A 57,671-nucleotide genomic window follows, 5' to 3' on the forward strand; every position below is an offset into this window, starting at 1 on the left:
GGTTGTGGCGGCGGCAGCGGGTGATCGCCGATCGTGTTTTCGGGGACTTGTTCGACTTCGGTACCGACGATTCCGCGCGAGGAGTTTGCCCTCCGAACCGCCCTCAGAATCTTGGATCCGCTGAGTTACGTTTTGCAACCCAGCACTCGGATCCATGGAAATCGGACGTTTGGCAGCCTTCGCGGGGGCAGTTCGGCGAGCACCAACCAGGATTGGCCGACGGCGCTCGCTCGTCGACGACCGGGCCAAGACTCTTCTGGCCTGACTTTGATGTACCCGATCCGCCGGGTCCGGCGACAAGATCACCGTCAGGATCCTGGAAGTACGACAGAGCGGTCTGATCTGCCGTCCCGCTACCGAAGCCGGGGCTGACACCGACCTGGCACGGAGTCCATAATGCATTCGTGGCGGTCTTCGGCGGTTTAAGGCGGTGGGCTGGTTTCGCGGCCGTTGTCTCCGGGGGATTGTTCCTGGGGTCGGTAGGCTGGGTGGTGTGGACAGTGTGGAGGCTGCCGCCCGACTTGCAGGACGTCAGTGACAAAGCCAGTTCGGTGGGCGGGCTATTGCTGTCGGCCGGCAGCCTGCTGTTGACACTTGCGATGTTCGTCGCGTCTCTTCGTACTGCCTCGTCCGAGCCGGAGCAGCAACTGACCCGCGCCGCCAACGAATTGGCCCGTCAGGAACATCGACAATGGCTGGCGGATGCGGAAGCTCGCGGTCTGGATCTGACCCTTCCTATTGATGTTTCCTGGGAGGAGGTTCGTCTAAAAGGTACAACCGGACGCTCCCAGCCACTTCTGCGCGGCACCGTCAACAGCTTGTCGGCGACTTGGCACCGGCTCGACGTGCGTCAGCTTGTTATTCTCGGTGCGGAAGGATCTGGGAAGACGTCCCTGGCGGTTTCGCTGGTCAACGACATGTATCGGCGTCAGATAGAGCCGGAACTCTCATGTCCCGCCAAGACACCGGTACTGGTCAGCTGTTCTGATTGGATTGTTGGGCAGGATTTCGAGAGATGGCTGGCGACCAGGCTCGAAGAGCGCTACCCAAGAATTGCTACGGACAAGCGCCTTTTCGGGAAGCATCCGATTTGCGAGTTGGTGCGTCAGTACCGCATCCTCCCCGTGCTCGACGGACTGGACGAACTTGCCGATGACAATCGGATCGACCTGCTGAAGGTTGTCAGTAAGAGAATGGGTCGTGAACCCTTCATCGTGACCTGCCGGCGCAAAGAGTTCCTGCGAGCCACCAAGAGAGGCGAGGTCCTGCCCTTGGCGACCACGATCGCCCTCAAGGCTGTCGAGCACCACCAAGCTATCAATTTCCTCTCGGCCGGAGATCGGGTGGGTCGATGGGATCCGGTGGCCGAGGCCATTTTGGCACGTCCAAATGGCCCGCTGGGGCGTACGTTGTCCACTCCGCTTATGGCCTTCCTCGCTCGCGAGGCTTATGACGCTCCGCAACAGGAGCCCATTGAACTTGTGGGTTTCGACAACGCAGTCGCGCTTGAGAAACACCTGTTGGATGCCTATCTTCCGGCGATCTATCGCAAACGTCCTCCGTCACTTGGTGCGAGACGGCACCCGACCTACCGGCTGGCGCAGGCAAAGACCTCACTAGGTGTGTTGGCCCAGCAGGTCGCACCCGATGGTCGATACTCCATAGCTTGGTGGCGACTGATTCATATACTGCCACCAAGCGTTGCCTACTATGGTCCGAGTTTGCTAGCCGCCGTGCTGTTCTTCTTGGCAGCGTGGCCCACGCCGCTTCCCCTCCTGTACGCGGTGGCCATCGCTATCGCGATTGCGGCCAGTGGACGGGCACGCCCTTTGAATCGCATTCCGCTGAAGCTGCGCATCAACTCGTCATTGATCATCAAGCTGTTATTTCTCACGTGCATGCCGTATGCCGTGTTCGCTTTTGGTGATACAGAGATCCCGGTCGGCCTTCCAGTGCTGTTCTTCCTCGTGGCTGGGGCTCTCGGCAACGGCATAGCCTATTTCCGGAACGTCAGCGATTTGCGCGACTCGCGATCATCTTTGCGTGACGATGCCTACGCGCTGACAGCCCGCGTGGCCATAGGCGGTGTTCTGGGTGCTACATACGCTTTCGCAGTGCTGGATCGCACAGTGGTGAACATCGTCTGCTTGGTCGTCTGCGGCGGAGTGTCGACAGGCCTGACCGATATTTTCGGCGGTGCATGGGAACGCTCGATAGTAGCACGAGTAATACTCGCCGCGAGGCGGCTCATACCCATACGAGCCGTCACTTTTCTGGATGATGCCCATCGCCGCGGAGTACTGCGCCGAATCGGTGCCGAATACGAGTTCCGGCATGCCAGGATCCGCGAACACTGTGCGGCCTCCGGCCCCGCCGTTCCCACCAAGGCACCCGTCGAAGAAAGTGTGAACCCGGGGCTGATAGGCGGGCTCGGAGCAGCCGTCGTGGCCTTCATCGCCGTCGGCGGTACGCTGGCCAGTCGCCTGGCGTGCGCAGCGGCGGGTTTCCTCCTTATTTGGCTTTGTTTCCGCAAACGAGCACGTTGACCTAGACCCAAACGCCGTTCAGTTGGAGCGGCGGTCGGCCTGTCAAGGCGAAACCGACTGTCCCGGCAGGTAGGGAGACGCACGCGGCAGATGCCTGGGCAGGAACCGCAGCCACCGGGCCTCCGACCGTACGCCGAGCAGGACCTGCGCCACCGCCATGGTCAACAGCTCCGCGTCGGACAACCTCGGCGGACGCCCGAACCTACGCGGCCGTCCCAGCCAGTCATCGATCTTGACCTGGAGTGCGGCCAGAAAGGTGTTGATGTCTGTCGTCACAAACAGATCCTCAACACCCTTCCCCATGCCCGCAGCCCCGAACGACTTCGGACTTACTCGTCCAGTGCATCACCTCGGCCGGGCCTCCGGGCCACCTGCCACCTGCCACCTGCCATCGCGAGGGCCGCCCATGATCGGGGTCAGTTCGCTTCCCCTACGATCTGGCAATGTTTTCGCGCATCTTCCGTCGCGAGCCCGGTGAGCCTCGGCTGACCCCGCCTGTGCTCGACACCGACATAGCTTTGGACGACCACGCGGTGCGCCACGCCCGGGACCGGGCACGGGCCGGTGACTGGACCGCCGCGCGTGACGTGGTGGCGGTCGCCGGAACGGACTGGGAGCTGCGCTCCCGGCGGATCTCCGTGCTGAGCGATGCGGCGGTGGAGAACGACGCCTGGCTCTACGCCTGGCTCCGATCCTCGCCGGACGACCCGACCGCCGTGACGATCTATGCGGAGGTGCTGGGCGTCCGGGCCGGCGACGCGCGCGGCGACGCCCCGGCGTCCAGGACCAGTCCCGAGCAGTTCCGGGCGTTCGCGGAGCTTTCCGACGCGGCGGCGACGGCCAGCCGTAGGGCGATCGCCCTGGCCGGACCGGACGACCCGACGCCGTACGTCGAACTGCTGGGCGCGGCGTTCGCGGACGGGCAGGTGGATTCGCCGGAGTTCCAGGAAGCGCTCGCGGAGGCGAAGCGGCGGGATCCGTACAACTTCGATCTGCACGTGACGATGGTGAGCCTGCTCTGCCAGAAGTGGTTCGGCTCGCACGAGCAGATGTTCGGAGCAGCGCGCGAGGTTGCCGGCGCGGCGCCACCCGGAGCGAACGTCGTGGTGGTGCCGTTCCTCGCGCACTTCGAGTACGCGATGCGCGAGTACGGCTGGGACCAGCGCACTCCGGAGTCGTTGGCCGCCTGTTCCCGGCACTTCCAACGCCCCGAGGTGCAGCGGGAACTCGACACCTGGGCCGCCAAGTGGCGGGCCGGCCCGCACGGGCCCGCCCGCGCGATGACCTGCCGGCACTGGCTGGCGCTGGCCTATTTCCTCGCCCGGCGGCGCGCCGAGACGAAGGCGGCCCTCGACGAGATCGGGCCCTATCTCGGGCCGACGCTGGCGTGGGCGTACTTCTTTCCCTCCACGGAGGCGGGTTTCCTGACGGCCTGGCGGTGGGCCAACACGTAGGCCGTGCCCGCTGACGCTTCAGTCCGAGTCGGTGGCACCGAGGATCGCGACCGTGCGGTGGTCGGGCCGGAGGACGGCTATGCCGGTGTCCATCGAGGGGTCGACCGCGAGGTGCCAGTCCGAGGTGTAGAGGAGCCAGGCGCATCGGCCGGCGGCGGCCTCGATCGTCGGGATGTCGTCCCCGGGTACGCCGACCAGGGCGGCGAGCGACTGCCATGAGGCACGTCGCCCGTAGGCCCCGTGCATGCGCGGGCCGTACGCGCTGCCGCCGGCGGCCGCGTGGAAGAGTGTCCGCAGCACGCCGGCGGTTGTTCCGCCGCACGTTCTCGTCATGCTGTCGCCGACGCTCTTCGGGCCGAGTACGCGCAGCAGTGCGGCGCCGAAGTCGGCGGGGTCGAGCGGGCGGTCCAGCAGGTACAGCCTGGCCTCCGTGGTGTCGCCGGTGTCCGAGATCCAGCTGTGGTGGGCGGTCAGTGCCCGGCCGGCGTCGGGCCAGTCGAGTTCGGTCGCCGTCACGTCGATCCCGTCCGGACCGGGCGCGGGGGGTGCGCCGTCGCCGGGCGGACGCCAGTTCGGGGACGGCGGGTCAGGGTGGTGGCTCAGGACGTGTCGGTGTTCGGTGGGCGTACGGCGCAGCGGCAGCATGCCGAGGGGATGCCCGGTGGCCCGCAGTCGTTCGGCGTATCCGGCTGCGGCGCTGGCGTCGTAGCGCAGCGCGGTCTCCTGGAGCAGGCAGGCCGCAAACTCGTCCGTGGCGGCCGCGGTGTCGAAGACCGCGAGGAGGTGCTCGACGGGTTGTCCGGTGGCCAGCCATGCGGCGACCTCGGCGAGTTCGTAGCGGACCGGGGCCCAGGCCCGGCCTTCGGCGGCGAAGGTACGCACGTGCCGGATCCGGTCCGCGTTCCCGGGGGCGTACGCCAGCCGTCGCAGGGCGACCTCGAATCCGTGGCGCATCGGATAGGTCGGCGCCGGTACCCGTAGCAGTGCGGCCAGCAGCTCGGTGAGCCACTCCGGATCCGCCCGCTGGACGGCGTTGTCGGTCACCTTGACCGCCCGGTTCCAGTGCCGGTCCCGGTGGTTGTCCGCCAGTCCCATCCGCCGGACCGCTTCCTCGATCTCCATCAGGCGGAAGTGTCACATCGTCGTCCTGCCGTATCAACACGTGCACGGCGCCGGGTTGCCGCACGCTCGACGCGCTCCCCGGCCCGCTCCCCGGAGCACACACCGGCAGCCGGCCCGGCAGGAGTGGTCCTGCCGGGCGTCCTGCCTGTTACCCCGCGTCCGGCTTCGCTTGACTCTGCGTCATGACCCAAATCTGGAAAGCGCCCGCCCGTTCGGTGGTCGTCGGGGTACTGGTCGGCACGGCAGCGCTGGTCGGCCCCGTTCCCACCGCCGCGTACGCGGAACCCGGTGAGCCGTTTCAGTCGACCCCGTCCGGGGCCGAGTCAATCGTCGACGTGATCCCGGCGGAGACCCTGCGTCGGATGGCCGCCCAGACCCCGCTGATCGACGCCGCAAACGTGATCCGGACGGCTGTCGAGGGCGCGTCCCCGCGCGGCTACGCCGGGATCGGCCTGGTCGACGACCATGTCACCCTCTGGTGGAAGGGCGTGCCGCCCGCCGACATCGCCGCCGCGGTGGCGACCGTCCGCCGGACCGCATCGGTCGAGGTGGCGAGGGCCACCTACTCCCGCACGGAACTGGAGAAGGCGGCCGCGAAACTCGTCCCGGTGGTCGAGGCCGACCGGGCCGACGCCGCCCATGCCGTACGGCTGCGTACCGATGGTGCCGGCGTCGAGGTCGCCGTCGACGACACGGCCGGCGCCGCACTGCCGAAGTTGCCGGCCACCGGTGTCCGGACCACGATCGTCGAGCGGGACCGGCTCGCGCCGATCTCCCGTAACGCCGACTCGGCCCCGTACGACGGCGGGGCGTACATCTCGCCGGCTCCTGGCTCCTGGTGCACGGCCGGCTTCGGCGTGACCAACGCATCCACTGCCGCCACCTACCTGCTCAGCGCCGGCCACTGCGGGTCCCTCGGCCAGGTGTGGAGCACCGGTGCGGGGACGCAGATCGGTGCCGTCACGCACCGGAACGCGGACCACGACACGATGCTGATCTCGACGCCCACTCCCGGTGACCACATCTACGTCGGTGGGGTGAACGACGAGGTCCGGGCCCGGGTCGTCGGCTGGACCAAGGTCTTCCCGGGGCAGCTGCTCTGCCAGTCCGGTGTCACCTCGGCCGGCGTGCTCGGCGGTCCGATCTGCGATCTCCGGGTCGAGTTCCACTACGACGACCGGGAGGAACTGGTCGAGGCCACCCAGGTCGACGGTGAGCAGGCGGCGCGGCAGGGCGACAGCGGCGGCCCGGTCTACGCGGTCAACGCCGACGGCACGGTGCTCGCCGCCGGGACGACCACCCGGTTCGCCGGGCCGGGCTTCGGTTTCCAGGACTTCGCCACCGCCCGGGCCGACTTCGGCGACCTCGTGCCGGCGACCGCCATCCCCAGCAGTTGCCGGGTCTCCTACGCCGTCACCGACTCGTGGGGCACCGGCTTCACGGCCAGCGTCACCGTCTACAACGACGGCCCGGCCGTCAGCGGCTGGTCGCTCGGCTGGAACTTCCCCGGTGGCCAGCTCATCCAGGGCCACTGGAACGGCGTCTTCCAGCAGTCGGGTTCGGCGGTGACGGTGGCCAACGAGAACTACAACGCCGCCATCCCGACCGGCGGAGCGGTGAGCTTCGGTTTCACCGCGAACGGTTCGCCGACCGCGCCGGCACCCTTCACTCTCAACGGCACCACCTGCAACTGACCGAAGTCTTCCCCGTACCCGCAGGGCCTCGCCGGTAGATCCGGCGGGGCCCTGCCCGGCGGGTGTGCAGGCTGCCCGGCTAGGAAGTCGGGGTCGGGGTCTTGGTTGAGGTCGGGCTCGCGCTCGGGGTCGGCGGTGGCGGGTCGACCGCGATTCCGATCCGCGCGGGGGCCGAGAGGTTCCCCGAACTGTCGAAGGCCCGGACCTCGAAGATGTAGACGCCGTACCCACGGGAGCGGCCGTAGGCGAACGTGTCGCCGACCATGGTGGTCGCGGAAACGTCACCGGTCTGCTGCACCCGGTATCCGGCGACGAAGACGTTGTCCCAGGACGGGTTCCAGGTGACGCGGTAGTGGCCGTCATGCGGGCCGGTGAGCCGCAGGTTGGTCGGGGCGGTCGGGGGATCGCTGTCGGGAACCGAGCCCAGCTTGATGATGGCGAACGGGGAGGAGTTGCCGGCCGCGTCGATCGCCCGGATTCCGAAGGTGAAGACCATCGGCGGCGGGATCGGCATCGTGTGGCTGGTGTCGGTGGTGGTGGCGAACCTGGTCCCGTTGGAGAAGATCTCGTACCTGATCACGCCCCGGTCGTCGGTCGAGGCGTCCCAGCGCAGCGTGAGGGTCTGGCTTCCGTGCTCGGTCCGGGGGTTCGCCGGAATGCTCGGCGGGCTGACGTCCGGCCCGCCACTGTCGCCACCGGCACACGACACGTTGTTGATCAGGCAGCCCTGCGGCGTGCCGGAGCCGGACGCCATCCACCCGAAACTGGTCGAAACGCCTGCGGGCAGGCCGCCGTTCCACGGCAGGCTGGTGAAGATGTAGCGGGTCCCCGCCCGGGTCAGGTTCGCGTTCCAGTGCTGCACGATGCTGGTGCCGGTGGGCAGTTCGAATTCCACCCGCCACCCGGTCATCGGGTCCGGAGCGTCGTTGCGGACGGTCATCGTCGCGATGTAGCCGGTCGGCCACTCGCTCACCTTCTCGAAGGACGAGGTGGCCGCCTCGGCGCGACCGGGTAACAGCAGGACCGCTGCGATGCCGAGGGTCAGCGCCGATGCCAGGGCCAACACGGATGTTCGGCGACGCGTCAGAATCGTCATGCGTTACACATTAATTTTCTTCGATGTGAAGAGCAATCGCGTCTTGCCATTCCAATTAGACCCGATCAGTCGCTCGAAATGGTGACATGCCCGGCCTCGTTGGCTAATCGCGACGGCCGGCCCTCTGCGACCTCCCGCTCAGCCGTCACACGGCGAGGAGTTGCCATTGTTGGTTGGTTCCGCCGTTGGCGGCCCACTGGACCACTTGGGCGCCGTCGTTCAGCGAGCCGCCCGACACGTCGGCGGCGAGTCCGTTTCGGACATTGATCAAGTGGTAATAACCGTCGCCGGTACCGACCAGCCGCCACCACTGGTGGGTGCCGGCGGTGTCGGACCACTGGCCGAGCTGGGTGCCCTGTGCGGTCGAGCCGCCAGGGCTTTCGAGCACCTTGCCGCTGCTGCGGCTGATCAGCCGAAACGACTGGTCGGGGTTGGGCTCCAGCCGCCATTGCTGGTTGGTGCCGCCGGTCCACGACCACTGGACGGCCTTGGCGCCGTTGGCGGTCGAGGCGCCGGAGACGTCGAGAACCTTCCCGCTGCGCCGGTTCACCAGGCGGTGATAGCCGGTGGGCAGCTCCCGGCCAGGAAGCTCCACGGTGACCTGTACCTGTTGACCGGCGGTCAACGAGACCACGCGGGCATGCGAGCCCAGCGGGGAGGGGGCGACCGTCGCCGAGGTGGAGATGGAGGTCATCCCGCGGCGGCTTATCAGAGTGATGTTCTGGGTGACTGCCGAAGTGAGCGTCGCCTGTGCGGTGCGGGCGGCCAGATCCCAGGTGAGGCTGTCGACGCGGACCCGGTTGCGGCCCCGTACGCCGGTGATGCTGCCCTTGGCGAGTTGGTCGGGCAGGGCGGGCAGCAGCTCGACGATGCCGGGCCTGGTGTGTACGAGTGCTTCGCCGAGCACGCCGGGCAGGGCGTTGGCCGTGTCGGCGTTGTAGATGTCGAGGTTCGGGTTGTGCGACGTCATCAGCGACCTGAAGACCATGTTGTTGCCGAGCACCTTCCGGAGATTGCTGTAGAGGAGGTTGCCGTCCTTCAGCCGGGCGGCCGCAAGTGCCCGGTGCAGGCTGCCGTGGGCGGAGACGTTCTCGTCGCCGCGCAGCGCGAGCGCCCTGAGCGAGGCGGCGGCGAGGATGGGCTCGTCCTCCGGATTGATCTCGTGCAGCGGCCAGACACCGTACAGGTGATGGACGTGCCGGTGGTTGTATCGGTCGGTCAGCCCGGGCCAGGACCATTCGGCGAGAGCGCCGTCACCGTTGACGGTGTAGGGCGGCAGTTTGCCCAGCAGCACGGTCCAGCGTTGGACGCCCTGACCGCTGCCCTGTTCGACGCCGAGGATGTTGGCCGCGTCGATGGCGGCGCGCAGGGCGTGCTTGCCCGCCTGGATGTCGCCGGTGGCGTTGATCGCCAGGTGGACGCCGGTGTTGGCCGGTGAGTTCTCCATCGAGAACGACGGCACGAACACCACGTCGCCGTTCGCGTCGGTACGGGTCAGGAAGTCTTCGTAGAACAGGGCCAGCTCCATCAGGGCGGGGCCGAGCTTGTCCCTGAGGAAGACCTGGTCGCCGCTGACCTGGTAGTACTCCAGCAGCGGGTAGAGCAGCCAGTCGGCGCCGCCGGTCCAGCAGTGGCCCGGGAAGCCCGCGTCGAAATGCAGCATGTGGCCGTACTCGCCGTCGGTGCGGGACGGGGCGAGGAAGCCGCGGGCACCGTAGAGGTTTCGCGCATTGGTCCGCCAGTGGGCGAGCTGGCCGAGGACCAGGTCGAAGTAGCCCTGCATGGCGTCGGTGAGGTCGAGGGTGTTGCCTCCGGCGACCTGCAGGTTGACGTTGGCGTCGGTGGTGAAGTCGTCGGCCCAGGCGGCGTTCCACGACCCGGCCCAGATGCCGGTCAGCCGGGGCGGCAGTATTCCGCTGGAGCTGATGAACAGGTAACGGCCGGAGTCGTAGAGCCGCTCCAGCAGGGCGATGTCGATGCCATTGCGGTCCGCGTTCTGCCGTGCGATCAACTCGCTGGTCGACAGTTGCCGGTCGGCGGCGGAGACGTTCAGGTCGAGGCGTGAGCGGTCGTACATCGCCGAGTGCAGGGCGACGTGCCGGCCGCGCAGCGAGGAGTAGTCGGTGCTCAGGGTGGCCAGCGCGGCATGGAGTGGTTTGGCGTCCCAGGAGGTGGACGACTCGTACCGGTCGAGCTTGGTCAGCAGCACGAGCCTGGTGGCGCCGGCGACGACGATTGTCGTTCCGCTCGCCGTCACCGTGCCGCCGGTGGGCACTACTCGGGTGACCCCCTCGTAGCCGAACGCTCCCTGACCGGACGGGTACGTACTCCGTAGATTCAGGTAGCCGGAACCGTTGCTGACCGTCGCCAGGGTGGTGAAGCCGACCGTACCGGGGACGCCGGCAAGCGCCGTGTTGATCCGCAGCGTCGAGTCGATCGTCCGACCCGGCGCGGGGGTGAGTTCGTGGACGATCACCCGGTCCGCCCGGGAGACGAAGGCACGCCGGATCCAGGTGCCGGTGCCGTCGGTCCAGGTTGAGGCGACCTCGCCAGTGCGGTAGTCGGTGATCCGGGCGTAGTTGTTGACGATGGTCACGCCCGGCGTGCTGATCTGCAGTTCGTAGCCGGGGTGGAACGTCTGGGTCCAGCGCAGGCTCCAGCCGGACGTGAAGTCGCTCCTCGCACCGTTGTAGTCACCGGCCAGTGCCTTGTTCCGGACGCTGGCGAGTCGTCCTGAGAAGGCCGGCGGGGCGAGATTCCGGGTGCCGTTGGGCAGGACGAAGCGGTGGTGATTGAAGATCACCTTCTCCAGTGCCGGCGAACCGTAGAGGACGGCGCCGTATTCGCCGTTACCGGTCAGGAAACCATGGGTCCAGTCGGTCGCGGTGGCGGTGTCGTAGATGCCCCGTTCGGGGAGCGTGACCTGGGGAGGGGCGGCAGCCGCAGCCGGCCGGGCAGCCGTCGCCGGGGGCAGGGCGGTGGCGCCGACGGTCAATGCGGCGGCCGCGACGAAGCGCCTACGGTCCATGGGCAGATCCATCGTTCTCCTCGGCCGGGGTGATGAAGTTGGAGAGGGCTTGGTGCCGTAATCGCGTCGTCTCGTAGGCTCCGTCCCCTCCTGGCCAGTGACCGCGCGGCTGGCCAGTGATCCGACCTTCAGGACGTGACGCGATCCCCATAGATGGACTTTCATCGATATTGATGCTCACCATATCGACGTTGAGCGCCTGAGCGCGAGAAAATCATCAGATCAATTTTGAGGCTGCAGCGGGTGCGCCGGATCAGCCGTGGCGGCGGCGCCGAAGGCGGTCCAGGCGGCGCCGTACGAGCGTGCGGTCGGCGAGAGCCTGTGCGAGCCCGGTCATCATGCCGGCGCCACCAGCCACCTACCTCGGTTACTGTTCGACGCCGAGCGGGCCGTCGCCCTCGCCGTCCTCCTGCGGATCGTCATCATCACCGGGCCAGCCGTTCGTCACCAGCGCCGCCAATCGGCCAAGTCTCGTGCCGTCGTCCGAGCCGACGGCGCCCAGCCCGATGCGGACCACTTCGGCGTCCGGATCTCCCCGTTGGACGAAGAATCCACGGCCGCCGCCGTCGGTACCGATCAGGAGCAGGTCCGGCCGGTAGATGGGAATCTCGTAGGTGGTGTTCCGCTCGGAGATCTGGCCTGGGTCGTACAGGTCCACGTCGACGGAGACGTCCAGCGGCGTCACGTCGGTCCAGATGTCAAGTAGGGCGGCCGGCGGCAGTACGCCTACCTGGGCCGCGACTCGTCGGGCCAGGTCTCCCCGATCGTCCACGCTCTCCTCCTCGTTGATCTGTCACCATCAGGTCCGGAGACGTCCCCCGGTCGATCAGCAGAACTGGGCCGACGAATCGGACCGTACCGTCGACGCTGTCGGTCCGTGCTCCGCTCCAGAGGGACATGGCGGGCAGGGATATGATCTCCGGCCTGGCACGGGAAGGAGACCCACATGTGGCCGTTCAGAAAGCGCCGGGAGCGGCCGACGCCCACCCCTGGCCTCGTCATCGATCCGGCCTACGGCGACCCGCAGGCGCGAGCTCTCATCAACGCGCTGAGCATCCAGGACTGGCGTACGGCCCGGGACATCCTCACCGCCGAGACCGATCCGGACACCCGGGCATTTCTGATGGAGGCCGTGGGAAAGGTCGACGACGTCCAGGACTGGATCGGCGAGTGGGTCGGCGCCGAACCGGATTCGACGCTGCCGATGCTGGTCCAGGGATGCCACGCGGTGCACTGGGCCTGGGAGGCGCGAGGCGGTAAGCGTGCCGAGTACACCGGCCAGGACCAGTTCCGGGAGTTCTTCCGTCGACTTCGGATCGCCGAGAACCTGCTGGATGACGTCGTCGCCCGGGATCCGGACGACGTGACCGCCTGGACATGGCTGGTCACCTCCTCGCGGGGTCGCCAGGTCGACGCCGACGAGGCCCGTCGCCGGTTCGACGAGGTCGTGAAGCGCCACCCGGGTCACGTCGTCGCCCACGAGCAGCGGTTGCAGTACCTGTGCGCCAAGTGGTTCGGCAGCGAGGAGCAGATGTTCTCCTTCGCCCGGGAGGCCACCGCCGCCGCACCGGACGGCAGCGTGCTGCCGGAACTGCTGGCCGTCGCGCACATCGAGAAGTGGCTTGAGATGCCGGGCGAGGAGAGCGACGCGTACATGCAGTCCGGGGAGGTGCGCGCGGACCTGTTGACTGCGGCGGAGAAGTCCATCTTCCACCCGGCCTTCCGGCGCCCCTCGGGCTGGGTCCCCCGGGTGAGCACGTTCGCGCTGGCCCTGGAGTTGGCCCACGAGTTCGAGGCTGCGGCCCGGGTCTTCGAGCTGCTCGGTGACAACGTCAGCGAATGGCCCTGGCTCTACGTCAGGGAACCTGTCGCGGCGTTCGTCACATCCCGGGAGTGGGTGTACGAGAACCTCTCCTGACGGCCTGTCGCCTTACCGCCCAACCCTTCGACACGTTACGAGCTTTCCTGCGCTTTCGCGCACGCAATTGATCGGCAGACGGTCTTCCCCAGGAAAGATGTGGTCGACGTCACAACATCGGAAAGTACCGATATAACTACGTGACGTTCCGTAGTACACCCATCTCATTGCTGTTCGGGTGGTCGGCGGCGCTGTCCGATGTTGATTGAATTCTGGGCATGTTGCCCGTAGTTGGCGCAAGACTGCGGAGGGTGCGTATGGTCCTCGCCGTTGCTCCGTGACCGCAATGGGGGTGTGGCGTGAGCCGTCGGTGGTGCCGTAGGCAGTCTGTCTGGGTGGTGGCGGCGGTGGCCGGAGGTGCGTTGGTCGTTCCCGGGCCGGGACGCGCTGCTGTGGCGGCCCCGGCTCCGGCGTGTACGGGGGTTGCTGGTTCGGAGGCTGAGGCGTCCGTGTTGGCGGCGGCCTGTGACGAACCGGTTGTGGTGGAGGGCTCGCGCACGGAGTTCGCGCAGGTGGTCGCGCAGCCGGATGGGCGCCTGCGGTTTGAGTCCGGGGTTGTGCCGCAGCGTGCCCGTAAGGCGGGAGGCTGGGCGGACATCGATCTCGGGCTTGTCCGTGGTGGAGACGGTCGGTGGCGGCCGGCCGCGTCTGTGGCCGACGTGGCGTTCTCCGGTGGTGGACCTGGTCCGTTGGTGGCGCTTACCCGTGACGGTCAGACGATGGAGATGTCGTGGCCGGCTGGTGGACTGCCCGCACCTGTCGTTTCGGGTGACTCGGCGACGTATCCCGATGTGCTGGCCGATGTGGACCTGGTGGTGCGGGCGACGTGGACCGGATTCAGTCATGTTCTCGTGGTCAAGTCCGCGAGTGCGGCGGCGAACCCGGCCGTGCGTCAGATCCGGTTCGGGCTGGGCGGGGACGTACGGGTGGACTCCGGTCCGGACGGGCGGCTTCGGGCGGCGGTGGGATCGAGGGTGATCGCCTCGGCGGATCCGCCGGTCATGTGGGACTCGCGTACCGGCGCGGTGGCGGAGCGTTCCACTGGGCAGAAGGCGTTGCCGACGGAGGCAGGGTCGACATCCGCAGCTGCCGGTGACGCTGCCCGGACTGCTTCGGTAGGCATGGAGGTGTCGGGCGGTGACCTGCTGCTGCGCCCCGATGCGGACCTGCTCACCGCGCCGGATGCGGTGTTCCCGTTGTATGTCGATCCGGCCTGGTCCGTCTACAAGACGAAGTGGGCGTACGCGACGGACAACGGTTCGTCGAACACCGACTACAGCTCGGCACGGGTGGGGCTGAACCCCGAGACCGGCGCCGTCTACCGGTCGTTTTTCCAGTTCTCCACGACGGCGAACGGTGTGTCCCTGCGGGGCAAGCACATCGAGTCGGCACGCGTGCAGATGAAACTCGATCACTCCCATTCGTGCGACAGCACGGTGAGCTCGATGTACTGGACTGCGGCGATCAACGCGACGCCGAAGGCGTCGTGGTCGACGGGCCTGAAGGCGGTGATGGCCAGCGCGTCCGGCCATGCGAACGAAGCAGGCGGGTGCACGTCCATCCAACCTGATGTGACCATGAACTTTACGGGTTCGACGGTGACCAGCCGGTTGCAGACCCTGGCGACGGAGGGGGCGTCCAGCCTTACGGTCGGGTTCACGGCCCGTGCCGCAAACGGTTCGGGCGAGTCGATCCAGGAGCGGTGGAAGAAGTTCTTTCCCAACGATGCGAAGCTCTACGTGGATTACGACACCAAGCCCGGCCCGCCCAACGGACTGCAGGTCGCCGGGGTCGCCTGTCCGGCTACGGGTGTACTGACGGTCGGCACGTTGAGCCCGACCCTGTCGGCGGTGTTCCCGGACGCCGACAAGGGCGACTCGCTGACCGGGTCGTTCGAGTGGATCGAGGTGCCGGCCGGCGGCATGGCGTCGGTGACCGACACGTCCCCGACGCGTAAGACTGCGCCGCCGGCCAAGGCAGGTGTCACCCCGAACGCCCGGGCGACGAGTAACGCGGTGTCGATCGTCACCGGCAAGACATACGCGTTCCGGGCCAAGGGCACGGACAAGGCGCCGTACTCGCTGACCGGGCCGTGGTCGGTGTGGTGTCAGTTCCGAGCGGACACGACGGTGCCGCCGGTCACGGCGAGAGTGGTGAGGTTGCCGGAAGGGCCCGGAAAGGCGGGCAAGGTCCGGATCGAGTCGACGGCCACTGACGTGACCAGGTTCCAGTACGGCTGGGACGCCGCCACCAAGGTGATCGCGGCCCAGGGTACAAACCCGAAGTACGCGGATGTCGATGTGACCGCGCTGAGCTTCGGCCGCAACGTGCTGCTGGTGAAGGCCATCGACGCCACGTTGAATGAGGGCAACGGGTCGGTCGAGTTCAACGTGGGACGACCGTCGCCACCGATCGCCGGGTGGGGATTGCAGTCCTATCCGGGTGTCGACCGGGCGGTGGCTCTGGCTGACGGGCAGCCGGCTCCGACCGACTCGCCGCTGACAGCCTCGAACGTGACCTGGGCCGACGGCGCGCGAATGGTCAGTGGACAGACCGCTACCTTCAACGGCTCCTCGTCTGTCGCGACGTCCGCCACCAGCGTGGTGGACACCACCGGCTCGTTCAGCGTTGCCGGCTGGGTGCGGCTCAACGCCATTCCCAACGGTGATCTGAAGGTCGCTGTCCAGGAGGGCCCGGACGCGGCCGGATTCGAGCTGGGCGTGCGCCGCGCGGGCACCACGCCGACGCCGTACTGGTCTTTCGTCATGAAGGACAACTCCGCGCAGTCGAGCGCGACTCGGCTGGCGATATCCACGGCGGCGATCACCGCAGCCGATCTGGGGCGATGGACGCACCTCGCCGGTGTGTACGACGCGACGGAGAAGAAGATCCGCCTGTATGTCAACAGTCGACAGGTGGCGGAGGTGGACCGAACTGTCGCGCCCTGGTCGGCGTCGGGCAAATTCGTGGTGGGCCGCGGCTTCGGAGCCGGTGCGGCGACGAACTGGTGGAACGGGTCTGTCGCCGATGTGCAGGTCTTCGATCGGGTGCTGGTGCCACATGACTTCACCGGCCAGGTGGCGACCGACCCGCTCTCCGGCGGATTCAACGAACCGGGGATCCTAGCTCCGCTCAAGGTCGGGGACTGGGATTTCGAGGCCGCGAGGCCTTGCTACCTGGCCAACCTCAAGGACACCTGTGAGGCACCGGACACGGTGACGGCGTGGGGACGGTCGTTGGCGTTGACCCGGGGGGCTGCCATCGGGGCAGGGCACTCGGTCAGCGACTCCGGTCTGTGGCTGGACTACGAGTACTTCCCGGAGGAGGGCTACACCGAATCGTCCCAGGAGTATGGCCGTAGCGCGGTCAAGACGGGCTCGACGCCTCCCGACGGCGACGGGAACGAGTTCACGCTCTGGCAGGACACACCGGTGCTGCGTACCGATGACTCGTTCAGCATGTCTGTCTGGGTGGTGCTGGACCGTCTGGACGGCATGCACACCGCCGTGTCGCAGCGAGGGGTGCACGAGAGCACCGCGTGGCTGAAGTATTCCTCAACAGATGGCAGATGGCAGTTCAACGTGAGCGTTGAGGATGTCAACCCCACGGTCTCAACGGGTGTCAGTTCGACGTCGATCCCGCAGGAGGGCGAGTGGACGCATCTGATGGGTGTGTACGACGCCTCCCTCAGCGAGATCCGCCTTTACGTGAACGGCGAACTGGAGGGCAAGCGGACGCTGTCGTTCAGGCCGATGGCCGCGTCGGGGCCTCTGCTCGTCGGCCGCACGCTGTGGCACGGCCAGATTGTCGACCAGTGGACCGGCGGTATCGACGATGTCGCCGTTTTCCAGGGGGCGATGAGCGACGCGTCGGTGTTCGAGTGGTTCAATTCGCAGATTCCCGCAACCCCGGGAACCAACGTGTTGACCCGTGGGCAGAAGATGACTGCGGGCCAGTACCTCCGTTCGGACATCGGCAACTATCAGCTCCTCATGCAGATCGATGGCAATCTGGTCCTCTACCAAGCGGGCTACCCACTCTGGGATACCGCGACCTGGGGCAATCCTGGCTCGGACGTGTTGTTCCAGACCGACGGAAACGTGGTGCTCTACAGCGAGGCCAATGCCGCCCTTTGGAATACCAGAACCTGGGGCACGACTGCTGATCGCCTCGTTCTCCGCGACGACGGTGACCTGGTGCTGCTGGATACAAACGGGCAGGTCCTGTGGCGACGGTGACGGGACGGGGGTCACACCGTCGCCGTACTGAAGGCACGGGTCGCGCCGCATCGGGCGACCCCGGCAGGCCGGCCCGCATCGCCGGCCGGCATCTGTCGACTCTCTTTCATGATGTGGTGCGGAAGTCGTCTTCTGGTTCCGGGGAGGAACAGCTGATGTTCGCAGGGTCGGCACGCGGTTCGCGGCGTGGGCGTCGGAGCCTCTCCACCGTCGCCGGCCGGCGGCGCTCTGCCGTCGCCGCGGTGGTTGTCGCGGCGCTGCTGGTGGCGCTGGTGCCGGGTAGTCCGGGGCGGGCCGCACCGGACACGGGTCCGAAGATGCCCGCGCCACCCGCGGCGGAGAAGCTCGATGCCGATGGTGGGCCGGTGAACGCCAAGGCCTGGTCCCAGAAGCGGGTCACCTCGGCGCCGGCTCCGACGCCGGTGTGGCCCGAGCCGGCGACCGCCCGGGTCGACCTGGCGGCGACGAGCGCACGCACGACCACGGGTCGGGGAACCCGGGCCGGGGAGATGCCGGTGTGGGTGGGCCGTGCCGCTGGCGACGCCGGCGAGCGGCTGTCGACCCTGGATCTACAGGTCCTTGATCGCGACAGCGTTCCGCAGGCGTGGCGTGACGGCCTGGCGTTGAGGGTCGGCGCCCCGGCCGGGGCCACGGGCGGGGCGGCGAAGCTGTCGGTGGACTACAGCGGATTCCGGTACGCGGCCGGCGGTTCGTGGGCCTCCCGGTTGCGGTTGTGGCAGGTGCCGACCTGCGCGCTCACGACTCCGGAAGCGCCGGCGTGCCGGTCGGTGCCGCTGCGTACGATCAACGATCTCGCTGCGGGAGTGGCGTCGGCCGAGGTGACCGTACCGGCGCCGGCCGCCGCCCAGTCAGGGGACCGGTCCGCGGCCGAGGCGGCCGGTTCGTTCGTGGTGCTCGCGGCCGGCGCGTCCGGCAGCGACGGTGACTTCAGTGCCACCAGCCTGGCGCCGTCGTCGACGTGGTCGGCCGGCGGGTCGTCGGGTGACTTCTCATGGAACTACCCGTTGCGAATGCCACCGGCGACAGGCCCGGTACCGGACCTCGCGTTGTCCTATTCCTCGTCGGCGGTGGATGGCCGGTCGGAGGTGACGAACAACCAGCCGTCGTGGATCGGTGAGGGGTTCGACTACTCACCCGGCTACATCGAACGCCGCTACGTGCCGTGTGCGGAGGACTCGAAGAACGGGGCGAACAGCACCGCCGCGAGCGGCGAGCAGTGTTGGCGGTCGGAGAACGCGACGTTGAGCCTCAACGGCCGCGGCGGCGAACTGGTCTTCCAGACCGGCAAGGGTTGGCACTCCCGCAGCGAGGACGGGTCGAAGATCGAGAAGCTGACCGGCGCGTCGAACGGTGACGCGGGTGACCCGGACTACGGGGATGTCGGCGAGTACTGGAAGGTGACGACCACCGACGGTACCCAGTACTTCTTCGGACTGCACAACCTGCCGGGGGAGAGCGCCAAGACGAACTCGGCGCTGACCGTCCCGGTCTACGGCAACCACTCCGGGGAGCCGTGCCACGAGAGCACCTACGCCGGCTCGGACTGCGCCCAGGCATGGCGGTGGAACCTCGACTACGTCGTCGACGCGCGCGGCAACACGATGTCGTTCTGGTACGACAAGGAGACCAACAAGTACGCCCAGAACAACACCGATGCCAACGACGTGACCTACGACCGGGCCGGGAACCTGACCCGGATCGATTACGGCACCTACGACCGCACCGCCGCCACGCACGAGGTGACCGAGCGCAACGTCACGCCGTACGCCCAGGTGGTCTTCGACACCGACATGCGCTGCACCTCCAACTGCGGCACAGAGTCCGCCCCGGTGAAGGCGAGTTGGAAGGACACGCCGTGGGACCAGGACTGTAAGGCGTCGGCGACGTCGTGCCCGCAGCAGTACACCCCGACGTTCTGGACCGCCAGGCGGCTGAAGAGCATCACCACCCGGGTGTGGGACACGACCCGGCAGACGCCGGACTGGCAGAACGTGGAGTCGTGGACGCTGTCGCACACCTTCGCCGCGACGGCGGACGCCACCCATGAAGGTCTGTGGCTGGACAGGATCGACCACGCGGGCCTGGTGGGCGGCACGGCGGTGAATCTGCCGCCGGTGACGTTCGAGGCCGAGTCGCTGCCGAACCGGGTGTTGACCGAACACGGCACCGCCGACAACTGGCTTCGGATCTCCAGCATCGTCACCGAGACCGGCGGCCGGATCAAGGTGGACTACTCACGGCCCGAGTGCACCGAGTCGATGGTCGAGAACCTGGACCCGCACAACAACACGAAACGCTGCTATCCGGTGAAGGTCCCCGACCCCAACGACCTGACCGGCAAGGCGCTGGTCACCGAATGGTGGCACAAGTACCGCGTCGAACATGTCGCCGAAGACGACCTACAGTTGTCGAACGAGCACCCGGTGCCGTCGAGGCACACCTGGTACGAGTACGTCGGTAATCCCGCCTGGCATTACGCCGACGACGACGGCCTGTCCAAGCCGGACCGCAAGACATGGAGCCAGTGGCGTGGCTACGCCCAGGTGAAAACTCGCGTCGGTGACGACCCGGCCACTCGGACGTTGTCCGTGACCACCTTCATGCGCGGCATGCACGGCGACAGGACCAGCCCTTCCGGCGGTACCCGCACGGTGACAGTGCCAGCCTCGCTCGGTTCGGAGACCGTGCACGACGAGGACCAGTTCGCCGGGCAGATCCGTGAACAGGTCGTCTACAACGGTGTCGACACGAAGCCGGTGTCCAAGACCGTGCACGTTCCGTGGCGCTCCAACCCGACCGCCAGTCGCACCATCAACGGTGACCTGGTCGAGGCGCGGTTCACCGACACGCAGACCACCTACACCGCCACCGCCCTCGGTGTCGACGGCGACCGCGGCTGGCGCGTCTCCCGGGGGAACCAGAGCTTCGACCACACGTACGGCACGGTCAACTGGTCGCAGGACGACGGCGACTTCGCTGACCCCGGCGACGAGAAGTGCACCACGTACAGCTACAACCGCAACCTCGGCAAGAACCTCACCCAGACGGTCAAGCAGACCACGACCACCGCGCTGCCGTGCGGCACGGCACCGACCAGCGTCGACGACGTGATCACCGACGCACGCAGCTACTACGACGGTGCGGCCAGCGTCGACACGGCGCCGAAGTTCGGAGCCGTGACCAGGACCGAACAGCTTGCGAACTGGGTGGCTGGTACCGGAACGGTGTGGCAGACCGTCTCCCAGGCCACCTTCGACCCCACCGGCCGACCGCTGACGAACACCGACGTCAAAGGCAACGTCAGCACCACCGCCTACACCCCCACCGTCGGCGGACCGGTGACCAAGGCCACCACCACCGGACCAGCCCCATTCAAATGGGTCACCACCGAGGAGTACAACCCGTACTGGGGCTCCACCACCAAGGGCACGGACCAGAATCAGAAGACCACCTCGGAGGTGGAGTACGACGCGCTCGGGCGGGTCGCCAAGGTGTGGGACCTCGGCTGGTCGAAGAGTGCCAACCTGACCAGACCGTCGGCCCAGTACAGCTACACCATCGCACCGGGCCGCGACGCGTACCCGTACGTCCGGTCGTTGACACTGAATCCGGACGGCAACTACATCACCTCGATCGAGATTCTCGACGCCCTGATGCGTCCTCGGCAGACGCAGTCGATCTCGCTGGGCGGCAGCGGTGACCGGGTGGTCACCGACACCATCTACGACGAGTTCGGGCGAGCGGCGACCTCCTACGGCGCGCACGCCGAGCCGGGCGCGCCCTCAGGCGCGTTGTGGTGGGAACCGGAATGGTCCGTACCGGCGGTATCGAAGACCCTCTTCGACCGTGCATCTCGCGCCACCAACGAGATCTTCCTGTCCGGTGACGGGATCGCCAACCTGGTCGAGAAGTGGCGCACCGTCACGAGCCACGAAGGCGACCTGACGAAGGTGACCCCGCCGGACGGCGGGACTCCGACCACCACCGTGACCGACAGTGGGGACCGGACCGTGGCGGTGCGCCAGCACACCACCCCGGCGGGTGTCGCGGGGGCCTACCAGGAGACCAGTTACGTCTTCAACCGCAAGGACCAGCTTGTCAAGAGCATCGACCCGGCCGGGAACGAGTGGGTCAACGAGTACGACGCCCAGGGCCGGCAGTGGCGGGTCACCGACCCGGACAAGGGCACCACCACCAGCACCTACAACGAGTTCAACGAACTGATCAAGACCACCGGCGCCAACCACAAGGCTCTGTGGTACGTCTACGACCAGATCGGCCGCAAGACCCAGCTACGTGACGACTCCGCGACCGGCGCGCTGCGCGCCGAGTGGAAGTACGACAGCCTCTTCAGCGGCCAACCCGGTTTCAAGGGCCATCTGGCCCAGACCATCCGGTACGAGCCGGCCGGCTCGACCAACGCCTACAAGTGGCAGGTGGCCCAGTTCAACGGCCGCTACCAGCCGAGCGGGGTCGACTACGTCATCCCGGCGGTGGAGACGGGTCTGGACGCGACGTACACCTACGCGTACGGCTACTCGGAATTCACCGGCACCCAGACGTCGATTTCGTATCCCGGTGCCGGTGGGCTGGTCACGGAGAAGTTGACGACCGACTACGACTCGACGACCGGTATGCCGACCCGGCTGGACACCAGCCTCACCGGCTCAGCGGGCACCATGGCCACCGCCTCCTACACCGCCTTCGGGGAACGGTCCGGAGCGATCTACAAGATGCCCGGCGGCAAATACACGAAGGACGTCGTCTACCGGGAGGAAGGCACCCGACGAGTCAAGCGCACCACCGTGGAGCGCGAAACCGTCGCCGGGACGGTCTCCGACCGGAACTACGACCACGACGACGCCGGCAACATCACCTCCATCGCCGAAACACCCCAGGTGGGCGAAGCCGACACCCAGTGCTTCCGGCAGGACGCCCTCGGCCGGCTGACCACCGCCTGGACCCCGAAGAGTGGCGTGGACTGCAAGGCCGACCCGACCGTCGCCAACCTGGGCGGGCCGGCGCCGTACTGGCACGACTGGACCTTCGACTCGACCGGCTCACGGTTGACCGAGACCAGCCACACCGCGGGCGGCGACACCACCCGCGATTACACCCTCCCGGACGGCGGCCAGGGCGTCGTCCGGCCACACGCGGTCACCCAGCTGACCACCACCGCCCCCGGACAATCGGACGTGGTCTCGAAGTACGGCTACGACGAGACAGGCAACACCACCTGCCGGCCCGCCGGGACCACCGCCAACGACTGCACCACCGCAGCGGGCAGCCAAACCCTGGCCTGGAACGCCGAAGGCAAACTCGCCACCGTCACCACCGGCGGGCAGAACATCGAAACCAACATCTACGACCCCGACGGCGTACGGCTGATCCGCCGCGACGCCACCGGTACCACCCTCTACCTACCGGGGCAGGAAATCCGCCGCGAAGGCGGCACAAACACCGGCACCCGCTACTACACCTTTGCTGGCACCGTCTGCGCCAGCCGTACCGGCAACTCCGCGATCACCAGCCTGACCTGGCTCTACTCTGACCACCAGGGCACCCAACAGACCGCCATCAACGCCGGCACCCAGGCTGTCACCGTCCGCCGACAGACCCCCTATGGCGACGGCCGCGGCGAGAATCCCGTATGGGTTAACAGCAAGAGCTTCGTCGGCGGCGACAACGACCCCACCGGTCTGGTCAACATCGGCGCACGGCACTACGACAAGACGCTGGGCCGGTTCATCTCCGTCGACCCGGTCATGGACCTGACCGACCCGCAACAGTGGAACGCCTACACCTACAGCTACAACAGCCCGATCACCAGTTCCGACCCCACCGGGATGCGGCCGGAATGCGGCGGTGGCACCGGAGACTACGAGTGCAGCAGCAACGTCCCCAAAGCCAACCCCAAAATCAACACGGGCAACTGGCCCGACACCAAGAGCAAGAACAGGGTGGGCTCGCAGAAGCCGGTTGAAGAAGCACGCGAACGGGCTCGTAAGCAGCGCGAGTGCAAGGCCAGTTTCTGGTGCCGCAACGCCGACAAGGTCGGCCTGGCCGCCGGCATCGCAGCCGGCGTCATCGTCGGTAGCCTCTGCACGGCCGCCAGCGTCGGCGTAGGCGCGGTCGGTTGTGCGGCCATCGGCGGCGCCGTCGGCGGTATCGTCGACTCCCTCGTCGGCAACGCGCTCGACGCCGAGGACGAAAGCGGTTGGCAGATCGCCGGCGAAGCGCTCCTGGGCGGAGTCGTCGGAGGCGCGCTCGGCGCAGGCACAGCTGTCGTCGGAGCCGCCGCCTTCGGCGCCGGAGTCGCATTGACCTCGGGGATGGGGCTTAAAGCCGCCGGCCAGATGGCCAGGGGCAGCGTACGTTCGGCCCTGGCCAGGGGCTGTCTCGGCAACAGCTTCACCCCGGGCACCCGAGTGGTCATGGCCAATGGCACTACGAAACCTATCGAGGATGTCGAGGAAGGAGACAGCGTCCTCGCCTCGGATCCGGAAACCGGCGAAGCTGCATCCAAGGCCGTGACTGCGACGATCGTCGGCGAAGGCAGCAAGAACCTCGTTCGGATCACCGTCGACAGCGACGGAGATAACGGCGATGCCACTGGCGAGGTGATCGCTACTGACAAACACCCCTTCTGGGTTCCGGAACTCAGAGAGTGGCGCGATGCCACCGACCTGGCGCCCGGTCAGCTGCTGCAAACCTCCGCCGGAACCTTCGTACAGATCACCGCCGTCGAGCGATGGACGCAAACCGCCCAAGTTCACAACCTCGATATTACCGACATCCATACGTACTATGTGCTCGCCGGCGAAACATCGGTTCTAGTTCACAACTGCAACAAGAACCAAGGAGTTTATATCTTCGATGATCTGACTGCGCCGGGTTCCCTCCGGGTCGGAAAGACGAAGAACTTCGATGTGCGTCTACGTAGACACATAAGTGATGGAAAGCTTAAGAGCAGGCAAGACGCTATTTGTATCCATGTCTGCGGAAGCGACGATAACCTGAGAATTCAAGAACATATAATGAAGACCGAGCTCTCGAAGTGGGGATTCAAGCTCAGTAGTGGCGTTGAAGGGCGTGGCAGAAATCTTTACGACGCCCGAAGTCCTCGCGCTATTCAGTTGGAACTTCCGATGGACTTGGGGTAAAGGGCTACTCGGACTAGCTGGCGGAACTGGACGGGTTGCAGCCCTCACTCCCGTCCCGAGATAATTGAACATTTGACTGACGATTGAATTACGACCTCCCTTAGTGGAGCCTGATGCTAGTCTGTTGTTGGTGATGCAAGGAAGCGAGGTTTCATGGATGGGCAAGTGGGGTTGCGGGCCGTTTGACAACGACTCAGGTGCCGATTTTTCAGACGAGTTGGCTGCGGCTTCTGAACCGGATCGCATCGAAATGCTGCGGACCGCATTAGCTGAGGTGGCATACCGTAGCAATCACATCGACGCTGGTCGGGCCGAGGTGGCATTCGCTGCTGCGGCTGTTACGGCTCGCGGATTGGATGGCGGAGAAGAGTTTCAGCCTGAGAATCTTGTCTCATCGGAAGGTGTTCCTCTCGTGCCGGATGATCTCATGAAGCTCGCGCGGGAAGCTGTCGATCGACTACTCGAGGGCGACAACGACGTCAGCGACGACTGGACCGCAGAGGGGGGAGTGCGTAAGTACAACTCCATGTTACGGCGCTTGCGGTCGGTACTAGCCAATGAGGGAGCCACGGGTCAGCAAGGTCTCTGGTAGTAAGGTGCGGGTGCCGAAAATTCCGTCCGCGCTGGTCGAGCGGCGTTCTGGTATTCGTGGAGGAGGCCGTCGAGTCGACCGTGTCGTTGGACGTTCAGGTGTGTCAGTGCGGCGGGATCGGTGATTGGCTCGGGCAGCGGACGCAGCGGTCGGGCGTTCGCGATGCGTCGATGCGACCGATGCGGGTTGTGGTGGCGGCCGTACTCGCGGAGTGCGTGTAACAGGTGTGTTTGGTTCCAGATCGGAATTGGGAATATATGCTCGTGATTTGTAAGAGTCGGTCACCATCGTCTTCGTCGAACTCGTGCTACGCCGGAGATGCGGGTTGTCCATTGCGAGGAGCGAGTGGTCCGCGTTTCAAGAAGGAGTTGTGGAGCGGAGCGGAAGGCTGTCGGGGATCGATCGGCCGGGATGCTCGCGGGCGCCTCGCCGCTGCCGACGGCCGGCTTTTGCGTGTCGGTCAAGGCTAACCAGCCGGCGCGGTTCGGCCAGCTCAAGCGACTGCCGTGGGCGCAGTGCCTCGGCGGCGTGGGTCGGGATCGTCGATTGACAACACCAAGCTGGCGAGGTACGTACGCGCCTCACAAGCTACAGAGCCCGAATCGAACGCTCTGTCAGGTGGTGGGCAGGTTCCGGACGAAGGCCCGCCAGGCGTACGGGGTGAAGGCGAGGTTGCCGGCGTCGCGGTCCTTGCTGTCCCGGACGAGTACGACCCCGGTCAGGTTGTCCGCCACCTCCACACAGTTGTTGCCACTGGAACCGCTCCGGCTGGACTTGCGCCACCGGGCGCGGGTCAGGTTGTCCATGGCCTCATCACATCCTCGATCAGTTCTATCGACTGCCAGGTGGGCAGCGCGACGTTACGAACACTTTCCCACCTTGCCAGCAGAGCTTCCACCTCCTCGGTGCGGTCCACCACGGTCCCGCCGAGCTGGTTGTCCATGAAGCCGACCCAGCCGCCGTCGTCCGACCGGGCCAGCACGAACGAGCCTTCCAGCCCGACGTGCAGGCCGACCTTGGCCGGAATGACGTGCACGCTCACGTTCGGCCGCTTGGCGGCCTGGATCAGGTGGGCGAGTTGCCCGGTCATCACCGTGGCCTGGTCCTCGGTGAACCGGTGCAGCGCCGATTCGTCGAGTACGGCGGTGAGCTGGGGCGGATGCTCCTGGTCCAGGATGGCCTGCCGGGCAAGTCGGGCGGCGACGAGGGCTTCCACCTCGTCCGCGTTGAGCGTGACGTCGCCCCGGATGACCGCTCGGGCGTAGTCCTCGGTCTGTAGCAGTCCGGGGATCAACATCGGTTCGAGACAGCGGAGCTGGGTCGCCGCTCGCTCGGCCTCCAGCCACGGACGGAACCAGGTCGGCTCGCCGTCCCGGGCGGCCAGCTTCAGGAGCGAGACGAAGAGATCACCGGTGCCGAACACCTTGTCGGCGCGGGCCAGGTACACCTCGTCCAGCGGGCGCTGGCCCAACTCCATCGCCGAGACCATCGACGCGGAGTAGTTCGCCCGTTTGCCGTACTCCTCCTGGCTCAGGCGGTGGATGCCGCGCATCCGGCGTAGCTGGGCGCGGATCAGGTCCGCCGTGGGTGTCGGGTCGTCCGCCACAGTTCCTCCACAGTCTTACGACGCTTCCAGTGGGCACGGTCGGTGACGACGGGCCCCGCCGACAGGACGCCGAGGCCGTGGTCGATGGCTTCCGACAGTAGGGCAACCACAGCAGAGTGTCACCAGCGGAACTGCTCGGGAGTTGCCGGAAGGACGGGCGGAACCGCGCGGGAGGCCGTCCGGGGCGGCAACGTCGGACGGCCTCCCCTTCCAGCCGACCGAGTTCCAGTCGAGCGAATTCCAGCCGAGCGAGTTCCAGTCAAGCGAGGAGGGTCCGGGATGAGTTGGCTACGTCGTACACCGAAGGATCGACACCGCCGGGACTGGCGGCGGCTCTGGCGCTACTGTCGGTGCGGCCTCCGGTGGCGGTGCCCGGACAGCGTGCCGCAACAGCCGATGCCCATCCCGTCATCGCTGGCGGGACCGGCCGCGCCGGTCCACCGGCCCGCGAGACGGTCCACCAACCAGGGGCCCGGATGGCGCCCTTCCGCCGGAACGCCGGACGCCGGCCGGACCGGACGGCGCGGGTCGGCGCGGGCCGAGCCGGTCCGTGGGCGGACCCGATGACCGACGTTCCGGGTACGACGGGAAGTCCTGCCGCCGGTTCGGCCCGGCCGCACCTGCCACGGCGCCCGATCTGGCTCTGCCGGGTCTGCGCGACCGACTGGCCCTGTCTGACCGCCCGCACCCTGCTGCCGCTCGACTACGTCGCCGACCCGGTCGGACTCTCCGTCTTCCTCGCCACCGCGATGCAGGAGGCGATCGCCGACCTGCACCGACTCAACCCGGCCGGCAGTCCCGACCCGAAGGCGATGTACGCCCGGTTTCTCGGCTGGGCGGAGCCGCGACTGCGGATCGCGCGGAACCGCCGCCGGATAGGGTCGGCGGACGAGCGAAGGGAGCCGCCGGTGCCGGAGAACACGATCGCCGACTTCTGGTTCGACCCCGCCTGCCCGTACACCTGGACGACCTCGCGGTGGCTGCTGGAGGTGGCCAAGGTCCGGCCGATCGACGTGCGCTGGCACGTGATGAGCCTGTCGGTGCTCAACGAGGGCCGGGACGACGACCCGGAGGGCGACCCCGACGGCTACCTCTGGGTGCCGGTGCGGATCTGCGCCGCCGTCCGCCAGCAGTACGGACCGGAGGCGCTCGGCCGGCTCTACACCGCGATGTGGACCGTCGCACGTGGCGACGGGAACTGGCTCGGCGAGTTGCACGCCTCGCTGGCCGCCGCCGGACTGCCGCCCGAACTCGCCGAGGTCGGGATGTCGACGGAGTACGACGACGCGGTACGGGCCTCGCACGCCGAGGGAATCGGCCTGGTCGGCGACCACGTCGGCACCCCGATCATCGCTGCGACCCTGCCGGACGGCCGGCGGGTCGCCTTCTTCGGCCCGGTCATCTCCCGGATCCCGGTCGAAGAGGACGCTGGCCGGCTCTGGGACGGCACGCTGCTGGTGGCCGGCGTACCCGGTTTCCACGAGCTGAAGGGTGCGCCCCACGCGGAACCGCAGCTCGACCATCCGGGCTGAGGCAGGTCAACCTTCCGTCCGCTCGCGCCGCCAGGCGAGCAGCCGGTGGTACGCCTCCAGGCCGTCCGGCACCCAGGCCCACTCGGCGAGCCGCCCGTGCAGATCCGCCTCGTCGAGGAAGGTGTGCCAGGCGACCTCCTCCGGCTGCGGCTTCACCGGCACCGTGCAGGACACCTCGTAGACGGCGGACCACCAGGTGTGCTCGGGCGTCTCGTAGAGGAACGTGAACAGCGGAACCGGGGCGGGCAGCCTGGAGACCCCGAGTTCCTCCTCGGCCTCGCGCAGCGCCGCCTCGTCGTACGACTCGCCGGCCCCGACCACCCCGCCCACGAACATGTCGTACCGGGACGGGAAGACGAGCTTCTCTGCGGTACGGCGGTGCACGAAGATCCGCCCCACCGGATCCCGGGCCAGTACGAAGACGCAGCGGTGCCGCAGTCTGCGCGCGTACGCCTCGCCGCGCGGTGCCTGCCCCACCACCCGGTCCTGCTCGTCGACGATGTCCAGCACCTCGTCCGCAGAGCGCGGCACCCGTTCGGTCACCGGTCCATCCAAGCAGCCGCCAGGTGGCCGACGAACGCCCAGGTGCGGCACTATGCGTAGATGCTTGATCAGGAACTGGCCGTGAACCGGGGAGAGCCGATCATCCGGCCGGCGGAGCCGGGTGACGTCGACGTACTGCACCGCTTCGTCCAGGAACTCGCCGAGGCGGAGCAGTTTCCCGGACAGGTCATCGCCGAGCCGGCGGACCTGACGGCGGCGCTGTTCGGTCCGCATGCCGTCGCCGAGGCGGTGGTCGCCACCGTCGACGGGATGCCGGCCGGGTTCGCCCTGTTCTATCCCACCTACAGCACCGTGCTCGGCCGCCCCGGCATCCACCTCGAAGACCTGTACGTCAGTCCCGAGCACCGGGGGAGCGGACTCGGCCGCGCGCTGCTCGCCCATCTCGCCGAGCTGACCGTGCGCCGAGGTGGCGGTCGGCTGGAGTGGTGGGTGCTGCACACAAACGATCCGGCACTGCGCTTCTACGCCCGGCTGCGGGCACGGGCGCTCGACGAGATCGCGGTGATGCGCCTCGACGGCGACCTGCTGCACGCCCTGGCGGGGGTGGTGGGGGCGGATGCCGCAGGAGCTTGACCGGTACGTCCTCGACCGGCTCGACCGGGACCGGAACGTCTGGCTCTGTACGCTCCGACCCGACGGCAGCCCGCACGTCACGCCGGTCTGGTTCGTCTACCGCGACCACGTCTGGTGGGTCGCCAGTTCCGTCCGGAACCGGAAGATCCACAACCTCGCCGTCGACCCCCGGCTCTCGCTCGCGCTGGAGGACGGCGACGCGCCCGTGGTCGCCGAGGGACGGGCGACGATCCACCACGACGACTTTCCGGCCGAGATCGTCGCCGCCTTCCAGGCCAAATACGAGGGCTGGGACATCCGGGTGCCGGTGCCCCGGGAAGGTCCCCGGGTGCTGCTGCGGATTCCGGTCGGCCGGTGGCTGCTGGCCGGCCGGGCGCGCTGAACCGGCCGGTGCCCCCTCCTCGATCCGGCGACAGGCCGAAAACCGGTTGCCGCGCGTGGTGGCTTCCGCGACAGTTGGGCGCATGACGTTCTGACGGCAGCACCTCGCCCAGCCGACGCCTCCGGCGGCGCCACCCGCGCCCGGTGAGCCGCGGCTCCGCCCGTCCGTACCCTCCGAGGGGAAGAACGTCCTTGTCACAGCAGGAGTCCCTGCCGCCGCCGACCCGTACCACGGAACCGGCCACCGTCACCGTGTTCGCCTCCGCCAGCAGTTGGATCGAGTCCGATGCCGTCGCGCAGTGCCACCAGGTGGCCGCCCTCGACGGCATGACGCACGTCGCCGGCATGCCGGACCTGCACCCCGGCAAGGGTGCCCCGATCGGCGCGGCGATGACGTCGACCGTGTTGTATCCGCTACTGGTGGGCTCCGACATCGGTTGCGGGATCGCCGTGTTCCCCGTCGACCTGAAGCGGGTCGTACCCGAGCGGCTCGCCGGCCGGTTTCCCGACCTCGACCGTCCGCTCGATCCGGAGCGGGACGCCGACGATCCGGCCTGGTCCGTCGTGGACGGGGGGATTCCCGGCGGTTACGTCGAGGGTCTGGGAACGGTCGGCCGGGGCAACCACTTCGTCGAGCTGGCGCGGATCCGGGACGTCCTCGAGCCGGACCACGCGACCCGGCTCGGGCTTCCGGCCGGCGACGTCGTCCTGATCGTCCACAGTGGTTCGCGAGGGCTCGGCGAGCGGATCCTGCGGGCGCACACCGAGCGGCACGGCGCGGGCCCTGCCCCCGATCCCGCCGCCTACCTCGCGCTGCACGACGAGGCCGTGCGCTGGGGATCGGTCAACCGCCGGCTGCTCGCCGCCCGGGTCCTGCACGCCCTGGGCGCCGAGCCCACCGAGCCGATCGTCGACCAGAGCCACAACCTGGTCGAGATCCGCGACGGGATGTACCTGCACCGCAAGGGTGCCGCACCGGGTGACGGCCGCGACGTCCTCATCGCCGGCACCCGGGGCACCTGCTCCTACCTGGTGGCCGCCCACGCGGGACCGGACGCCAACTTCTCCGTGGCGCACGGGGCGGGCCGCAAGATGTCCCGCGCCGACGCCCTGGTCCGGGGCCGGGCCAAGCACACGGTCGAGGAACTGCGGCGTACTCCGGTGGGATCGATCGTGGTGTGCGGCGACCGCCAACTGCTGTTCGAGGAGGCGCCGACGGCGTACAAGCGGATCGAGCAGGTGATCGGCGACCTCGTCGACCACGGCCTGGCCACGCCCGTCGCCACGACGGTTCCGCTGGTCACGTACAAGACGCTCGACCGGAGCAGGGGCGACGCCGGGCCGCAGGCCCGGCGGGGCCGGCAGGATCAGCGCCGTACCCGGGGCCGGCCGTGACCGCGGCGGGCGACGGCGTCCACCTGCTGCTGTCGGCGGGGCGGGGCCCCCAGGAGTGCGCCTGGGCGGTCGCCCAGCTGATCCGGCGACTGGAGGCCGACGCCACCCGGCACGGGTTGACGACGCATCGGGTCGAGGCCGTTCCCGGGGACCGGAACGGCACCTACCAGTCGGTCCTGGTGCGGATCTCCGGAACCGGTGCCGGGACGTTCGTCGGCTCGTGGACCGGCACCCTGTGCTGGCAGGCACCCAGCCCCTACCGGGCGAGCGCCGGCCGCAAGAACTGGTACGTCACCGCCCGACCCTGTCAGGTCGACGTCCCGCAGACACCCTTCGCGGAGTCGGACGTCGACATCGTCGGCTGCCGTACCGGCGGGCCCGGCGGGCAGCACCGGAACAAGGCCAGCACGGCGGTGCGGGCGACCCACCGTCCCTCCGGGATCGTCGTCGTGGTCGACACCGAGCGACAGTTCAGCCAGAACCGCCGCCTCGCCCTGGAGCTGATCCGGCAGCGCATCGCGCGTATCGACACCGCTGCCGACCGGGCCGTCACCACCGCCCGCTGGCGCATCCACGACGAACTCGTGCGCGGCAACCCCACCCGCGTCGAACGACCGGTGTGAGGCGAGTTTCGTGCCTGGATACGCTCCAGACATGGGCGACGAGAAAAACAGGCCAGCCGTGTTCTCGAACCGCTTCGCGGACGCGGTCGGTCCACAGGGGCCGGAGCCGAGCCGGGACCACTGCCGATGCGTCGGCCACTCGGCCGCGACCCGTCCGGCGAGCGTCGAGTTCCACGGCGAGCGGCAGGACACCTCGGGCGAGGCGTGGCAACGGCTGCTGGCGCTGATCGACGAGGCGGCAGCCGACGGGCGGGCGCTCTTCAAGCCGTTCGTGCAGATGAGTGCCGCGCACCGGCGGCAGATCGTCACCCTGCCGCCGACCATCGCGAAGCTGACCGAGGTCAGGCACCTGGTCCTCTACGGCACCAACCTGGTCCGGATTCCGCCGGAGATCGGGGCGATGACGAACCTCGAGGAGTTCGATCCGTACACGTCGCATCGCCTGCACTGGTACCCGTACGAGCTGACCAGGTGTACGAGGCTCCGCTCCAGCACGGTCAGCACCCGCGTCCTGTACGGCAACTTCAAGTTCCGGCCGCCGTTCCCGAGCCTGCGGCCGGTGACCACGATCGCCGAGGCAGACTTCGACGCGCTCGACCCCGGCGTGTGGGGAGCCGACCGCATCCGGACGTGCAGTGTCTGCGACCAACCGGTCGACGGCGAGGTGCACCAGGTCTGGATCTCCCAGGTGGTCGGGACGGATGTGCTGCCGTTCCTGGTCAACGCGTGCTCGAGGGCGTGCGTGGCGAATCTGCCGGAGCCGTACAAGGGTTACGTTCCGACCCCGCACACCGGCGGCCCCGACCTCGTCCAGCCGCCCGCCAGCCGCTGACACCGCTCGACTCAGCGGAGGATCAGTACCGCGAGCGTGCCGATGGTCGCGTTGGCGGTCACGTGGACCAGGTACGGAATCAGGATGCCGCCGCTGCGCAGCCGCATAACGCCGAGGGCGAATCCCCAGATCCCTGCCATGAGCATGCCGATGACCCCGGACGGAAAGCCGGCGTAGTGCGCGACCCCGAACAGCCCGGCTTGCAGCACCACCGCGACCCTGGGTCCCCAGACCGACGCGAGTTCGGTCAGCAGCACCCCCCGGAAGAGCATCTCCTCCCAGACCGGGTTGATCGCGGAGAACGCCACGATGCCCAGGATCGCGAGCCAGAGCGGAAGGCTCCGTAGCTCCCGGAGGTATTCGGCCGGCTCGGGCCGGACGGTGAGCGCCCATACCGTGAGTGCCGTCGCGCTGAGGACCACGGTGCCCAGGGCCAGCCACGGCGCCTCGGGCGTCAGCGACCCGCGCGCCAGCCAGGGCGCCGCCGGACCCAGCGCGGCATGACGGCCGGCGAGCAGCAGACCCGCCAACGGAAGCAGGCAGACCATGATCGTGGTGACCGCCGGAGGCCAGCCACCGAGAATCCCCGCCGCGAAACAGCCGGCGAGCAGACCGATGAACACGGCCGCGCGGATCGCCGCCGGCGAGCGCAGGAGGACCGCGCCGACGACGAGTACGGCGACCGCGACGCCGACGATGGCGGTCCGGGCGGGTGCCTCCGGACGGATCGGCACGACGGCACATCCGCCCAGGGCGACGATGCAGACCCCGGTGAGCGTCGTCCGGAAGGTGGTGGAGCGGGTGTCGTGGAACGGCACCGGCACCAGACGAGAGCCGACATCCTGCACAAGCGGCAAGACTGCCACACCTCGGCAACATCTCCACGTGCACCGGCCGCGACGACTACTACTCCACCTCCGCCGATTCGTACGTCAGGATCAGTTTCTCGGTGAGCACGCCGGGGTCGCCGCCGGTGGCGGCACCGACCTCCAGCTGCTTCGGGTTGACCCGGTGGAGGACGTACCGGCGGACCGGCATGCCGTCGGCGTCGTACTCGACGATCGCGGCGGCGAACCCGGCCTGCGAGCTCGACCGGGCGACCCACTCCTCGAAGCTGGTCCCGCCGGACTGGGCGCGGGTCAGGGTCAGTTCACCGGTCCCCGGCCGGCCGGGAAGTTTGCGGATCACGTACTTGCCGTCCGGGGTGTTCGCCTTGTACTCGATGACGTCCTGCCCGAGTCGCAGGCCGGAGATCTCGGTGATCGGCGAGATCACGACGCCGTCCACCTCCAGCGCGAACGAGTGGCCGACGGCGGAGTCGTTGTCGGACAGTGGCATGAGCTGCCTCCTTCGCCGGTGCCGTACCGGCGCGCGGAAAACAATCGATGCCACCAGGTAACCAGGTCTGGCCGCTCCGGTCACGTTCCGGTCAGCCCGGCCACCGCCACTGCGCGATCTGGGGGTGGTCCTCGCCGCACCGGCGGGTGTGGTCGCGGCATTCCTGCCTGGCGTCCGCCATCGTCTGGCGCAGGTGGGCGGCCCGGGTGGCGAGGCCGGGTACCCGGTCGATCACGTCCATGACCAGGTGGAACCGGTCGAGTTCGTTGAGCATGACCATGTCGAACGGTGTGGTGGTGGTCCCCTCCTCCCGGTAGCCACGGACGTGCAGGTTCTCGTGGTTGGTACGCCGGTAGGTGAGCCGGTGGATCAGCCACGGGTAGCCGTGGTACGCGAAGATGATCGGCTTGTCGCGGGTGAAGATGGCGTCGAACTGGGCGTCCGGCAGCCCGTGCGGGTGCTCGGTCGTGGGTTGCAGCCGCATCAGGTCGACGACGTTGACGACCCGGACCCGCAGTTGGGGCAGGTACCGGCGGAGCAGGTCGGCGGCGGCGAGAGTCTCCAGCGTGGGCACGTCACCCGCGCAGCCGAGCACGACATCGGGTTCGTAGCCGGTGTCGGTGCTGGCCCACTCCCAGATTCCCAGCCCGCGCTGGGTGTGCCGCATCGCCTGTTCCATCGAGAGCCAGGTCGGCGCGGACTGCTTGCCGGCGACCACGACGTTGATGTAGTGCCGGCTGCGCAGGCAGTGGTCCATCGTGCAGAGCAGGGTGTTGGCGTCGGCCGGCAGGTACACCCGGACGATCTCGGCCTTCTTGTTGGTGACGTGGTCGATGAAACCGGGATCCTGGTGCGAGAAGCCGTTGTGGTCCTGCCGCCAGACGTGGCTGGACAGCAGGTAGTTGAGCGACGCGAGGGGTCGACGCCACGGGATGTCACGGGTGACCTTGAGCCATTTGGCGTGCTGGTTCAGCATCGAGTCGACGATGTGGGTGAACGCCTCGTAGCTGGTGAAGACGCCGTGCCGACCGGTCAGCAGATAGCCTTCGAGCCAGCCCTGGCAGAGGTGTTCGGAGAGCACCTCCAGAACCCGCCCGCCGGGGGAGAGATGGTCGTCGCCGGGTTCGATCCGGCCCAGGAACGCCCGATCGGTGACGTCGAAGACGTCCGCCAACCCGTTCGACTCGACCTCGTCCGGTCCGAACAGGCGGAACCGGTCCGGGTTCGCGGTGATCACGTCCCGGAGCCAGCCACCGAGCGCTCCGGTCGCGCCGACCATCGGCTCGCCGGGCCGGTCCACCGCGACGGCGTGGTCGCGGACGTCGGGCAGCACCAGGTCGTGCAGCACGGTACCGCCGTTGGTGTGCGGGTTCGCGCTCATCCGCCGGTGCCCGCGCGGCACCAGACCGGCCAGGTCCGCGACCGGCGCGCCGGCCGCGTCGAACAACTCCTCCGGCCGGTACGAGCGCAGCCACCGCTCCAACTGGGCCAGGTGTTCCGGGTTGTCCCGTACGCCCTCCAGCGGAACCTGGTGGGACCGGAACGTGTTCTCGATCCGTTCCCCGTCGACCTCGGCCGGCCCGGTCCAGCCCTTCGGGGTACGCAGCACCAGCATCGGCCAGCGCGGCCGTTCGACCCGTTCGCCGCTCCGGGCCCGGCGCTGGATCTCGGCGATCTCGTCGAGCATCCGGTCGAGGGTGGCGGCGAGTTCCCGGTGTACCCGGGCCGGCTCGTCGCCGGCCACCAGGTACGGCTGGTAGCCGAACCCGCGCAGCATCGACAGCAGGTCGTCCGGCGGGATCCGGGCGAGCACGGTCGGATTGGCGATCTTGTATCCGTTGAGGTGCAGGATCGGCAGCACCGCACCGTCCCGCGCGGGATCGAGGAAGATGTCGGAGAACCAACTGGCGGCCAGCGGCCCGGTCTCGGCCTCGCCGTCGCCCACCACGCACGCCACCAGCAGGTCGGGATTGTCGAACGCGGCCCCGTACGCGTGCGACAGCGAGTACCCCAGCTCGCCGCCCTCGTGGATCGACCCCGGTACGTCCGCCGCGACGTGGCTCGGGAACCCGCCGGGAAACGAGAACTGCCGGAACAGCCGGCCCATCCCGGCCTCGTCCCGGCTCACCGACGGGTACACCTCGGTGAAGGTCCCCTCCAGCCAGGTGTTCGCGATGATCGCCGGGGCGCCGTGTCCGGGTCCGGTCACCAGCATCGCGTCCAGGTCGCGGGCCACGATGACCCGGTTGAGGTGTACGTAGATCAGATTGAGTCCCGGATCCGTGCCCCAGTGGCCCAGCAGCCGGGGCTTGATGTGCTCCCGGGTCAGCGGCTCGCGCAGCAGGGGATTGGCCAGCAGGTAGATCTGCCCGACGCTGAGGTAGTTGGCGGCCCGCCAGTAGGCGTCGATCCGGCCCAGTTCCTCGTCGGTCAGCCGGAGGTGCGGGTCCAGCGAGGTCTTCATCTTCCGACCCTCTCGCGGCTCGGCCCGATTCGCGACCCGAACGGCGATCTCACCGGCTCACTCCTGGATGTACAAGCCGTGCGAACTGCGTACGACGATCACCGGGGCGGGGGAGTGGTAGAGCATCGCCTGGCTGACCGCACCGAGCATCCCCCGCCACGGCTCGTCGCCCCGGGCACTGACCACCACGACCTCGGCCCGGCTGGCCTCCTGGGTCAGCGCCGCCTCCGGGTCACCGATCCGGGCCTGCTGGCTGACCGTGACCGACGGGTACTTCCGCTGCCAGGGTGCGACCGCCTCGGCCAGTTGTCCGACCGCCTCCGCCGGAAGGTCGCCGGTGGTCTCGTCCGGGTCCCAGACCTGCACCACGACGAGGTCGGTCGCGTGCCGGGAGGCGGTGTCGAAGGCGAAGTCCAGGGCCCCCAGTGAGCTGGCGGAGCCGTCCACCCCGACCACCACCGGCCCGGTCACCGGAAGCCTCTCCCGGGCGACCAGCACGCTGCATCCGGCCCGGGCGGCGATCTGTACGGCGGTGGCGTCCGAGTCGGCGGGTACGTCGGGATTCACCGTCAGCCCACCGTCCCCGATGACCAGGAGCGCGGCCGAGCCCGACTCGCGCAGCAGCGTGGTGATGACCGGTCCTTCGATCAGGGCGGAGGTCGTGGTGACCTGCGGCTGGGCCTTGGCGGCGGTCTGGACCGACCGGGCCAGCAACTCCTCGGCGGGCCTGCGGGGCTGCTCCGGCATCGGCTCCGAGGGGTCCGCGACCCAGTTGAACGCGTGCACGATGCGTAGCGGGCGGGAGTGCAGCGCCGCCTCCCGGGCGGCCAGCCGTACCGCCGTCATGCTGAGCCGCGAGTCGTCGACTCCGACCACGACCGATGCCTCGCGTGGGGAGTTCACCGCGGGCACGCGGTCAGCCGGCTCACCGGCCGGCATCCGATGACGTGGCGTATCGGGTCACCTGCCGAGAGTATCCGGGCGTTCCGCCGGATGTGCCGGATTCACCCGGTACGCACGTCTGGTCGATCGTCCGTCAGTTCTCCACCCGTCGTCAGTTCTCCACCCGCAGCACAGCGATCGTGGCGTTGTCCCGGCCGCCCGCGACCAGGGTGTCGGCGAGGATCGCGCGGCTCACCTCGACCGGGCTGCCGCTCGCGCCGAGCCGGTTGGCCAGCCGTTGGTAGTCGACCTGCTCGGCGACCCCGTCCGTGCAGAGGCAGTAGACGTCGCCGGGACGGAGCGTGACGCTCAGCAGATCCGGCTCCGGGTTGCCGGGGTGACCGACGTACCGGGTGAGTTGGTAGCGCGCGGCGGCGGCGGCCGGCGAGTCGGCCGGGTACCAGCCGTAGACGGCGCCGAGCCAGGCGGCGGTGTGGTCGACGGTCAGCAGTTCGAGCAGGCCGTCCCGCAGCCGGTAGGCGCGGGAGTCGCCGATCTGCACGATCCAGGCTGCCGGTTCCGGCGCCGCCGGGTCGCCCCGGTCCGACGCGTCGGGTGCGGTTCGGGCCGACGGCGGGGTCCGGCGCAGCCAACTCCGCTGGCCGGCGGTGGGTGGCTCGGCCCCGGGTGCCGGTTGCGGTGTCGCCTCGGCCGGTGTTCCGTGTCCCGCCGACCCGGCCGCCGTCGGGGCGAGGACCATGCCGGTGAAGGTGCAGCCGGTCAGTTCGCCCAGTTCGGCGCCGGCCGTCCGGACCCGGAACTGCGCCTCTGCCATGGCCGCGCGGAGCTGACCCGGGCCGATGTCGTGACCTGCCGCCTGCACCGCGGCCACCATGGTCTGCATGGTGGTGCTGCCGGCCACGGTGCTGCCCCGACCGTCGCCCATGCCGTCCGCCACCGCCAGGAACGGCAGCGTCGGATCGACGTGCAGGACGTCGAAGTTCGCCGCGTAGCGGTTACCGACCCGGGAGCCACCGGCGACGTGCAGCCGGCGGCCGGCGTGGGTGTAGGAGCGGGTGACGTCGCCCTCGGCGGGCATCCGATCGGGACCCGTGACGGGGGTTCGGTGCATGGCGGGGAGGTTAGCAGGATCCATCAACAGCCTGGGCGGTATATGCGAATCCTCCCATTCGCCCCGCACCGATTGCCGGGCTCGGCCGGACCTGCGGAGGTCCACCGTGTACGGATGACCGCGATGCCGCCGCGACGACCCGACCGGGCTGCGAGGATGAGGCGGTGAACCTGCCCGAGATGCTGCGACGGCATCGGTTGCTGGCCGTCGTACGGGGCGACGACCCGGAGGCCGCCCTGGACAGCGTACTGGTGCTCGCCGAGGCGGGGATCGCGTTGATCGAGGTGGCGGTGACCTCCAAGGACGAGGCCGGGGTGCTGGTACGGGCCCGCGCCGAGTTGGGGCCGGACGCACCACTCGGTGCCGGGATGGTGTTCACCGAGGCGGACGTGGTGCAGGCGGAGCAGGCGGGCGCGTCGTTCGTCGTGACGCCCGGACTGGTGCCGGCGGTCGCCGAGTCGGTCCGGCTCGGCATTCCCGCTCTGGTGGGCGCCCTGACGCCGACCGAGGTCGTCGCGGCCAGCCTGGCCGGCGCCGCCGCCGTGAAGGTGTTTCCCGCCTCGCTGGGCGGGCCGGCGTACCTGCGTGCGCTCCGGGAGCCGTTCCCGGACGTGCCGTTCGTGCCGGTCGGCGGGGTGGACATCGAGTCGATCCCGGACTATTTCTCGGCCGGCGCGATCGCGGTCGGCGTGGCGGAACCGCTGCTCGGAAGCGCCCCCCGGGGCGGCGATCTGGACTCCCTGCGGTTGCGGGCGGTGGCCTTCCGGGCCGCGATCGTGGGTTCTCCGGAAGGCTGATCCGGGGCGGCGGCCGGGTCAGACCGCGCGGAGTGTGCTGCGCTGCGGGCGGTGACGTAGCCGCTCGACCGCCACGGCGGTCGCCTCGTCGGCGGGTAGCCAGACGACCAGCTGTTGGGCATCAGGGGTGGGCAGTTCGAGTGTTTCCCGTTCCCACTGCAGCCGGTTCGCGCGCGGGTGGTTGATCGTGAGCGGCACCCGGGGCGGGGGGAGGTGGCGGTGCAGTCGCCGGGTGAACTCGGCGCCGGCGGCGGGCGCGAAGTCGGCCGTGAACCATTCGAAGGTCTCGGTCGAGGGTCCGAGCCACAGGTTGAAGACCTGCTCGTCCGCCACCTGGTCCCAGTGGGCGAATATGCTCCTGGACCCCGGGTGCGTGAAGACGTACCTGGTGAGGTTGGGCTCCTCGGCGTCCAGCAGTCCGGTGTCGCGCATGACCGCCGCGAAACCGTCGGTGTGGGCGAGCACGTCGCCCAGCCGGTTGGTGACGAAGCCGATGCCGGGCTCGAGGAGTTCGAGGATCCGTCGGACAGCCGGCCGTACGGTCCGATCGGGCGGTGCCGGCCGCTCGCGGCCGGCACACGTACCGCCGCTGATCTTGGCGAGGTAGCGCAGATGGGTGCGTTCGGCCGGATCGAGGCTGAGCGCGTCGGCGAGAGCCCTGAGGATGGAGTCGGACGGGTTGCGGTCGCGGCCCTGCTCGATCCTGGTGAGGTATTCGACACTGATCCCGGCTCGGGTGGCCAGCTCGGAACGCCGTAGCCCCGGTGCGCGCCGTCGCTCGAGTGCCGGAAGCCCCAGGTCCTCCGGCCGGAGGCTGTCGCGCTTGGCCCGGACGAAGGTCCCCAACGGCGTACCCATGCTCTGAGCCTACGACCCGATCAGGCGACCGGACCGGGTGCAGGGTGGCCCTGTGGGGGCCAGCCTGCGCCCGGTCTGGTTGAGCAGCCGTCGACGACGGACCGTTTACGGCATGAATGACAAGAGCAAGCTCGTGGTGGTCGTCGGCAGCGTCCGCGAGGGCAGGTTCGGGCCGGTTGTCGCCGGATGGGTGGCGGACCACGCCCGGGCGCACGGCGGTTTCGACGTTGACGTCCTCGATCTGGCGGATGTCGACATTCCGTTGTCGCTGCCTGCCGCGTCGCCGAAGTTCGCGGGTGACGAATACCCCCGGCCCGAGGGCATGCGGGGCGTCACCACGAAACTGGCCGAGGCGGACGCCTTCATCATCGTCACCCCCGAGTACAACCACAGTTATCCCGCCTCGTTGAAGGCGCTCATCGACTGGCACTTCACCCAGTGGACCGCCAAGCCGGTCGCATTCGTCAGCTACGGGGGTGCGGCCGGCGGTCGACACGCGGTACTTCACCTCGAGAACGTGTTCACCGAACTGCACGCGGTGACCATTCGGGACGGGCTCGCCTTTCCGAACTACTTCACCGCCTGGCAGGACGGTGCGCCGCTGAACGCCGAGGCGGCCGGCTACGCCAAGACCCTCCTGGAGCAGCTCGCCTGGTGGGCGACCGCCCTGCGGGCCGCCCGGACCGCCGCGCCGTACCCGGGCGGAGCCTGAGTCAGTGGTGGATCAGGTTCAGTGAGAAGGGCCAGGAGGTCGCCTTCTCACTGAACCTGATCTTGTGCGCCGGAAGGATACTCCAAGCCGGCCCACCAGGACGGCCGCGAACTGGCCCCACCGTACTGCGACCACCGTCCACCGGTACCCCCGCGTAACCATGCCGTGGGAATGCCGGCGTACCGGGGACGGTTGCCCGCGCCTGTCGCGGCAGTTCCGATCTTCTTGACGCGGAACCCTCGCCATCCGGGGCGGGCGAGGTTTCCGCGCGTGTCGCTCAGTTCCAGGCGCAGCCCCAGGTCTCCTGTACCTGGATCGTGACCGGGACGCTCTGCGTCCGTGTGCCGTCCGACGCCGTCAGTTCCGGCCGGTACACCCCGAACGGCAGCGGCGGCAGGGTCATCGCGATCAGATTGAGCGCGATGTGACCGTCGCTGGATCCGGGTGGGATCGGCACGTGCGGCAGGCTCGTGGTCGTACCGGCGGGCAGGTCCCGCGCGCCGACCTCGATGGGCGTCGACCACGTCCCGTCGATCGTGATCCAGAAATACGTGAACCAGGACTCGCCGGCCGGAATGCAGACGCGCTGTCCGATGTTCGTCAGCTGCCAGGTCGCCGCCGATGTGGTGGTACCGGCCGCAGCAGCCGGCTGGCTGCCGATCAGCGCCAGCGTCAGCGCGGTGACCAGCCCGAGCGCCAGCCGAGCGACGCCGAAGGTCGATCGCAACATCGAAGCCTCCCAAAGCTCGTTCGACGGGCGGCCGATACCCGACGTGGCCGTCGATCGATGCCGCCCTGTGTACGACAGCCTAGGAATCTGGTTTCAGAGAGAAATCAGAAGCGATTGTGGGTTCTCAGCGAAGGTGAAGTGGCGTTGGTATTGCGATGTGCCGAGCGGAGGGTGTCCGCGCGGATCGCGGGGTGAGCAGGTGTGGGTCCACTCCTGCAGGTGATCATGCGGAAGCCGGCGTTGGCGGAGATGACGTCGCCGTGCCGGTCGACGATCACGGCCGGGTACGGCAGGTGGCCGTGCAGGACGCGTTCGAGGGCGGTTCGGACCGGTGCCAGCCCGGGGTCGTCCGGTGAAGCTGAGGTGCCGTTGCGTGGTGCCGGCCCGGACCGCCGGTTCGAGTTGGCTGACGCGTCGTCAGGTGCGCCACGTGCGCAACGCAGCCGCGAGTCCGCCGCTCGCGGATTCGGTGACCATTCTTCCTGTGTACCGGGTGCCGCGCCGGTTGGCGATTCCCTCCGGGGAATTGTCGCAGCACGTCCGGCGCAGAACAGTCGTGGTCGCAACGATCATCCACGACCGAAGGATCAGCATTGCCTGGCATCGACCCGAAAACCCTCACCGACCGCTACGTCGCGGTGTGGAGCGAACCCGACCCGGAACGTCGCCGCGATGGCCTGGGGTTCGATCGTCTCGTCTTGGAGATGGTGCCGCGCGACGGTGGCGACGTGACCCGTGTCGGGCTGGAGATCCTTGTGCTCGGCGCGGACGGGCGCATCGCCAGCGACTACCAGTTCATCGAGGGCTGACCGCGATGACTGCGATCCTCCCCTCGTCCGTGCGCAGCTACCATGTCAACAGCGGCGACGGCATCGATGGCCTGAAGCTGCGTACCCACGAACCGCGAACGCCAGGTATCGGCGAGGTCGCAGTCGCGGTCCACGCCGTCTCGCTCAGCTTCCGCGATCTGCTGGTGCTGCGGGGGCAGTACGTGCTGCCGGTCAAACCGGACGTCATCCCCGTCTCCGACGGTGCCGGGCAGGTCATCGCCGTGGGGCCAGGTGTCCAGCGGGTGCGACCGGGTGACCGGGTCACCGCCGCGCTGTTCCCGCAATGGCTGGATGGCCCCCTGAAACCGCAACACCTGTCACAACTGGGTGGCTCCCTCGACGGCATGCTCACCGAACTCGCCGTCCTGCCGGAGCAAGCCCTCGTCCCGGTCCCCGAACACCTCTCCTACGCCGAAGCCGCGACGCTGCCGTGCGCTGCGGTCACCGCGTGGAACGCGCTGACCGGGGACGGTCCTGGGACCCAGCCCGGGCACACGGTGCTGACCACCGGCTCGGGCGGCGTATCACTGTTCGCGGTACAACTGGCCAAGCTTCTCGGCGCGAAAGTGATCGCCACGACCGGCCAGACGGAAAAGGAGCAGCGCCTTCGTGACCTGGGCGCTGACGAGGTCGTCAACCATCGCGCCGTTCCCGACTGGCACAACGCGGTCCGCGACATCACCTACGGGCGAGGGGTCGACCGGGTCGTCGACACTGCCGGAACACTGGAGCAGTCACTGAAGTCGCTTGCCATCAACGGGCACGTCGCGTTCGTAGGGTCCCTCTCCGGTGAATGGCCACCACTCGACCCTCGCCTGCTGTTCGGTGTCGCCGCGACGGTCCGGGCGCCGGCAGTCGGAAGTCACGCCCAGTTCACCAAGCTGAACGAGATCATCACCGCGCACCAGCTTCGGCCCGTCACCGACCGAGCGTTCCCGTTCGAGGAAGCCGGCACGGCGTTCCGGCACTACGAATCGGCCAGCCCGTTCGGAAAGGTCATCATCGAAATGCGATAACCGGGTGTGTGGCGGCCGAATCCGCCACACACGCCCATCGGCATGAGCATGCAGCTGCGAGTGGAAGCGTCAACGAGCTCGTCACACGATTTTCCCGGCGCGCAGTCGGGCGGATCAACTTTGTTGAGAACCCACAGCGATCGCACTGACGCCCGGCACCTCCTGTCAACCAGAGTTGACAAGTGCGGGGTTGTCAACCATAGTTGACAGCATGAGTCAGGCAACGGATCTGGCGGCGGCGGCCGGCAGCACCGACCCGAGGGTCGGGCTGCGTGCGGTGGTGGCCCTGCGTCGGTTGTTGGAACGCCTGGAGGACGTCCAGGTCGACAACGCCCGGCGCCAGGGCTGGTCCTGGCAGGAGATCGCCGACGTGCTGGAAGTCAGCAAGCAGGGCGTACACAAGAAGCACGCCGGACGCCCGGTGGGGCGTACCCAGGGAGGTTCATGATGTTCGAACGGTTCACGGTGCAGGCACGCGACGTGGTCCGGGGAGCCGTGCAGGAGCGCGACCGGTGGGGGCACCGCAGCGTCGGCACCGAGCACCTGCTGCTCGCGCTGCTCGACGAGGAGAAGAGCTCCGTCGCGGGCCTGCTGCGGCAGGCCGGCGTCGACCCGGAGCGGGTGATCGCGGAGATCGACCGAAAGGTCGGCCGGGACACGGAGGAACTCGGCGACCGGGACGCGGAGGCGCTGCGGTCGATCGGCATCGACCTGGACGCGGTGCGTTCCAAGGTCGAGGAGTCGTTCGGGGTCGGAGCGCTGGAGCCGCCACCGCCCCGACGTAACCGGCGCGGCCTCTTCAGTGGATGGGAACTCTCCAGCCCGTTCTCGCCCCGGGCCAAGAAGGTGCTGGAACTGGCCCTACGGGAGGCGGTCCACCTCAGGCACCGGCAGATCGGGGCCGAGCACATCCTGCTCGGGCTGATCCGGGAGGGCAAGGGACTGGCCGCGCTCGTCCTCACCGACGCCGGACTGGACCTCACCGAGCTGCGCCGCCGGACGATCAGCTCCCTCGACCAGGCCGCCTGAACCGGTACGCCGGCCCGGGGCGCCCCGGGCCAGCGGGCGGTACCCCGACGGGCCCGGCCCGACCAGGCGGTACGCCCACGTTCAGTCGGTCGACCGGCCCTGCTCCAACTGTTCGCGGAGGATGTCGGCGTGCCCCGCGTGCCGGGCGGTCTCCTCGATCATGTGGGCGTAGATCCATCGCAGCGAGACCAGGCCCAGCCGAGCGTGCGGCACCGCGTGGTCGAGGGCGAAGCCGGCGGCCACCCGCCGCGACTCCGCGCACGCCTGCGCGTACTCGGTGAGCAGGCCCTTGACCGTGTCGTCCGGGCCGAGCGTCCAGCTCGGGTCGCCACCCTCCACCGAACCGGCGATGTCGGCCGGATCGCGCTGCGCAATCCGACGCTGGAACCAGGTCCGCTCGACCACGGACAGGTGCTTGAGCAACCCGCCGAGCGTGGTCAGCGACGGCACGAGCCGGCGCCGGGCATCCTCGTCCGACACTCCAGTGATCTTCTCCACGAGTTCCCGGCGCTGGCAGTCGAGGAACGCCTCCCACACCGCCCGCTCACCGTCGGTGGTTACCAGTTCCTCGTGGGCGAGCGGGGGATCGATCATGTGCCGAACTGTAGCGGCCGCGGCGGGTCCGGCCGCCGCCGATACCGCACCGTGCGCGGTACGTCACGCTGCTCCGGGTCGCTGACGGCGCCAAGCTGCTGCACACTGGCGGCCGTGAAGCGGCAACAGGAGAGCACCCGCGATGCGGCGACCGGGCCCGACGGACCACGGTCCGCCGTGGTGGTCAACCCGGTCAAGCAGACCGACATCGACGGACTACGCCGGACCGTGACCGACACGCTGACCGCGGCGGGTTGGCCGGAACCGGCGTGGTACACCACGACCGCCGAGGACCCGGGGCAGGGCCAGGCACGGCAGGCCATCGAGGCCGGGGCCGAGGTCGTCTTCGTCTGCGGCGGCGACGGCACCGTGATGTCCTGCGTCGGCGCCCTGGCCGGCACCGAGGTCGCGATGGCCATCCTGCCGTCGGGCACCGGCAACCTGCTCGCCGCCAACCTGGGACTGTCGAACGATCTCGCCGCCGGCCTCGAGGTGGCGCTCGAACGGGGCCGGCGACAGATCGACGTCGGCGTCTGCGAGGACCAGATCTTCGCGGTGATGGCCGGGATGGGCTTCGACGCGCAGATGCTCGCCGCCACCTCGGAGACCACCAAGGCCCGGGTCGGCTGGCCCGCGTACATCGTCGGGGCGATGCGACACCTGCGGGACCGGCCGATGAGGGTGTCGATCCGGATCGACAACCAGCCGCCGCTCCGGCGCCGGGCCCGGACCGTTCTGGTCGCCAACGTCGGGCGGCTACAGGGCGGGGTACGACTACTGGCCGACGCCGAACCGGACGACGGCCTCCTGGACGTCGCGGTGCTCACCCCACGGACGCTCAACCACTGGCTGTCGCTCGGCTGGGCGGTGGTCCGGCGCCGCGACCGGGTGCCCCGGATGGAGGTGCTGCGCGGCCGGCGCGTCACGATCACCAGCAACCGGGCGCAACCGCGTGAGCTGGACGGCGACGTCATCTCCCCCGGCCGTGCCCTGCGGGTGACGGTACGCCCCGCCGCGCTCTGGCTCTGCGTACCGCAGCCGGCGACCGAACCGGACCTGGCGGTGGACGCCGAGGCGGCGGCCGAACGAGGCGAACGCCGCGTGGAGGAGGGGCGAGGCGAGGTAGGGCACGGTGAGTAGCACCAAACTGGTTCCGGAGACCCGGCTGATGGCGGACGAGGAGCTCTCCGCCGACGATGCCTGGCACGCCCTGCGCCGCCACGGCGGCTGGCACCTCATCCGCGACGCCTTCATCCGGTTCCGGTACGGCGACGCGTTCAGCCACTCCCGGGCCCTCGCCCTCCAACTCTGCCTCGCCGTGGTGCCGTTCCTGATCGCCCTCTCCGGCCTGATCAGTGACCTCGGCGTGGACGAGGGCGGCCTGGTGGTCGCCGACACCGTCATCGCGCTGACCCCGGGTGCGAGCGACGCCGTCGTCAAGGACCTGCTCGTCGACTCGGAGCAGACCGAGGATGCCGGCGAACTGGCACTGGCGCTCGGTCTGCTCACCGGGTTCGTCGCGCTGACCACGACGATGGCCCAGGTCGAGCGGGGGGCGAACCGGATCTACGGGGTGGAGCGGGACCGTCCGGCGCTGTGGAAGTACTTCCGCGCCGCCGTGCTGGCCCTCTTCGCCGGGGCGCCGGCGCTGGCCGGATTCTTCATCCTGGTCGGTGGCGGCGCGCTCGGCGACTCGGTCCGGACGCACTACGACTGGTGGGGCCCGCAGATCGAACTCGCCTGGGACATTCTGCGCTGGCCGCTCAGTCTCGGGCTGACCATCGTCGCGGTAGCGGTGCTGTTCCGGCACGCGCCGCGTCGCCGCCAGCCGGGGCTCTCCTGGCTGTTGTTCGGGGCCGGCTTCACCACCGCGTCGTGGTGGCTCGCCAGCGTCCTGCTCGCCGGCTATGTCAGCTACAGCGACGCGTTCGGCGCCACCTACGGCGCGCTGACCGGGATGATGGCGCTGCTGCTCTGGGCCAACCTGACCGGGATCGCGCTCTTCGGGGGCCTGGCCTTCGCCGCCCAGTTGGAGGCGCTGCGGCTCGGCGAACACGAGCCCGCCGAGCCGGACCGCTGGGAGCCGGACCAGGCGGACCAGGACATGGCCGACATCGATCCCGACGGCGTCCTCGGCGCGGCGGTGCCCGCACCCCGCAGCAGGGGGAACCGGCTGCCGGACGCGGTCGGGACCGGCGGGAGCGGGGAGCCCCACGGCGGCTGACGGGTGTACCGAGTCCGCGCGGCGGGTACCGGGCAGGCCAGACCCGAGAAGGGAGTTCTGGCGTGACCAAGGTCGGTGGAGTGTTGCGACGGCCCCTCGGGCACTTTGCCGAGCGGAGCCTGGCCGGATTCGCCGTCATCGCCGGAACCGGCGTCGGGTTCGGCATCCTGCTGATGCTGGTGCGGTTCCACTGGGACCCGCTGTACCAGGCCGACCACGAGACGGCCGCGTGGTTCAACGATCTGGTCTCGCCGTACGACGCGATGGTGACCGTACTCCGGGCGGTCAGCTCGCTGGGCGGCCGGCCGATCACGATCTGGCTGGTCACCATCGCGGTGGTGGGCCTGCTGATCCGGCGGCAGGGCCGGCTCGCCTTCTACCTGATCGTCACCGGGGCCGGGGCGCTGATGCTCGACCCCTCGCTGAAGGCGCTGGTCGGCCGGCTGCGTCCGGTGGTCGACATCCCGGTGGCCTCCGCTCCGGGCAACAGCTTCCCGAGCGGGCACGCCCTCGGATCGATCGTCGCCTACGGTGCGCTGCTGCTGGTCTTCCTGCCGGCGATGCAGCCGAGATGGCGCCGAGCGGCGATCGGCATCGTGGCCGTGGTGGTGCTGGCGGTCGGCCTGACCCGGGTCGCGCTCGGCGTGCACTACCTCTCGGACGTCCTCGCCGGCTGGCTGCTCGGCCTGGCCTGGCTCGGTGTGACCGCGTACGCCTTCCGGCTGTGGCGCCGCGAGCGCGGCCGGCCGGTCCGACCGCTGGGGGAGGGGCTGGAGCCGGAGGCGGGACGGGAGATCGCACCCGCGCCGGCCGAGGAACACGTCCTGCCGCACCCCCGGGCCGCCGTCGCCGAGGTGCTCACCGGCTGGGTACTGGTCTTCGGCGTCCTGTACGCCTTCGGCATGCTGGTCAGCTACTACGCCGCCGACACCTTTGTCGACTCGCTCGACCACGTGGTGCCGCAGTGGTTCGCCGCGCACCGGACCGAGGCGCTCAATGACGCCAGCTACTGGGCGAGCAAGGCCGGTGACACCCACGCCATTCTGCTCATCTCCCTGGTCTTCTGCCCGCTCGCGCTGGCGTTCTGGCGGCGCTGGCGGCCGGTGCTGTTCCTCGCGTTGACGATGTTCGGCGAACTCACCCTCTTTCTCGCCTCCGCCCGCGCGGTGGACCGGCCGCGTCCCGCGGTGCCGCACCTGGACGGCCCGCTGCCGACCGCGTCCTTCCCGTCCGGGCACATCGCGGCCACCATGTGCCTCTGGGTGGCGATCGCGCTGCTGGTGATGCCGCGTACCGACCGGTGGTGGCGGTGGCTGACCGTCGTCGCCGCGATCGTCATGCCGCTCGCCGTGGCGGCCTCCCGGATGTACCGGGGGATGCACCATCCGAGTGACTTCGCCGGCGCCCTGCTGCTGACGGCCGCCTGGATCGGCGTCCTCTGGCTGGTCGTACGCCCGAACGAGGAGTTGCGGGCGGGCGCACCCGGGCGGGGGACGGGCAGCGGTCGGAAGGAGCAGACGGAGGTAGACGAGTCGCCGGAGCGGACCTCGCCGGACACCCCGGCCGGGTTGGGACAGCTCGACGACGAACTCGCCCGTGCCGCCCGGTCCGACTGAGCCCGGAGGCCGGAGCCGGACGGGCCGGAAGGGGGCGGGCGCCGGTTTGCGGATGATGACGTACAACATCAGGAACGGTGGCCTCGACGGCACCGATCCGAGCCGCCTCGGCCGGATTGTCGAGGTCGTCGCCGAGCAGCGGCCGGACGTGCTGGCGTTGCAGGAGCTTCGCGGCCTCCGCCGGAACCGCAGCCGGCTCGACTCGGTCGCGCGGCGGCTCGGGATGCGGCCGTACCTGGCCGGCGGATGGCTCGGGCAACCAGTGGCGGTGCTGGTCCGGCCGCCCGGCCGGGTCCTCTGGGCGGGACCGGTACGTCGTCCGTTCCACCACGGCGCCCAGCGGGTGGTGATCGACACGGACCGGGGACCGTTGACCGTGCTCGGTACGCATCTGAATCCGTACTCCGGTCGACGCCGGCTGCGCGAGGCCGGCTGGCTGATCGCTGGAGCGCGTCGGGCCGGGCCGGAGACCGGACCGCTGCCGGACCGTCTCGTCCTGCTGATGGGCGACCTGAACTCACTCGACCCGTGGACCGGGCACGACGAGCGGATCGGGCGGCTGCGTCCCGAGTACCGGAGCCGGCACCTGCTGCCGGACGGGGCGACGGTGGACACCCGTACGATCGCCGCACTCGACCGGGCCGGCTTCGTCGACCTGTTCCGGCGTCCGGGTCTCCAGGCCCGGGACACCGTGCCGACCACCGGAGGCGGTGGGGCGGAGTTCTCCGGAATGCGACTCGACTATCTGCTCGCCACCCCGCCGCTCGCCCGGCTGGCCGGGCCGTGCCGGGTCGTCACCGGCGGCGCGGCGGAGTCCGCGTCCGACCACTATCCACTCGTCGCCGAGTTCGACCTGAACTTCCGGTGAGCCGGGTACGTCCTGCGCGCTGTCAGGCGCCGAGCCCGACGTCCCGGGCGAGCAGGGCCGCCTGTACCCGGTCCGCGACGCCGAGCTTCGCGAAGATCGCGGAGAGCTGGTTGCGTACCGTCTTCTCGCTGAGCCCGAAGTGTCGGGCGATCCGGGCATTGGTGTCACCCAGGGCGAGGCGACCGAGGATGTCCCGCTCCCGCGACGTGAGCTGGTTGAACGGGGCGGGCAGCTCGGCCGGGCCGCGTTGCAGCGTGGTGAGCACCGACGTCCCGATCCCCGGCCCCAGCACGACACCGCCCTGGGCGACGGTACGCAGGGCGTCGATCACCGCGTCCGGGTCGGTGTCCTTGAGCACGTATCCCCGGGCGCCCGCACGCAGGGCGCGGGCCACGATTTCCTCGTCGTTGGCCATCGTCAGCATCAGGACCTTGACGTCCGGGCAGGACTGCATGATCCGCTGGGTGGCGTCGACCCCGTCACCGTCCGGCAGCGACACGTCCATCGCTATCACCTGCACCCGGTTGGTGACGGCGGAGGTGAGCGCCTCGGCGGTGGTCGCCGCCTCGAACACGTCGCTCACCCACGACTCGCCCTCGAGCATCGTCCGCAGGCCCCGGCGCACGACCGGGTGGTCGTCGACGATGAGAATCCGTCCACCGTGCACCATGCTCGTCGCCCGCCTCTGCACGCACCGCCGCGTCCTGGGGCGGAACCGGCGTCGGCGTCGGTCCATCCACGACGCCGGCTCAGCCATCGCGGTTCAGCGTAGCGGGCTACCCGAGCCGGCCCGCGTCGCTGTCCGGAGTCTGGCCGATAACGCCGTTGGCCTGGCCGGCGGCGGCGGGCTGAGATTCCGCGCCGCGCGGTTCCGGCACATCCGGTGTCGGCTCGGCTACGGAACGATGGGCAGTTCCCCAACACCCGTCGGCGCGATCGTGCACCGTATCGGACCCGTCGCCGGTGTCCGTCCGGACGATGGTCAGGGCATCGGCGGCCGGGAGGTTGGGGGTCGGACAATCGATAGTGGCTCGGACGTTGGGTACCGGGTCGGCGGCCGGCCGGTCGGTGATTGCCGGCTGAAACGGCAGCCGGACCCGGATCGACGTGCCGTGCGGGGTTCGCGCGGTGATGTCGAATTCGCCGCCGAGCTCCGTCGCCCGTTCCCGCATGGAGTCGAGGCCGACACCGCCCGGCCGGCGTGGGCCCAACCCGACACCGTCGTCGACGACCTCCACCGTCAGCGCCCGGTCCCGGTCCACGTTCACCCAGCAGGTGCTGGCCTGGGAGTGCCGGGTCACGTTGGTCAGCGCCTCCGCGACGATCCGGTACGCGGCCACCTCGATCGCCGCCGGCAACCCCTGAAGGTTCCCCTCGACCTGCAACCGGACCGACAGCGTCGAACTCTCGAATCGGCCGCACTCGTTGCGCAGCGCCGCCGCGAGTCCCCGGTCCAGGGCCGGCGGCCGGAGCTGGTCGACGAGCTGGCGTACCTCGGCGGTGCAGGTCTGGAGGTCCGCCGCGAGCGCGTCGAGGATTCGACCGGTCCGGGGCTGTTCGGCGACGAGCTTCTGCGCGGCGCGTACCTGCATCGCCATGCCGGCGAGCGTCGGCCCCAGCCCGTCGTGCAGGTCACGGCGCAGCCGTCGCCGCTCCTCCTCCCGAGCGGTGATCAGCCGCTCGCGGGAGTCCTGCAGGTCGTGGATGAGCCGGACGGCGTCGGCCGCCACCGCCGCGTGCAGCGCCAGGTCCTTCAGCAGCCGCCGCTCGACCGGAGTGAACCGGCTGGCCGCGCTGCGGTTCGCGACGATCAGGCGGCCGACCCGTTCCCCCCGGGTGACCATGTCGAACGACTCGACGGTCGTGTTCGCGCTACCGTGCGCGGCGAGGACCCTGGGCCCGTCCCGCCCCTCGACCTCGACCGAGACGTGCGGCACCTTCAGGGAGCGCGCGATGGTCCCCGTCAACAGCGGCAGCACCGCGTTCGGCTCGACCGTACGACCGAGCAGGTCGCCGAGCCGCGCCATCACCTGGTACGGGTCGTCCCGGTCGCCGTAGAGGAGGCGGTTGACTCCACGCTGGACCCGACCGCGCACCGGTTCGAAGGCGACCGCGATCAGCCCGGTCGCGACCAGCGACGCGTTCGAGGTGTTGCCCGCCATCAGCAGGTCACGCAGCAGCGTGATCAGCCCGACGAACCCGGCGATCACCAGCAGGCTCATCACCAGCCAGACGATGGTCCGGTTGATCACCTGGTCCAGCCCGTACAGCCGGTAGCGCAGCACCGCGATGGCCATCCCCGCCGGCAGCGCCACAGCCATGATTACCCAGGCTCCGGGCAGGTCGATGGCCTCCAGCACGAGTCCGAGCAGTAGCAGGACCGCGGACGCCAGCAGGCAGGCCAGCTGGGCCCGGGTCTCGCCGTCCGCCCGGCGCCAGCGCAGCACCAGCGATACGAACGTCCCGAGCAGCCCCGCCAGGGTCGCCGCGATCGCCAGGAGCGCGACGAGTACGAGCGTCCGGGCCCGCTGGGTGGGAGCCGCCCCGGCGACGCTGATCAGGCTGTGCGGGTCGTCCAGGGCGGCGAGCGCGTAGGCGAGCGCGGCGATGACCGTGCCGCAGCCGATCAGCACGGCGACCGGCCGCCATCGCGGGGACGGCAGTCGCCCGTCCGGAAACACCAGCAGGGCCAGGAAGATCAGTCCGTACGGTGGCCACCAGGCCCACTGACTCAGCCAGGCCATTGGCAGCAGGTTGCCCCAGCTCTCCGCGAGCACGGCCATGCTCGCCGCCCCCCCGGCGGCGAGCATGAGCCGACCCACGAGGTGTCCAGGTATTCCGACCAGGACCAACGCGCCCATCGTGGTAAAGGCGATCGCGATCACCGCGATCTCTCCGGTCAGTTGGACCGTCGTGCCGCCGGCGTTGAGGAGCTGCCCGGTGACCACGAGCGCGACCACTGCCGCTGCCCCGACCAGTGCGCTGACCCGTCCAACGGGCCACCGTCTCGTGCTTTCGGTGGACGTCACCCCTTCGACCCCTGCCCCAATCGAGTTTTTCTAGTGGGTCCAACCGGCGGCGTGCAGGGAGTTGTGGAACCATCCGCCCTGCGTCATGAGCTTGATGCCGCCCCCCAGCGGCTCGCCGCCCGGGAACTGCGCGGCGTCCTCTGCCAGCGTGCCGCCGCCGATCTCCGGCAGGGCTTCCAGCGCCGCCTCGACCGACAGGCCGGAGTCCGCGACCACCTCGGGGTTCCGCCGGATGTAGTCGCGGACGTGCTGGATCACGGCCTGCAACCGAGCCTGGACCAGATCGGGGTCCGGGTCGTCGAGGGTGGGAACCAGCCCCTCCAGCTCCCAGCTGTCGCTGAGCACCGGCGCGAGTCGGCGACCCGCGAGGTCGAAGAACTCCAGGGCGCCCTGGGACTTGGCGCCGATGTCCTTCTCGTTCAGCATCTCGGCCACGCTTCCGTACGCGTGGGCGAAGCTGTTGTCGCTGGCGATGACGATCGGCGCGATGTCCGTGGGTCGGGCCGGACGGGTCGGTTTTGCGGTCATGACACTCCCCTCATATCCATATTCGACGGTATTGCGCGCGGGTGGGCGACGGTTCTCCTCCCGCAGCCTAGGCCCGGGATTCAACGGCGTACGGGATGCCCCGTCGGCAACGCATCATGTCCCGTCCGACGTCCCGCGGGCCCGGGACCGGTGTCCCGGCAGACTCGGGAAAAACCGGCGGCCGGCCCGCGACACCGGTCGACCGGTGCTCGATACCGCCTCGATACCGCCTCGATGCCGCCGGTTGGCAGGCTCGTCGACGGTGCCAGCCGCCACTCACCACGGCCGGCATCTCGGCAACCGGCAGATGGGGAGACGCATGACGACCGAGTCGTCGGCCACCGAGGGCCGGAAGTTCGGCCGGGCCGCACGGTTCGGCGGGCAGGTGTTCGGCGCGGACGACGCCGGTGCCGGACGCTGGGCCGGGCTGACCGAGCCGGGCGGGCTGGTCACCGAGCTGCTGGCCCGGATCAGCCTGACCGGCTGGACCGTGCACCGGCGGGACGGGCGGGACGTGGTCGTCCCGGCGACGCCGGTGAACCGCGTACAGGGCTGGAAGCTGCACGTCTCGGCGACCGTACTCTCCGCGCCGGAGGTGCTGGCGGCCTGCGCGCCGCCGCTGGTCGAGACCGGCACCGCCTTCGAGTACGTCGCCACCCTGCCGGGGCTCGCCGCTGTCAACGGGCCGTGGGCGCCCCGGTTCGGCGGAGGAAAGTTTCTCACCGCCTATCCGGCGACGGACGAGCTGTTCCGGGAACTCGCGAAGCGGCTCGACGAGGCGACGGTGGGCATGGTCGGCCCGGCGATCCTCTCCGACCAGCCGTACCGGGCGGGCGGCGTGGTGCACTACCGGTACGGCGCGTTCACCGGTGTCGACGTACTCGACAACGACGGTGGACGCCGTCGCTGCGTCGTCGGTCCGTTCGGCAGCCTGGTCGAGGACCGCTGCGAGGCGGCCTTCCGACCACCGCCGTGGGTGGAGATGCCCTTCGACTCGTCGCCGGAGTGGCGGGCACCGGCCGTGGCCGGGCCGGACCGACCGGCGGGTGGGACCGGGTCGAGGTGGTCGGTCGCGTCGATGCAGGCGATGGGAACGGGGCCGATCGGCCCCATCGGCCCGGCCGGGTCGACGGGGATGTCGGGACCCGTCGACCCGGCCGGGCCGACCGGAGTGCTGATCGGTGGCCGGTACGCGGTGACCACCGCGATCCGGCAGGCCAACAAGGGCGGCGTCTACCGGGCGCGTGACCTGCGTACCGGGGTCGAGGTGCTGATCAAGGAGGCGCGGCCCCACGTGGGTACGGATGCCCGGGGCAGGGACGTCCGCGATCTGCTCGGGCACGAGGCGCGGGTGTTGCGGCACCTGGGACCGCTCGGCGTCGCCCCCCGGCCGCTGCGCGAGTTCGTGCAGGGGGACCACCGGTTCCTGGTCGAGGAACTGCTGCCGGGAAAGCCACTGCGGCTCGGTCTGCGGGACTTCCCCGAGGCGGGGCCGGGCGGACTGGACGTCGCGGCCCTGCTCGGGGTGCTGGGCCGGTTGGCCCGGCTCGTCCGGACGGTGCACTCCGTCGGTGTGGTGCTCCGGAAGCTCACCCCCGACACCGTGCTGCTGCTGCCGGACGGGGAACTCCGGTTGGTCGACCTGGGGATGGCCGCGCTGCGTACCGGAGGGCCGGACGACTGGGCCTGCCTCGACCTCGACGGCCCCGACGTCCTCGGGTTCGTCGCACCGGAGCAGGTCCGGGGGGCGCCGCCGGACGGCGCGGCGGACCTGTTCGGCCTGGGCATGCTGGCACTGCACCTGGTCGGCCGGACCACCTCGGTCCGGTCGGCGGGCCCGCCCCGGAGGCGGTCGCTGGAGGAGCGGGTCAACACCCTGGTCGAGCCGTCGCTCGGCGGACGTCCGATACCGACCGCTCTGCGCCGGGTCGTCACCGGCCTGCTCCGGAATTCCCCGGCCGACCGGATCGGGCTGGACGAGGTCATCGCGCTCTGCGAGGCGGCACCGACGGATCCGCAGCGGCGTGGTACCGCCGGCGGTGTCGACGCCGACGCGGAGCTGCCGACCTTGCCGGAGGAGAGCTGGCGGGACCTGGTCGGCGGCCTGATCGCCCGGCTCGCCGTCGACGGCGACCGGGACCGTGGCACCCGGTCGACCGGGCGCGGGTCGGTGAGCAGCGGTTCCGGTCGAGGCATCGAGCCGTGCACGGTGCGGCACGGCATCGCCGGGCCGATCTCGGTACTGACCCGGCTGGTCAGCGGCGGATCGCCGATCGTGAAGGCCGACCCGGCCGACCCGATCTCACCGCCCGGCCGGATGTCCGAACCCGGAACGGTGTTGCGGGCCGGTCGGGTGCTCGACGCCCTGTTGGACCGGCTCACGCACCACCTGGACCAGGAGCCGCACCGGCTCCCCGGCCTGTATGCCGGTTCCGCCGGAGCCGCCTGGGCGCTCTGCGATGCCGGCCGGCTGCTCGGCCGACCGTACCTGGTGGACCGGGCGGTCGAGCTGGCGCTGCGGTTACCGGTGGTATGGCCCGATCCGGGTATGAGCCAGGGCGTCGCCGGGCTCGGCACCTGCCTGCTGCACCTGTGGCAGCACACCTACCTGCCGGCCCTGCGGGACCGGCTCACGGCGGCGGCCGGGCACCTGCTCGACACGGTCGACCGGTCCGGCCCGATGGTCTGGACCGTCGACCCGTCGTTCGACTCCGCGCTCGCCGGCCACCGCTCGTACGGCTTCGCGCACGGCACCGCGGGCATCGGCGCGTTCCTGCTCTCGGCGGGGCACCTGCTGGGGCGCCGGGATCTGACCGCCGCCGCCGTCCGGTGCGCCGACACGCTCCTCGACGCCGCCCGGTACGTCGGTGACGCCGCGCTGTGGCCGAGTACGCCGACGGCCTCGGACACCCGGGCACACTGGTACGACGGTTCCGCCGGAGTCGGCACCTTCCTGTGCCGGCTGTACGTCCGGACCGGTGAGGCGCGCTATCTGGCCGCCTCGGTGGCCGCGGCCAGGGCGGTGATGCGGGCGCGGTGGACCTCCGGTACGACGTACTGGCACGGGCTGCCCGGCGACGGAGACTTCCTGCTCGATCTCGCCCGCGCCACGGGTGACGGGCGGTACGCCCGCTGGGCCGAGGCGCTCGCGGTGCGGCTCTGGGCGCTCCGGGTCTACCGTGACGGCGTCGCGCTGCTGCCCGACGACTCGGATCGTCGGATCGACAGTGGATTCGGTACCGGCCTGGCTGGGCAGTTGGCGTTCCTGCTCCGGCTGCGTGACGGCGGCCCGCGCCTGTTCCATCCCGATCCGGATGTCACGCCACGCCGCGACCCCGATCTTGGTTTGGCGCGCGGCGCAGACCTGCCCCGGCGCGGCACGCCACGGGGACCGGGCACCGGCACCGGAAGCGGGCTGCCTGGAATCGCGGCGTCCGGAAGCGGGGTGCCTGGAATCGCGGCGTCCGGAAGCGGGGTGCCGCTGATCGCGTTGCCGGGAACCGCGCTCGCCCACCGCAGGACCGCGTGTCCCGGCGGCCCGACCTGTCGCTGCTGACCGCGTTCCGGTCACGGCTTACGGCCGGAACAGCGGCGCCATGCCGTCGAGCAGGCGCTGGAGCCCGAACTCGAAGAGGCTGTCGAGGTTCAGATCGACGTCGGGCCGGTTGGCGCTGCTGGCGAGCAGGGGAAACGCGCCGGCGCTGAACATGGCGGCGACGGCCGCACTTCGGGTACGCATCCACTCGTCGTCGGTGATGCCGGTGTCCTGCTCGGCCTCGGCCTCACGTTCCAGGTTCACCGCCGTGCCCCGGACGTAGTTGGCGGTCGTGGCGGCGACGTGGATCACGGTGCCGAGGTCGAGGCCACGGCCGCTGACGGCCCGCATCGTCCACTCGGTGTGCGCCATCGCGTTGGGGGCCAGCAGCGGGCGGGTGAGCGAGACGACCTGGGACAGCCACGGATGCCGCCGGTAGATCGACCATTGCAGCCGGCAGACGTACTCGAGTTGGGCCCGCCAGCCGGACGGGGCCGGATCGGGCAGTTCCGCCTCGCCGAACGCGGCATCGGCCATCAGGACCACCAGGTGGTCCTTGCCCCGGACGTGCCGGTACAGCGACATCGTGGCGACCTGGAGTTCCGTCGCCAGGCGCCGCATGGTCGTCGCCGGTAGTCCCTCGGTGTCGGCGATCTCGATCGCCGCCCGTACGACGTGCGGCTGGGTCAGCTCGGACTCGGTACGGCCCGTCGAACGGCGCCGAGGGGTACGGGTCGACAACGCCCCGGCCGGGTCCGGGCGTGGTCGCTCCGGGCCGCCGACCACCACCGTGCCCCGGCCGGGTTCGGCCCGGACCAGCCCCTCGTGGCGCAGCACGGTCAGCACCTTGCTGGCGGTCGCCATCGCGACGCCCCACTGCTGCATGATCTGCCGGGTCGACGGGACCTGGTCGCCCGCGCCGAGTTCGCCGGCGCCGATTCGTCGCCGGATCTCGGCGACGATCCGCAGGTACGGCGGATCGGGGCGGGTCACGGTCACCTCCGGGGTTGGACGGGCACTGTCGCACTAGGGCACCGGCGCACCGAGGATAGCCGTTCGTCGAACGGTCTTCGACGATCCCGCAGGTCGGCCGCCTGCTGCGAAACCTAGT

The 57,671-nt window shown here is 69.4% G+C and carries 44 protein-coding genes and 1 pseudogene; 24 read left to right on the plus strand and 21 right to left on the minus strand.

Going from position 1 to position 57,671, the window contains the following annotated elements:
- Positions 1-404 precede the first annotated feature (404 nt).
- Complete coding sequence (locus tag I0C86_RS28480) at positions 405-2,546, plus strand: NACHT domain-containing protein (RefSeq protein WP_196204388.1); 2,142 nt, start codon at positions 405-407, stop codon at positions 2,544-2,546.
- Positions 2,547-2,600: 54 nt separating this feature from the next.
- Here the strand turns inward: I0C86_RS28480 and I0C86_RS28485 are convergent.
- Positions 2,601-2,822: pseudogene (locus I0C86_RS28485) on the minus strand (IS982 family transposase); the annotation flags it as partial.
- A gap of 167 nt (positions 2,823-2,989) precedes the next feature.
- On the opposite strand from I0C86_RS28485, the gene I0C86_RS28490 reads away from it, so the two are divergent.
- Positions 2,990-4,000, plus strand: a complete 1,011-nt coding sequence (locus tag I0C86_RS28490) for a hypothetical protein (protein WP_196204390.1) — start codon at positions 2,990-2,992, stop codon at positions 3,998-4,000.
- Positions 4,001-4,018: 18 nt separating this feature from the next.
- Here the strand turns inward: I0C86_RS28490 and I0C86_RS28495 are convergent, their stop codons facing one another.
- Positions 4,019-5,122 carry a DUF6183 family protein gene (locus tag I0C86_RS28495; protein ID WP_196204391.1) on the minus strand — a complete coding sequence of 368 codons (1,104 nt, stop codon included), beginning with the start codon at positions 5,120-5,122 and terminating at the stop codon, positions 4,019-4,021.
- 182 nt (positions 5,123-5,304) lie between these two features.
- Here I0C86_RS28495 and I0C86_RS28500 point away from each other — a divergent pair, with 182 nt between their 5' ends.
- The gene (locus I0C86_RS28500) at positions 5,305-6,816 is read left to right on the plus strand and encodes a cellulose binding domain-containing protein (RefSeq protein WP_196204392.1); all 1,512 of its coding nucleotides are present in this window, start codon (positions 5,305-5,307) and stop codon (positions 6,814-6,816) included.
- A gap of 79 nt (positions 6,817-6,895) precedes the next feature.
- On the opposite strand, the gene I0C86_RS28505 is transcribed toward I0C86_RS28500, so the two are convergent.
- The 3 genes from I0C86_RS28505 to I0C86_RS28515 all read right to left on the minus strand — a co-directional run bounded on the left by I0C86_RS28505 (position 6,896) and on the right by I0C86_RS28515 (position 11,712).
- Entirely contained in the window at positions 6,896-7,912 is a 1,017-nt protein-coding gene (locus I0C86_RS28505) for a cellulose binding domain-containing protein (RefSeq protein ID WP_196204393.1), read from the minus strand.
- A gap of 145 nt (positions 7,913-8,057) precedes the next feature.
- A complete protein-coding gene (locus tag I0C86_RS28510; protein ID WP_230394935.1) occupies positions 8,058-10,940 on the minus strand; it encodes a glycosyl hydrolase family 95 catalytic domain-containing protein in 2,883 nt (960 codons plus the stop codon).
- 367 nt (positions 10,941-11,307) lie between these two features.
- Positions 11,308-11,712 carry a hypothetical protein gene (locus I0C86_RS28515; protein ID WP_196204395.1) on the minus strand — a complete coding sequence of 135 codons (405 nt, stop codon included), beginning with the start codon at positions 11,710-11,712 and terminating at the stop codon, positions 11,308-11,310.
- 174 nt (positions 11,713-11,886) lie between these two features.
- Between I0C86_RS28515 and I0C86_RS28520 the strand changes: the two genes are divergently transcribed.
- From I0C86_RS28520 to I0C86_RS28535, 4 genes are all read left to right on the plus strand, one after another.
- Positions 11,887-12,858: a tetratricopeptide repeat protein gene (locus I0C86_RS28520; protein ID WP_196204396.1), complete on the plus strand. Its 972-nt coding sequence runs from the start codon at positions 11,887-11,889 to the stop codon at positions 12,856-12,858.
- A gap of 1,577 nt (positions 12,859-14,435) precedes the next feature.
- Positions 14,436-17,096, plus strand: a complete 2,661-nt coding sequence (locus tag I0C86_RS28525) for a LamG-like jellyroll fold domain-containing protein (protein WP_230394940.1) — start codon at positions 14,436-14,438, stop codon at positions 17,094-17,096.
- 155 nt (positions 17,097-17,251) lie between these two features.
- Complete coding sequence (locus I0C86_RS28530) at positions 17,252-24,280, plus strand: polymorphic toxin-type HINT domain-containing protein (RefSeq protein ID WP_196204398.1); 7,029 nt, start codon at positions 17,252-17,254, stop codon at positions 24,278-24,280.
- 133 nt (positions 24,281-24,413) lie between these two features.
- The gene (locus I0C86_RS28535) at positions 24,414-24,872 is read left to right on the plus strand and encodes a DUF4259 domain-containing protein (protein WP_230394941.1); all 459 of its coding nucleotides are present in this window, start codon (positions 24,414-24,416) and stop codon (positions 24,870-24,872) included.
- Positions 24,873-25,486: 614 nt separating this feature from the next.
- Here the strand turns inward: I0C86_RS28535 and I0C86_RS28540 are convergent.
- Positions 25,487-25,678, minus strand: a complete 192-nt coding sequence (locus I0C86_RS28540) for a DUF397 domain-containing protein (RefSeq protein WP_196204400.1) — start codon at positions 25,676-25,678, stop codon at positions 25,487-25,489.
- Positions 25,666-26,478 (minus strand): helix-turn-helix domain-containing protein, encoded by an 813-nt coding sequence (locus tag I0C86_RS28545; protein WP_323373888.1) that lies wholly within the window; start codon positions 26,476-26,478, stop codon positions 25,666-25,668. Before I0C86_RS28545 ends, I0C86_RS28540 begins: the two co-directional genes overlap by 13 nt.
- Positions 26,479-27,386: 908 nt before the next feature.
- On the opposite strand from I0C86_RS28545, the gene I0C86_RS28550 reads away from it, so the two are divergent.
- Positions 27,387-28,010: a mycothiol-dependent nitroreductase Rv2466c family protein gene (locus I0C86_RS28550; protein WP_196204427.1), complete on the plus strand. Its 624-nt coding sequence runs from the start codon at positions 27,387-27,389 to the stop codon at positions 28,008-28,010.
- A gap of 6 nt (positions 28,011-28,016) precedes the next feature.
- On the opposite strand, the gene I0C86_RS28555 is transcribed toward I0C86_RS28550, so the two are convergent.
- Entirely contained in the window at positions 28,017-28,553 is a 537-nt protein-coding gene (locus tag I0C86_RS28555) for an NUDIX hydrolase (protein WP_196204401.1), read from the minus strand.
- Positions 28,554-28,613: 60 nt separating this feature from the next.
- Between I0C86_RS28555 and I0C86_RS28560 the strand changes: the two genes are divergently transcribed.
- From I0C86_RS28560 to I0C86_RS28580, 5 genes are all read left to right on the plus strand, one after another.
- A complete protein-coding gene (locus I0C86_RS28560) occupies positions 28,614-29,147 on the plus strand; it encodes a GNAT family N-acetyltransferase (RefSeq protein WP_196204402.1) in 534 nt (177 codons plus the stop codon).
- A complete protein-coding gene (locus I0C86_RS28565; RefSeq protein WP_196204403.1) occupies positions 29,131-29,529 on the plus strand; it encodes a pyridoxamine 5'-phosphate oxidase family protein in 399 nt (132 codons plus the stop codon). Before I0C86_RS28560 ends, I0C86_RS28565 begins: the two co-directional genes overlap by 17 nt.
- A gap of 191 nt (positions 29,530-29,720) precedes the next feature.
- On the plus strand, positions 29,721-30,923 hold the full coding sequence (locus I0C86_RS28570) for an RNA ligase RtcB family protein (RefSeq protein WP_196204404.1): 1,203 nt from the start codon (positions 29,721-29,723) through the stop codon (positions 30,921-30,923).
- Positions 30,920-31,546 (plus strand): peptide chain release factor H, encoded by a 627-nt coding sequence (gene prfH, locus I0C86_RS28575; RefSeq protein ID WP_196204405.1) that lies wholly within the window; start codon positions 30,920-30,922, stop codon positions 31,544-31,546. Before I0C86_RS28570 ends, prfH begins: the two co-directional genes overlap by 4 nt.
- 31 nt (positions 31,547-31,577) lie before the next feature.
- On the plus strand, positions 31,578-32,378 hold the full coding sequence (locus I0C86_RS28580; protein WP_196204406.1) for a leucine-rich repeat domain-containing protein: 801 nt from the start codon (positions 31,578-31,580) through the stop codon (positions 32,376-32,378).
- Between the two features lie 11 nt (positions 32,379-32,389).
- Here I0C86_RS28580 and I0C86_RS28585 read toward each other — a convergent pair whose 3' ends face one another.
- The 5 genes from I0C86_RS28585 to I0C86_RS28605 all read right to left on the minus strand — a co-directional run bounded on the left by I0C86_RS28585 (position 32,390) and on the right by I0C86_RS28605 (position 38,194).
- Positions 32,390-33,226, minus strand: a complete 837-nt coding sequence (locus tag I0C86_RS28585) for a CPBP family intramembrane glutamic endopeptidase (protein WP_323373894.1) — start codon at positions 33,224-33,226, stop codon at positions 32,390-32,392.
- Positions 33,227-33,284: 58 nt separating this feature from the next.
- On the minus strand, positions 33,285-33,716 hold the full coding sequence (locus tag I0C86_RS28590; protein WP_196204407.1) for a phage tail protein: 432 nt from the start codon (positions 33,714-33,716) through the stop codon (positions 33,285-33,287).
- Positions 33,717-33,807: 91 nt separating this feature from the next.
- Positions 33,808-36,180: a phosphoketolase family protein gene (locus tag I0C86_RS28595; RefSeq protein WP_196204408.1), complete on the minus strand. Its 2,373-nt coding sequence runs from the start codon at positions 36,178-36,180 to the stop codon at positions 33,808-33,810.
- Positions 36,181-36,237: 57 nt separating this feature from the next.
- Complete coding sequence (locus tag I0C86_RS28600; protein ID WP_196204409.1) at positions 36,238-37,083, minus strand: universal stress protein; 846 nt, start codon at positions 37,081-37,083, stop codon at positions 36,238-36,240.
- A gap of 151 nt (positions 37,084-37,234) precedes the next feature.
- Positions 37,235-38,194, minus strand: a complete 960-nt coding sequence (locus I0C86_RS28605) for a PP2C family protein-serine/threonine phosphatase (RefSeq protein WP_196204410.1) — start codon at positions 38,192-38,194, stop codon at positions 37,235-37,237.
- Between the two features lie 164 nt (positions 38,195-38,358).
- Between I0C86_RS28605 and I0C86_RS28610 the strand changes: the two genes are divergently transcribed.
- Positions 38,359-38,991, plus strand: a complete 633-nt coding sequence (locus I0C86_RS28610) for a bifunctional 4-hydroxy-2-oxoglutarate aldolase/2-dehydro-3-deoxy-phosphogluconate aldolase (protein WP_196204411.1) — start codon at positions 38,359-38,361, stop codon at positions 38,989-38,991.
- Between the two features lie 18 nt (positions 38,992-39,009).
- On the opposite strand, the gene I0C86_RS28615 is transcribed toward I0C86_RS28610, so the two are convergent.
- The gene (locus I0C86_RS28615) at positions 39,010-39,849 is read right to left on the minus strand and encodes a helix-turn-helix domain-containing protein (protein ID WP_196204412.1); all 840 of its coding nucleotides are present in this window, start codon (positions 39,847-39,849) and stop codon (positions 39,010-39,012) included.
- 112 nt (positions 39,850-39,961) lie between these two features.
- Between I0C86_RS28615 and I0C86_RS28620 the strand changes: the two genes are divergently transcribed.
- A complete protein-coding gene (locus tag I0C86_RS28620) occupies positions 39,962-40,561 on the plus strand; it encodes an NADPH-dependent FMN reductase (RefSeq protein WP_196204413.1) in 600 nt (199 codons plus the stop codon).
- A 277-nt stretch (positions 40,562-40,838) separates the two neighbouring features.
- Here I0C86_RS28620 and I0C86_RS28625 read toward each other — a convergent pair whose 3' ends face one another.
- Together I0C86_RS28625 and I0C86_RS45600 are read right to left on the minus strand one after the other, a co-directional pair.
- Entirely contained in the window at positions 40,839-41,291 is a 453-nt protein-coding gene (locus I0C86_RS28625; protein ID WP_196204414.1) for a DUF5980 family protein, read from the minus strand.
- Positions 41,292-41,395: 104 nt separating this feature from the next.
- Complete coding sequence (locus tag I0C86_RS45600; protein ID WP_407676363.1) at positions 41,396-41,569, minus strand: hypothetical protein; 174 nt, start codon at positions 41,567-41,569, stop codon at positions 41,396-41,398.
- A gap of 315 nt (positions 41,570-41,884) precedes the next feature.
- Between I0C86_RS45600 and I0C86_RS28635 the strand changes: the two genes are divergently transcribed.
- From I0C86_RS28635 to I0C86_RS28650, 4 genes are all read left to right on the plus strand, one after another.
- Entirely contained in the window at positions 41,885-42,100 is a 216-nt protein-coding gene (locus I0C86_RS28635) for a hypothetical protein (protein ID WP_196204415.1), read from the plus strand.
- A 29-nt stretch (positions 42,101-42,129) separates the two neighbouring features.
- Positions 42,130-43,137, plus strand: a complete 1,008-nt coding sequence (locus I0C86_RS28640) for a zinc-dependent alcohol dehydrogenase family protein (RefSeq protein ID WP_196204416.1) — start codon at positions 42,130-42,132, stop codon at positions 43,135-43,137.
- Between the two features lie 211 nt (positions 43,138-43,348).
- The gene (locus I0C86_RS28645; protein WP_196204417.1) at positions 43,349-43,585 is read left to right on the plus strand and encodes a helix-turn-helix domain-containing protein; all 237 of its coding nucleotides are present in this window, start codon (positions 43,349-43,351) and stop codon (positions 43,583-43,585) included.
- On the plus strand, positions 43,582-44,166 hold the full coding sequence (locus I0C86_RS28650; protein ID WP_407676364.1) for a Clp protease N-terminal domain-containing protein: 585 nt from the start codon (positions 43,582-43,584) through the stop codon (positions 44,164-44,166). Before I0C86_RS28645 ends, I0C86_RS28650 begins: the two co-directional genes overlap by 4 nt.
- A gap of 81 nt (positions 44,167-44,247) precedes the next feature.
- Here the strand turns inward: I0C86_RS28650 and I0C86_RS28655 are convergent, their stop codons facing one another.
- Positions 44,248-44,760 carry a DinB family protein gene (locus tag I0C86_RS28655; RefSeq protein WP_196204418.1) on the minus strand — a complete coding sequence of 171 codons (513 nt, stop codon included), beginning with the start codon at positions 44,758-44,760 and terminating at the stop codon, positions 44,248-44,250.
- A gap of 114 nt (positions 44,761-44,874) precedes the next feature.
- Here I0C86_RS28655 and I0C86_RS28660 point away from each other — a divergent pair, with 114 nt between their 5' ends.
- From I0C86_RS28660 to I0C86_RS28675, 4 genes are all read left to right on the plus strand, one after another.
- A complete protein-coding gene (locus I0C86_RS28660; RefSeq protein ID WP_323373889.1) occupies positions 44,875-45,900 on the plus strand; it encodes a diacylglycerol/lipid kinase family protein in 1,026 nt (341 codons plus the stop codon).
- On the plus strand, positions 45,893-46,984 hold the full coding sequence (locus I0C86_RS28665) for a YihY/virulence factor BrkB family protein (protein WP_196204419.1): 1,092 nt from the start codon (positions 45,893-45,895) through the stop codon (positions 46,982-46,984). Before I0C86_RS28660 ends, I0C86_RS28665 begins: the two co-directional genes overlap by 8 nt.
- A gap of 62 nt (positions 46,985-47,046) precedes the next feature.
- The gene (locus tag I0C86_RS28670; protein WP_323373890.1) at positions 47,047-48,600 is read left to right on the plus strand and encodes a phosphatase PAP2 family protein; all 1,554 of its coding nucleotides are present in this window, start codon (positions 47,047-47,049) and stop codon (positions 48,598-48,600) included.
- Positions 48,601-48,652: 52 nt separating this feature from the next.
- A complete protein-coding gene (locus I0C86_RS28675; protein ID WP_196204420.1) occupies positions 48,653-49,468 on the plus strand; it encodes an endonuclease/exonuclease/phosphatase family protein in 816 nt (271 codons plus the stop codon).
- A 22-nt stretch (positions 49,469-49,490) separates the two neighbouring features.
- On the opposite strand, the gene I0C86_RS28680 is transcribed toward I0C86_RS28675, so the two are convergent.
- The 3 genes from I0C86_RS28680 to I0C86_RS28690 form a co-directional block, all read right to left on the minus strand.
- Entirely contained in the window at positions 49,491-50,159 is a 669-nt protein-coding gene (locus tag I0C86_RS28680; protein ID WP_323373891.1) for a response regulator transcription factor, read from the minus strand.
- 85 nt (positions 50,160-50,244) lie between these two features.
- Positions 50,245-52,497, minus strand: coding sequence for a sensor histidine kinase (locus tag I0C86_RS28685; RefSeq protein WP_323373892.1), 2,253 nt, complete (start codon positions 52,495-52,497; stop codon positions 50,245-50,247).
- A 30-nt stretch (positions 52,498-52,527) separates the two neighbouring features.
- A complete protein-coding gene (locus I0C86_RS28690; RefSeq protein WP_196204422.1) occupies positions 52,528-53,025 on the minus strand; it encodes a hypothetical protein in 498 nt (165 codons plus the stop codon).
- A gap of 319 nt (positions 53,026-53,344) precedes the next feature.
- Here I0C86_RS28690 and lanL point away from each other — a divergent pair, with 319 nt between their 5' ends.
- Positions 53,345-56,581 (plus strand): class IV lanthionine synthetase LanL, encoded by a 3,237-nt coding sequence (gene lanL, locus I0C86_RS28695; RefSeq protein ID WP_196204423.1) that lies wholly within the window; start codon positions 53,345-53,347, stop codon positions 56,579-56,581.
- 18 nt (positions 56,582-56,599) lie between these two features.
- Here the strand turns inward: lanL and I0C86_RS28700 are convergent, their stop codons facing one another.
- Positions 56,600-57,553: a TetR/AcrR family transcriptional regulator C-terminal domain-containing protein gene (locus I0C86_RS28700; RefSeq protein WP_196204424.1), complete on the minus strand. Its 954-nt coding sequence runs from the start codon at positions 57,551-57,553 to the stop codon at positions 56,600-56,602.
- Between the last annotated feature and the right edge of the window lie 118 nt (positions 57,554-57,671).

This window comes from Plantactinospora alkalitolerans (assembly GCF_015690345.1).
Lineage (GTDB): Bacteria > Actinomycetota > Actinomycetes > Mycobacteriales > Micromonosporaceae > Plantactinospora > Plantactinospora alkalitolerans.

Excerpts from the sequence above, each read along its gene's own strand:
- I0C86_RS28690 (WP_196204422.1), bottom strand. The coding sequence starts at position 53,025 with ATGACCGCAAAACCGACCCGTCCGGCCCGACCCACGGACATCGCGCCG.
- I0C86_RS28620 (WP_196204413.1), top strand. The coding sequence starts at position 39,962 with ATGAATGACAAGAGCAAGCTCGTGGTGGTCGTCGGCAGCGTCCGCGAG.
- I0C86_RS28675 (WP_196204420.1), top strand. The coding sequence starts at position 48,653 with ATGATGACGTACAACATCAGGAACGGTGGCCTCGACGGCACCGATCCG.
- I0C86_RS28625 (WP_196204414.1), bottom strand. The coding sequence starts at position 41,291 with ATGTTGCGATCGACCTTCGGCGTCGCTCGGCTGGCGCTCGGGCTGGTC.
- I0C86_RS28645 (WP_196204417.1), top strand. The coding sequence starts at position 43,349 with ATGAGTCAGGCAACGGATCTGGCGGCGGCGGCCGGCAGCACCGACCCG.
- I0C86_RS28615 (WP_196204412.1), bottom strand. The coding sequence starts at position 39,849 with ATGGGTACGCCGTTGGGGACCTTCGTCCGGGCCAAGCGCGACAGCCTC.
- I0C86_RS28655 (WP_196204418.1), bottom strand. The coding sequence starts at position 44,760 with ATGATCGATCCCCCGCTCGCCCACGAGGAACTGGTAACCACCGACGGT.
- I0C86_RS28500 (WP_196204392.1), top strand. The coding sequence starts at position 5,305 with ATGACCCAAATCTGGAAAGCGCCCGCCCGTTCGGTGGTCGTCGGGGTA.
- I0C86_RS28590 (WP_196204407.1), bottom strand. The coding sequence starts at position 33,716 with ATGCCACTGTCCGACAACGACTCCGCCGTCGGCCACTCGTTCGCGCTG.
- I0C86_RS28530 (WP_196204398.1), top strand. The coding sequence starts at position 17,252 with ATGTTCGCAGGGTCGGCACGCGGTTCGCGGCGTGGGCGTCGGAGCCTC.
- I0C86_RS28580 (WP_196204406.1), top strand. The coding sequence starts at position 31,578 with ATGGGCGACGAGAAAAACAGGCCAGCCGTGTTCTCGAACCGCTTCGCG.
- I0C86_RS28535 (WP_230394941.1), top strand. The coding sequence starts at position 24,414 with ATGCAAGGAAGCGAGGTTTCATGGATGGGCAAGTGGGGTTGCGGGCCG.
- lanL (WP_196204423.1), top strand. The coding sequence starts at position 53,345 with ATGACGACCGAGTCGTCGGCCACCGAGGGCCGGAAGTTCGGCCGGGCC.
- I0C86_RS28505 (WP_196204393.1), bottom strand. The coding sequence starts at position 7,912 with ATGACGATTCTGACGCGTCGCCGAACATCCGTGTTGGCCCTGGCATCG.
- I0C86_RS28605 (WP_196204410.1), bottom strand. The coding sequence starts at position 38,194 with ATGCACCGAACCCCCGTCACGGGTCCCGATCGGATGCCCGCCGAGGGC.
- I0C86_RS28490 (WP_196204390.1), top strand. The coding sequence starts at position 2,990 with ATGTTTTCGCGCATCTTCCGTCGCGAGCCCGGTGAGCCTCGGCTGACC.
- I0C86_RS28495 (WP_196204391.1), bottom strand. The coding sequence starts at position 5,122 with ATGGAGATCGAGGAAGCGGTCCGGCGGATGGGACTGGCGGACAACCAC.
- I0C86_RS28510 (WP_230394935.1), bottom strand. The coding sequence starts at position 10,940 with ATGGACCGTAGGCGCTTCGTCGCGGCCGCCGCATTGACCGTCGGCGCC.
- I0C86_RS28565 (WP_196204403.1), top strand. The coding sequence starts at position 29,131 with ATGCCGCAGGAGCTTGACCGGTACGTCCTCGACCGGCTCGACCGGGAC.
- I0C86_RS28525 (WP_230394940.1), top strand. The coding sequence starts at position 14,436 with ATGAACTTTACGGGTTCGACGGTGACCAGCCGGTTGCAGACCCTGGCG.
- I0C86_RS28520 (WP_196204396.1), top strand. The coding sequence starts at position 11,887 with ATGTGGCCGTTCAGAAAGCGCCGGGAGCGGCCGACGCCCACCCCTGGC.
- I0C86_RS28540 (WP_196204400.1), bottom strand. The coding sequence starts at position 25,678 with ATGGACAACCTGACCCGCGCCCGGTGGCGCAAGTCCAGCCGGAGCGGT.
- I0C86_RS28560 (WP_196204402.1), top strand. The coding sequence starts at position 28,614 with ATGCTTGATCAGGAACTGGCCGTGAACCGGGGAGAGCCGATCATCCGG.
- I0C86_RS28650 (WP_407676364.1), top strand. The coding sequence starts at position 43,582 with ATGATGTTCGAACGGTTCACGGTGCAGGCACGCGACGTGGTCCGGGGA.
- I0C86_RS28595 (WP_196204408.1), bottom strand. The coding sequence starts at position 36,180 with ATGAAGACCTCGCTGGACCCGCACCTCCGGCTGACCGACGAGGAACTG.